This window comes from Streptomyces sp. NPDC041796 (genome assembly GCF_055590785.1).
Genome location: NZ_JBVJAH010000007.1, coordinates 347,823 through 403,855 on the forward strand (window position 1 = coordinate 347,823; position 56,033 = coordinate 403,855).

The 56,033-nt window shown below is 72.1% G+C and carries 54 protein-coding genes, 1 pseudogene and 2 riboswitches; of the genes and pseudogenes, 22 read left to right on the forward strand and 33 right to left on the reverse strand.

The annotated features are described in order from the left end of the window. Positions 1–480: 480 nt before the first annotated feature. Positions 481–1,992: a phytoene desaturase family protein gene (locus ACZ6C1_RS17105; RefSeq protein ID WP_469241762.1), complete on the forward strand. Its 1,512-nt coding sequence runs from the start codon at positions 481–483 to the stop codon at positions 1,990–1,992. Between the two features lie 104 nt (positions 1,993–2,096). On the opposite strand, the gene ACZ6C1_RS17110 is transcribed toward ACZ6C1_RS17105, so the two are convergent. From ACZ6C1_RS17110 to ACZ6C1_RS17135, 6 genes are all read right to left on the reverse strand, one after another. Then, a complete protein-coding gene (locus ACZ6C1_RS17110; protein WP_469241763.1) occupies positions 2,097–2,897 on the reverse strand; it encodes a hypothetical protein in 801 nt (266 codons plus the stop codon). A gap of 52 nt (positions 2,898–2,949) precedes the next feature. Further along, the gene (gene metF / locus ACZ6C1_RS17115; protein WP_469241764.1) at positions 2,950–3,867 is read right to left on the reverse strand and encodes a methylenetetrahydrofolate reductase [NAD(P)H]; all 918 of its coding nucleotides are present in this window, start codon (positions 3,865–3,867) and stop codon (positions 2,950–2,952) included. Positions 3,868–3,985: 118 nt separating this feature from the next. Then, positions 3,986–4,636 (reverse strand): thiamine phosphate synthase, encoded by a 651-nt coding sequence (thiE, locus tag ACZ6C1_RS17120; RefSeq protein WP_469241765.1) that lies wholly within the window; start codon positions 4,634–4,636, stop codon positions 3,986–3,988. 111 nt (positions 4,637–4,747) lie between these two features. Continuing rightward, positions 4,748–5,113: an Rv2175c family DNA-binding protein gene (locus tag ACZ6C1_RS17125; protein ID WP_392221494.1), complete on the reverse strand. Its 366-nt coding sequence runs from the start codon at positions 5,111–5,113 to the stop codon at positions 4,748–4,750. 61 nt (positions 5,114–5,174) lie between these two features. Beyond that, positions 5,175–6,380 carry an NAD(P)/FAD-dependent oxidoreductase gene (locus tag ACZ6C1_RS17130; RefSeq protein ID WP_469241928.1) on the reverse strand — a complete coding sequence of 402 codons (1,206 nt, stop codon included), beginning with the start codon at positions 6,378–6,380 and terminating at the stop codon, positions 5,175–5,177. 40 nt (positions 6,381–6,420) lie between these two features. After that, a complete protein-coding gene (locus tag ACZ6C1_RS17135; RefSeq protein WP_469241766.1) occupies positions 6,421–6,762 on the reverse strand; it encodes an avidin-fold protein in 342 nt (113 codons plus the stop codon). A 50-nt stretch (positions 6,763–6,812) separates the two neighbouring features. Continuing rightward, positions 6,813–6,925, forward strand: a riboswitch (TPP riboswitch). Between ACZ6C1_RS17135 and thiO the strand changes: the two genes are divergently transcribed. The 6 genes from thiO (at position 6,923) to ACZ6C1_RS17165 (ending at position 12,702) form a co-directional block, all read left to right on the forward strand. Further along, complete coding sequence (gene thiO, locus ACZ6C1_RS17140) at positions 6,923–8,134, forward strand: glycine oxidase ThiO (RefSeq protein ID WP_469241767.1); 1,212 nt, start codon at positions 6,923–6,925, stop codon at positions 8,132–8,134. Its footprint overlaps the riboswitch before it by 3 nt. Then, positions 8,131–8,331 carry a sulfur carrier protein ThiS gene (gene thiS / locus ACZ6C1_RS17145; RefSeq protein WP_469241768.1) on the forward strand — a complete coding sequence of 67 codons (201 nt, stop codon included), beginning with the start codon at positions 8,131–8,133 and terminating at the stop codon, positions 8,329–8,331. The genes thiO and thiS overlap by 4 nt, the downstream gene beginning before the upstream one ends. Before the next feature lie 4 nt (positions 8,332–8,335). After that, positions 8,336–9,130, forward strand: coding sequence for a thiazole synthase (locus tag ACZ6C1_RS17150; protein ID WP_469241769.1), 795 nt, complete (start codon positions 8,336–8,338; stop codon positions 9,128–9,130). Positions 9,131–9,233: 103 nt separating this feature from the next. Next, positions 9,234–11,183 (forward strand): Stk1 family PASTA domain-containing Ser/Thr kinase, encoded by a 1,950-nt coding sequence (pknB, locus tag ACZ6C1_RS17155; RefSeq protein ID WP_469241770.1) that lies wholly within the window; start codon positions 9,234–9,236, stop codon positions 11,181–11,183. Between the two features lie 6 nt (positions 11,184–11,189). After that, on the forward strand, positions 11,190–12,044 hold the full coding sequence (locus ACZ6C1_RS17160) for a deoxyribonuclease IV (RefSeq protein WP_469241771.1): 855 nt from the start codon (positions 11,190–11,192) through the stop codon (positions 12,042–12,044). Positions 12,045–12,117: 73 nt separating this feature from the next. After that, positions 12,118–12,702, forward strand: a complete 585-nt coding sequence (locus tag ACZ6C1_RS17165; RefSeq protein WP_469241772.1) for a DUF4396 domain-containing protein — start codon at positions 12,118–12,120, stop codon at positions 12,700–12,702. Positions 12,703–12,708: 6 nt separating this feature from the next. Here ACZ6C1_RS17165 and ACZ6C1_RS17170 read toward each other — a convergent pair whose 3' ends face one another. Beyond that, entirely contained in the window at positions 12,709–13,341 is a 633-nt protein-coding gene (locus ACZ6C1_RS17170; protein WP_469241773.1) for a sulfite oxidase-like oxidoreductase, read from the reverse strand. Positions 13,342–13,497: 156 nt separating this feature from the next. On the opposite strand from ACZ6C1_RS17170, the gene bfr reads away from it, so the two are divergent. Beyond that, positions 13,498–13,977 (forward strand): bacterioferritin, encoded by a 480-nt coding sequence (gene bfr, locus ACZ6C1_RS17175; RefSeq protein ID WP_469241774.1) that lies wholly within the window; start codon positions 13,498–13,500, stop codon positions 13,975–13,977. Positions 13,978–14,010: 33 nt separating this feature from the next. Here bfr and ACZ6C1_RS17180 read toward each other — a convergent pair whose 3' ends face one another. Together ACZ6C1_RS17180 and ACZ6C1_RS17185 are read right to left on the reverse strand one after the other, a co-directional pair. Next, entirely contained in the window at positions 14,011–14,277 is a 267-nt protein-coding gene (locus ACZ6C1_RS17180; protein WP_469241775.1) for a (2Fe-2S)-binding protein, read from the reverse strand. A gap of 186 nt (positions 14,278–14,463) precedes the next feature. Continuing rightward, the gene (locus tag ACZ6C1_RS17185; protein ID WP_469241930.1) at positions 14,464–15,810 is read right to left on the reverse strand and encodes a class II 3-deoxy-7-phosphoheptulonate synthase; all 1,347 of its coding nucleotides are present in this window, start codon (positions 15,808–15,810) and stop codon (positions 14,464–14,466) included. Positions 15,811–15,919: 109 nt separating this feature from the next. Here ACZ6C1_RS17185 and ACZ6C1_RS17190 point away from each other — a divergent pair, with 109 nt between their 5' ends. Both ACZ6C1_RS17190 and ACZ6C1_RS17195 read left to right on the forward strand, forming a co-directional pair. After that, positions 15,920–15,976, forward strand: coding sequence for a trp operon leader peptide (locus tag ACZ6C1_RS17190; RefSeq protein WP_071528813.1), 57 nt, complete (start codon positions 15,920–15,922; stop codon positions 15,974–15,976). Between the two features lie 107 nt (positions 15,977–16,083). Next, a complete protein-coding gene (locus ACZ6C1_RS17195) occupies positions 16,084–17,958 on the forward strand; it encodes an anthranilate synthase family protein (protein ID WP_469241776.1) in 1,875 nt (624 codons plus the stop codon). A gap of 149 nt (positions 17,959–18,107) precedes the next feature. On the opposite strand, the gene ACZ6C1_RS17200 is transcribed toward ACZ6C1_RS17195, so the two are convergent. The 4 genes from ACZ6C1_RS17200 to ACZ6C1_RS17215 form a co-directional block, all read right to left on the reverse strand. Continuing rightward, positions 18,108–19,136, reverse strand: a complete 1,029-nt coding sequence (locus ACZ6C1_RS17200) for a 6-phosphofructokinase (RefSeq protein ID WP_469241777.1) — start codon at positions 19,134–19,136, stop codon at positions 18,108–18,110. A 115-nt stretch (positions 19,137–19,251) separates the two neighbouring features. Further along, positions 19,252–19,923, reverse strand: coding sequence for a response regulator (locus tag ACZ6C1_RS17205; protein ID WP_469241778.1), 672 nt, complete (start codon positions 19,921–19,923; stop codon positions 19,252–19,254). Next, positions 19,920–21,137, reverse strand: coding sequence for a MacS family sensor histidine kinase (gene macS, locus ACZ6C1_RS17210; RefSeq protein WP_469241779.1), 1,218 nt, complete (start codon positions 21,135–21,137; stop codon positions 19,920–19,922). Before macS ends, ACZ6C1_RS17205 begins: the two co-directional genes overlap by 4 nt. 28 nt (positions 21,138–21,165) lie before the next feature. Continuing rightward, a complete protein-coding gene (locus ACZ6C1_RS17215; protein ID WP_469241932.1) occupies positions 21,166–21,912 on the reverse strand; it encodes a lysophospholipid acyltransferase family protein in 747 nt (248 codons plus the stop codon). A 207-nt stretch (positions 21,913–22,119) separates the two neighbouring features. Here ACZ6C1_RS17215 and ACZ6C1_RS17220 point away from each other — a divergent pair, with 207 nt between their 5' ends. Both ACZ6C1_RS17220 and ACZ6C1_RS17225 read left to right on the forward strand, forming a co-directional pair. Next, a complete protein-coding gene (locus tag ACZ6C1_RS17220) occupies positions 22,120–22,926 on the forward strand; it encodes an alpha/beta hydrolase (protein WP_469241780.1) in 807 nt (268 codons plus the stop codon). Next, on the forward strand, positions 22,919–23,482 hold the full coding sequence (locus ACZ6C1_RS17225; protein ID WP_469241781.1) for a hypothetical protein: 564 nt from the start codon (positions 22,919–22,921) through the stop codon (positions 23,480–23,482). Before ACZ6C1_RS17220 ends, ACZ6C1_RS17225 begins: the two co-directional genes overlap by 8 nt. An 18-nt stretch (positions 23,483–23,500) precedes the next feature. Here the strand turns inward: ACZ6C1_RS17225 and ACZ6C1_RS17230 are convergent, their stop codons facing one another. The 6 genes from ACZ6C1_RS17230 to ACZ6C1_RS17255 all read right to left on the reverse strand — a co-directional run bounded on the left by ACZ6C1_RS17230 (position 23,501) and on the right by ACZ6C1_RS17255 (position 28,276). Next, positions 23,501–24,259 carry an endonuclease/exonuclease/phosphatase family protein gene (locus ACZ6C1_RS17230; protein ID WP_469241782.1) on the reverse strand — a complete coding sequence of 253 codons (759 nt, stop codon included), beginning with the start codon at positions 24,257–24,259 and terminating at the stop codon, positions 23,501–23,503. 73 nt (positions 24,260–24,332) lie between these two features. After that, positions 24,333–25,274, reverse strand: a complete 942-nt coding sequence (locus ACZ6C1_RS17235) for an ROK family glucokinase (protein WP_469241783.1) — start codon at positions 25,272–25,274, stop codon at positions 24,333–24,335. A gap of 50 nt (positions 25,275–25,324) precedes the next feature. Continuing rightward, entirely contained in the window at positions 25,325–25,786 is a 462-nt protein-coding gene (locus ACZ6C1_RS17240) for a DUF5304 domain-containing protein (RefSeq protein WP_469241785.1), read from the reverse strand. A gap of 38 nt (positions 25,787–25,824) precedes the next feature. Continuing rightward, positions 25,825–26,955, reverse strand: a complete 1,131-nt coding sequence (locus tag ACZ6C1_RS17245) for an ArsA family ATPase (protein WP_469241786.1) — start codon at positions 26,953–26,955, stop codon at positions 25,825–25,827. A 39-nt stretch (positions 26,956–26,994) separates the two neighbouring features. Continuing rightward, entirely contained in the window at positions 26,995–27,444 is a 450-nt protein-coding gene (locus tag ACZ6C1_RS17250) for an SRPBCC family protein (protein WP_469241788.1), read from the reverse strand. Between the two features lie 64 nt (positions 27,445–27,508). Next, a complete protein-coding gene (locus ACZ6C1_RS17255; RefSeq protein ID WP_469241789.1) occupies positions 27,509–28,276 on the reverse strand; it encodes a metallophosphoesterase family protein in 768 nt (255 codons plus the stop codon). A 257-nt stretch (positions 28,277–28,533) separates the two neighbouring features. Between ACZ6C1_RS17255 and ACZ6C1_RS17260 the strand changes: the two genes are divergently transcribed. Beyond that, entirely contained in the window at positions 28,534–30,330 is a 1,797-nt protein-coding gene (locus tag ACZ6C1_RS17260) for an AMP-dependent synthetase/ligase (protein WP_469241791.1), read from the forward strand. Here the strand turns inward: ACZ6C1_RS17260 and ACZ6C1_RS17265 are convergent. Next, on the reverse strand, positions 30,318–31,907 hold the full coding sequence (locus ACZ6C1_RS17265; protein WP_469241793.1) for a GMC oxidoreductase: 1,590 nt from the start codon (positions 31,905–31,907) through the stop codon (positions 30,318–30,320). The two genes, ACZ6C1_RS17260 and ACZ6C1_RS17265, sit on opposite strands and share 13 nt — an antisense overlap. A 488-nt stretch (positions 31,908–32,395) precedes the next feature. After that, entirely contained in the window at positions 32,396–33,538 is a 1,143-nt protein-coding gene (locus tag ACZ6C1_RS17270) for a glycosyltransferase family 4 protein (protein ID WP_469241795.1), read from the reverse strand. Between the two features lie 78 nt (positions 33,539–33,616). On the opposite strand from ACZ6C1_RS17270, the gene ACZ6C1_RS17275 reads away from it, so the two are divergent. Then, complete coding sequence (locus ACZ6C1_RS17275; RefSeq protein ID WP_469241797.1) at positions 33,617–34,909, forward strand: glycosyltransferase 87 family protein; 1,293 nt, start codon at positions 33,617–33,619, stop codon at positions 34,907–34,909. Here the strand turns inward: ACZ6C1_RS17275 and ACZ6C1_RS17280 are convergent. From ACZ6C1_RS17280 to ACZ6C1_RS17300, 5 genes are all read right to left on the reverse strand, one after another. Further along, positions 34,866–35,990, reverse strand: coding sequence for a hypothetical protein (locus tag ACZ6C1_RS17280; protein WP_469241799.1), 1,125 nt, complete (start codon positions 35,988–35,990; stop codon positions 34,866–34,868). The genes ACZ6C1_RS17275 and ACZ6C1_RS17280 overlap by 44 nt on opposite strands. 28 nt (positions 35,991–36,018) lie before the next feature. Then, entirely contained in the window at positions 36,019–37,050 is a 1,032-nt protein-coding gene (locus ACZ6C1_RS17285) for a C40 family peptidase (RefSeq protein ID WP_469241801.1), read from the reverse strand. Between the two features lie 242 nt (positions 37,051–37,292). Continuing rightward, positions 37,293–38,318, reverse strand: coding sequence for a C40 family peptidase (locus tag ACZ6C1_RS17290; RefSeq protein ID WP_469241803.1), 1,026 nt, complete (start codon positions 38,316–38,318; stop codon positions 37,293–37,295). A gap of 311 nt (positions 38,319–38,629) precedes the next feature. Beyond that, a complete protein-coding gene (locus tag ACZ6C1_RS17295) occupies positions 38,630–39,994 on the reverse strand; it encodes an NYN domain-containing protein (protein ID WP_469241805.1) in 1,365 nt (454 codons plus the stop codon). A gap of 55 nt (positions 39,995–40,049) precedes the next feature. Next, entirely contained in the window at positions 40,050–40,292 is a 243-nt protein-coding gene (locus tag ACZ6C1_RS17300) for a hypothetical protein (RefSeq protein WP_351816848.1), read from the reverse strand. A 152-nt stretch (positions 40,293–40,444) separates the two neighbouring features. On the opposite strand from ACZ6C1_RS17300, the gene ACZ6C1_RS17305 reads away from it, so the two are divergent. From ACZ6C1_RS17305 to ACZ6C1_RS17335, 7 genes and pseudogenes are all read left to right on the forward strand, one after another. After that, a complete protein-coding gene (locus ACZ6C1_RS17305; RefSeq protein WP_469241807.1) occupies positions 40,445–41,143 on the forward strand; it encodes a rhomboid family intramembrane serine protease in 699 nt (232 codons plus the stop codon). Continuing rightward, positions 41,140–41,421, forward strand: coding sequence for an Lrp/AsnC family transcriptional regulator (locus tag ACZ6C1_RS17310; RefSeq protein ID WP_356737186.1), 282 nt, complete (start codon positions 41,140–41,142; stop codon positions 41,419–41,421). Before ACZ6C1_RS17305 ends, ACZ6C1_RS17310 begins: the two co-directional genes overlap by 4 nt. Before the next feature lie 238 nt (positions 41,422–41,659). Further along, positions 41,660–42,103: a hypothetical protein gene (locus ACZ6C1_RS17315; RefSeq protein ID WP_469241809.1), complete on the forward strand. Its 444-nt coding sequence runs from the start codon at positions 41,660–41,662 to the stop codon at positions 42,101–42,103. Then, complete coding sequence (locus ACZ6C1_RS17320; RefSeq protein ID WP_469241811.1) at positions 42,066–43,514, forward strand: sensor histidine kinase; 1,449 nt, start codon at positions 42,066–42,068, stop codon at positions 43,512–43,514. Before ACZ6C1_RS17315 ends, ACZ6C1_RS17320 begins: the two co-directional genes overlap by 38 nt. Continuing rightward, positions 43,511–44,170 (forward strand): response regulator transcription factor, encoded by a 660-nt coding sequence (locus tag ACZ6C1_RS17325; RefSeq protein ID WP_469241813.1) that lies wholly within the window; start codon positions 43,511–43,513, stop codon positions 44,168–44,170. The genes ACZ6C1_RS17320 and ACZ6C1_RS17325 overlap by 4 nt, the downstream gene beginning before the upstream one ends. Before the next feature lie 140 nt (positions 44,171–44,310). After that, positions 44,311–45,675 carry an SLC13 family permease gene (locus ACZ6C1_RS17330; protein WP_469241934.1) on the forward strand — a complete coding sequence of 455 codons (1,365 nt, stop codon included), beginning with the start codon at positions 44,311–44,313 and terminating at the stop codon, positions 45,673–45,675. Continuing rightward, positions 45,672–46,817: pseudogene (locus tag ACZ6C1_RS17335) on the forward strand (glycerate kinase family protein); the annotation flags it as partial. The gene ACZ6C1_RS17330 and the pseudogene ACZ6C1_RS17335, both read left to right, overlap by 4 nt. Here the strand turns inward: ACZ6C1_RS17335 and ACZ6C1_RS17340 are convergent. The 6 genes from ACZ6C1_RS17340 to ctaE all read right to left on the reverse strand — a co-directional run bounded on the left by ACZ6C1_RS17340 (position 46,813) and on the right by ctaE (position 54,025). Continuing rightward, positions 46,813–48,171, reverse strand: coding sequence for an aminotransferase class V-fold PLP-dependent enzyme (locus ACZ6C1_RS17340; RefSeq protein WP_469241815.1), 1,359 nt, complete (start codon positions 48,169–48,171; stop codon positions 46,813–46,815). The pseudogene ACZ6C1_RS17335 and the gene ACZ6C1_RS17340 sit on opposite strands and share 5 nt — an antisense overlap. Before the next feature lie 164 nt (positions 48,172–48,335). Further along, positions 48,336–48,453, reverse strand: a riboswitch (SAM riboswitch). 185 nt (positions 48,454–48,638) lie between these two features. Then, positions 48,639–49,703 (reverse strand): anthranilate phosphoribosyltransferase, encoded by a 1,065-nt coding sequence (trpD, locus tag ACZ6C1_RS17345; RefSeq protein WP_469241817.1) that lies wholly within the window; start codon positions 49,701–49,703, stop codon positions 48,639–48,641. Between the two features lie 137 nt (positions 49,704–49,840). Next, positions 49,841–51,472 (reverse strand): cytochrome bc1 complex cytochrome b subunit, encoded by a 1,632-nt coding sequence (gene qcrB, locus ACZ6C1_RS17350; RefSeq protein ID WP_469241819.1) that lies wholly within the window; start codon positions 51,470–51,472, stop codon positions 49,841–49,843. Further along, entirely contained in the window at positions 51,469–52,521 is a 1,053-nt protein-coding gene (qcrA, locus tag ACZ6C1_RS17355) for a cytochrome bc1 complex Rieske iron-sulfur subunit (protein WP_469241820.1), read from the reverse strand. The genes qcrB and qcrA overlap by 4 nt, the downstream gene beginning before the upstream one ends. Next, positions 52,518–53,327 (reverse strand): cytochrome bc1 complex diheme cytochrome c subunit, encoded by an 810-nt coding sequence (qcrC, locus tag ACZ6C1_RS17360; RefSeq protein ID WP_469241822.1) that lies wholly within the window; start codon positions 53,325–53,327, stop codon positions 52,518–52,520. The genes qcrA and qcrC overlap by 4 nt, the downstream gene beginning before the upstream one ends. Positions 53,328–53,404: 77 nt before the next feature. Next, a complete protein-coding gene (gene ctaE, locus ACZ6C1_RS17365; protein ID WP_126882966.1) occupies positions 53,405–54,025 on the reverse strand; it encodes an aa3-type cytochrome oxidase subunit III in 621 nt (206 codons plus the stop codon). A 198-nt stretch (positions 54,026–54,223) separates the two neighbouring features. Between ctaE and ACZ6C1_RS17370 the strand changes: the two genes are divergently transcribed. Then, a complete protein-coding gene (locus tag ACZ6C1_RS17370) occupies positions 54,224–54,625 on the forward strand; it encodes a hypothetical protein (protein WP_469241824.1) in 402 nt (133 codons plus the stop codon). 16 nt (positions 54,626–54,641) lie between these two features. Here the strand turns inward: ACZ6C1_RS17370 and ACZ6C1_RS17375 are convergent, their stop codons facing one another. Beyond that, on the reverse strand, positions 54,642–55,883 hold the full coding sequence (locus ACZ6C1_RS17375; protein ID WP_469241826.1) for a L,D-transpeptidase: 1,242 nt from the start codon (positions 55,881–55,883) through the stop codon (positions 54,642–54,644). Positions 55,884–56,033: the final 150 nt, after the last annotated feature.

Sequence of the window (56,033 nt, forward strand, 5' to 3'; positions counted from 1 at the left end):
TCCCCCCCCCCCCCCCCCCCCCCCCCCCCCCCCCCCCCCCCCCCCCCCTCCCCCCCTCCCCCCCCCCCCCCCCCCCCCCCCCCCCCCCCCCCACCCCAACCCCCCCCCCCCCCCCCCCCCCCCCCCCCCCCCCCCCCCGGACCGGCGTCCTTCCCCCGTGTCCCCCGTTCGATCCCCCGTGCGTCCCCCGTGCCGGAGAGCCCTGACCCCCGTGTGTTCCCCCGTCGGTCCCCGGGCTCTCCTTCGTGCCCCCGTTCCGTCAGGTGCGCGGTGCCGGTTCCGCCGCCCCGTGTCGGCGGTGTCGGCCCCGCGCCCCTTCCGTGGTCCCCACTCTTCCGTCCGGACGGGTCCGGGCCCATCCGCGTACCTACTCATCTCGCTCCCTAGGTACGGGTACTCAGGGGTCCGTGCCGGTGCCCACGCGGGCGTGGGCCCGCCCGTCCGGCCGGCCTGTCAGGGGGGCCGGATAGGGTCCCTGACATGGCACGGATTGTGGTGATCGGCGCGGGGATGGGCGCCATGGCGGCGGCGGCCCGGCTGGCGGTGGCGGGCCACCGGGTGACGGTGTACGAGCGCGGGGAGACGTACGGCGGCGCGGTCGGCCGGCTGGAGCGCGACGGTTTCGCCTTCGACACCGGACCGGGGCTGCTGCACCTGCCCGCCGTGTACCGGGACCTGTTCGTCAAGACGGGCAAGGAGCCGCTGGAGCGGTGCGTCGAGCTGACCCAGGTCGACCCGGCGAGCCGCCATGTGTTCGCCGACGGTACGGCGGTGTCGCTGCCGAACGCCTCCCGGGCGGGGATCGTCTCGGCCCTGGACGCGGCGCTCGGACCGGGCGCGGGGACGCGGTGGGGCGAGTTCCTGAACCGCGCGCGGGACGCGTGGGACCGCTCGCGCAGGCCGCTGCTGGAAGAGCCACTGCCGGGCGACGTCACGCCGTTCGCGCGCGACCCGTATCCGGCGCTGAAGACCGGCTTGTTGCGCCGTCCGGCGACCACGCTCGCCGAGGTGGGGCGGCGGGAACTGCGCGACCCGCGGCTCGCGGCCCTGCTGGAGAGTCACGCCCTGGCGTACGGCTTCGACCCGGCGACCGCCCCCGCGGCGGCCGCGGTGCTGCCGTACATGGAGCAGACCTTCGGGAGCTGGTACGTGGGCGGTGGCATCCGGGCGCTGGCGGACGCCGTGTACGAGCGCTGCCGGCAGCGCAGGGTGGAGTTCGTCTTCGGCACGACCGTGACCGGTGTCCTGGTGAAGGACGGGCGGGCCGTCGGCGTCCGGCTCGACGACGGGGAGGCGGCCGAGGCGGACCACGTGGTCGCGGGCGCCCCGCTGCCCGCGCTGTACCGGGACCAGGTCCTGGAGTGGGAGGGCCCGGACGAGTCGCCGCGCCACCAGCGGGCACGGACCGGCCGGGTCACGGTGTGCCTGGCGCTGCGCGGCGCGCCGGAGGCGGACGCCGTGCACCGGACGGTGGTGCACTCCGCCGACCGCGAGGACGAGCTGGACGCCCTCGCGCGGGGGCGGCTGTGCGACCGGCCGACGGTCGTCGTGCTGCGCCCCGGCGACGAGCGGTCGCTCCCCGACGGGGACCACGAGGCGGTGACGGTCACCGCCACGGTCCCGGCGGATGGGGCATGGCCGTCGGACAGTCCGTGGGGCGCCGACCAGGGGGCGGCCGTGGAGGCGTTCGCCGACCGTATGGTCGAGGCCGCGGCTGCCGCCGTGCCCGGTCTGCGGGAGCGGCTGCTGTGGCGTGTGGTGCGCACCCCGGCCGACACGTTCCGGGAAACGGGTGTGTTCCAGGTGCCCGGCCCGGCTCTGCCGGGTGCGCGCGGCTCGCTGCTGTCCGCGGCCAACCCGGCTCCCCTGGACGGGCTGTACTTCGCCGGCGGCTGGGCACACCCGGGCGGCGGGCTCGCGCACGCCGGGATGTCGGGGGCCCTGGTCGCCGGGCTGATCGTGGAGGGCGCGGGCTTCCGCGGCTCTCAGTGACGAGGTTCCGGGGCGCCTACGTGAGGCCCCGCGGCTCTCAGTGAACGGGTTCCGCGGTTCTCAGTGACAGCGTCCCGCGGTCCTTGGGCGGCAAGGAGCGCGGTTCAGTAGCGGTACGGGTCGCCCTGCCCCTGGCCCGGGTCGTAGCCGTACGGCGGCTGCTGCGGGGCCTGGTGTTCCGCGTCGCGCTGCTGCGGCACCCATACGCCGCCGGGCGGGGTTTCCATGCCGTACTGGGGGGCGTAGGGGTCGGCGTACTGCTGCTGGCCGCCGTAGCCGTTGTCGTACGGGGCGGTGCCGATGTACGGGTCGGAGTACGCGGCGTAGCTCTGCTCCCCGGTGGTGCCGTAGTCGTACGTGGCCGTGGCGTAGGCGCCCTGCTGGTCGTAGCCGCTGCCGGCGTAGGTGCCGAAGCCGCCGTCGTACGACGGCGCCGGGGCGGTCTGTGCGGTGGGGGCGGGCCCGGTGTAGACCCCGTACTGGCCGGTCTCGTCCGGCAGTGGCTCCGGCGCGTAGACCGCCGTCGTCTCGGCTGCCGTCGGCTCCTGCTCCCGCTGCTCGTACTCGAGGTTCGAGACCTCCAGGGTCGGACCTGCGGCGGCCGCGGCCCCCGCGCCGGGGCCGGCCTTGCGGCGGCGGCTGGCGCCGGGGCGGCCGCCGATCGCCCACCCCGTGGAGAAGCCGCGCCGGAAGGACAGCGTGACGTACGTCTGGCCGATCGCGAAGGCGATCGCGCCCGCCGCGATCACGGGGACGGACGGCAGCAGCACGCCGAGGACCACGCCCAGGAAGCCGGCGAAGGCGAGCAGTCGCCAGCGCAGCCGGGCCTTGTACTGCAGGAGCACCTCACCGAGCAGCCACAACGCGACGAAACCGAACGCGATGTAGAGGACCGTCCAGCCCATGCCCGCCCCTCTCGTACGGCCCCCCGCCTCGGGACGTGGCGGGTACGGCCGGTCAGGACTGCTCGTGCAGTCCGAGATTCTCGTAGATCTCGAGCGTCGCGGTGGAGTTGTTCAGCGTGATGAAGTGCAGTCCGGGGACACCCTCGGAAAGCAGCCGTGCGCAGAACTCCGTCGCGTACTCGATGCCAATGGAGCGTACAGCGGCCGGATCGTCCTTGACGGCGAGGATCCGCTCTTTCAGCTCGGGCGGGAAGTGGGCGTTGCTGAGCTGAGCGAACCGTTCGATCTGCTTGACGCTGGTGACCGGCATGATCTCCGGGATGATCGGCGTCTCGCAGCCCCTGGCCGAGACCCGGTCGCGCAGCCGCAGATAGTCCTCCGGAAGGAAGAACATCTGGGTGATCGCGTAGTCCGCGCCCGCCCGGCACTTGTCCACGAAGTGCCGGATGTCCGTGTCCCAGTCGGTGGAGCGCGGGTGCATCTCGGGGAAGGCTGCGACGCCGACGCAGAAGTCGCCGGACTCCTTGATCAGCCGGACCAGGTCGGCGGCGTACCGCACGCCCTCGGGGTGCGGTACCCACTCGCCCATCGGGTCGCCGGGCGGGTCGCCCCTGACGGCGAGGATGTTCCTGATGTCGGCGTCGGCGTACTGGCCGATCATGTTGCGCAGCTCGGCGATGGTGTGGTCGACGGCGGTGAGGTGCGCGACGGGGGTGAGCGTGGTGTCGGCGGCGATCTCCTGGGTGGCCTTGACCGTCCCGGCCCTCGTGGAGCCGCCTGCTCCGTACGTCACGGAGACGAAGCTGGGGGCCACCGCTTCGACCCGGCGCAGCGCGTTCCAGAGGTTCCGCTCGCCCTTCTCGGTTTTGGGCGCCCAGAACTCGAAGGAGTACGACGTCTTGCCGGTCGCGAGCAGATCGCGCACCGTTCGCGCGCGATCTGTCCTGGTGGAAGGTGTGCCAAGGGCCATACGGGCAGGTTAGCCACGGGTCGGGCGTCACCCAACCAGAGCAGGGTAATTTGTCGCTTTTGTCGGGTTGTTGTCCAGTCCTTGGACAGTCGTGGACAGCCGAGGACGGTCGGCGCGGCTATGCGGAGCGCTCGTGGACCCGCTTCGCGAGCACCGCCGTGGCCTCCGCCGGGTCGTCGGCCTCGGTGATGGCCCGGACGACCACGATCCGGCGGGCACCGGCGTCCAGCACCTCGTCCAGATTGCCCGCGTCGATGCCGCCGATGGCGAACCACGGCCGCTCCTGGTCCAGCGACGCCGCATACCGCACGAGGTCGAGCCCGGGCGCGTACCGCCCCGGCTTGGTGGGCGTCGGCCAGCACGGGCCCGTGCAGAAGTAGTCCACGCCCGGCTCCGCGACCGCCGCGTCCACCTCCGCCTCCGCGTGCGTGGAGCGGCCGATCAGCACCTCGTCCCCGAGGATGGCGCGGGCGGCCGGGACGGGCAGGTCGCCCTGGCCCAGGTGCAGCACGTCCGAGCCGATGGCGTGCGCCACGTCGGCCCGGTCGTTCACCGCGAGCAGCGTGCCGTGCCGGCGGCAGGCGTCGGCGAAGACCGCCAGGTGCTCCAGCTCCTCGCCGGCCTCCATGCCCTTGTCACGCAGCTGCACGATGTCCACGCCGGAGCCGAGCACCGCGTCGAGGAACTCGGGCAGATCGCCCTGCCTCTTCCGGGCGTCCGTGCAGAGGTAGAGCCGGGCGTCGGCCAGCTTGACGCGTGCGGTGGACATGAGGTTCCCCCCGTTGGTGCGGCGGTGTCCGGGCCGGAGGGCTCCCCCGGCCCGGACACCGCCTGGTGTCGGTGTTCCGCCCGGCGTGCCCCGCCGGGACTTACCAGGACGTCAGACGGCGAGCGCCTGGGCGCGGCGCTTCACCTCCGTGCCGCGATTCTCGCTGAGCGCCTGCGCGGGCGTGCCCGGCAGGGTCGGGTCGGGGGTGAAGAGCCACTCCAGCATCTCTTCGTCGGTGAAGCCGTCGTCCTTCAGGAGCGTCAGGGTCCCGGAGAGACCCTTCACGACCTTGCCGTCCTTGATGAAGGCGGCAGGCACCTGGAGCGCCCGGTTCTCACCCCGGCGCACGGCGATCAGCTGGCCCTCCTTGACCAGCTGCCGCACGCGCGTCACCTCGACATCGAGCATTTCCGCGATGTCGGGCAGGTGGAGCCAGGCGGGGACGAGAGCATCGATCTTTGCGTCAATCTCGGTCACGGGACTAGCGTGCCATCCCGCACTGACAGTCGGTAGCCGGGCTGGGCCGGACCGGCCCCCGCTACCCTCGGGCGGCCGACTTCAGCGGGACGGACGGGTCGGCCGCGAGCGCCGGATCGAGCGTCGTCCCCGCCTCGATGAGCTTGCGCCCCTGAGCCAGGTCACGCGGGCGGCCGACGGCCAGCAGCGCCACCAGGGCGCCCCCGCGCAGCCACACCACCGACCACGCGGCACCGGCCGGGTCGCCCCGCCACACCATGGTGTCGGCGGCCGCGTGATGGCCCGCGTACTGCACGAACCGCCCGAACTGCTCGGACCAGAAGTACGGCACCGGGTCGTACGGCCGCGGGGCCTCGCCGACGACGGCGGCGGCCACCGTGCGCGGGCCCTGGAGGGCGTTGTCCCAGTGGTGCACCATCAGCCGCTCGCCGTAGCGGGCGGAGGGGAAGGAGGCGCAGTCGCCCACGGCGTACACGTCGGGCGCGGACGTGCGCAGATGGTCGTCGGCGACGATCGCGCCCTCCGGGCCGAGCGCGACTCCGGAACCGGCCAGCCAGCCGGTCGCGGGCCGGGCGCCGATGCCGACGACCACGGCTCCGGCGGGCAGCAGGCGCCCGTCCTCCAGGGCCACCTCGCCCGGTTCGACGTGCCCCACGCGCGCGTGCGTCAGGAGTTTGGCTCCGCTCTCCTCGTACCACTCGCCCATCGGGGCGGCGACCTCGGCGGGCAGCGCCCCGGCGAACGGCCGGTCGGCGGCCTCGACGACGGTGACCGCGCAGCCGGCCTCCCGGGCGGCCGTCGTGAACTCGGCGCCGATCCATCCCGCGCCGACGACCACCACGTCGTGCTTCTCCGCGAGGACGGGGCGCAGCCGCTCGGCGTCGTCGAGGGTGCGCAACAGGTGGACGCCGGGGACGCCCTCCGTGCCGGGCAGCGCGAGGGGCCGGGCGCCGGTGGCGACGACCAGGACGTCGTACGGGACCGGCCCGGCCTCGGTGTCCACCTCGTGCGCGTCGGGGCGGAGGGCGGTGACCTCGACGCCCAGGCGCAGTTCGATGCCGAGCGCCTCGAAGTCCACGTCGAAGGCCGATCCCTCGGCCGTGCCCAGGAGCACCGCTTTCGACAACGGGGGCCTGTCGTACGGCTGGTGCGGCTCGGCCCCGATCAGCCGCACGGGGCCGGTGAAGCCCTGCTCGCGCAGCGCCACGGCCGTCTGCACGCCCGCCATCCCGGCGCCCACGATGACGACGCGCCGCTCTGCTTCCATCCGCTCGTTCACCCGCCCACCTTATGCAGCTGACAACGCGTCAGGAAGGGAGCTCCTCCACCACACTGGTACCGCTGCCCTCCTGGGACTCCCATTCCCAGGTCTCCTCCAGCCGAACGCGACCGTCGTCCAGTTCCACGACCGTGGACACACAGTGCCCGGACGCCGTCCGCCCGTCCCGCTTGAGCTGGACGTACCGGAAGTCGAGACGGTCCCCCTCACGGGTCCCTACGAGGTGTCCGCGCACCACGTCACCGCCCGCGTACTCGGCCCAGACGCGGCCGTCCTCCTCGTGGTAGGCGAACCGCGTCGGTGTACCGACCTGACCGGGAGCCTGGTCCGCCACGGGCGAGAGGACGAGTCCGTCGAGCGACCGCGCCACGGTGAAGCTCCCTTACTGCGGGTTGCCGGGTGGGGATAGTCTGGCCACCGTAGAGCACTCGCGGGAGCCCGGACGCACTGGGCTGAGAGGGAGGCTGGACGGCCTCCGACCGTACGAACCTGATCCGGGTCATGCCGGCGAAGGGAGGGGCTGGACGCCCATGCATCCACGTACGAGAGGTCCCCGTGCGACCTCGGACGTCCTTGTCGTCGGGGGCGGAATCATCGGCCTGGTCACCGCCTGGCGGGCGGCACAGCGCGGTCTGCGGACCGCCGTGGTCGACCCCGAGCCGGGCGGCGGGGCCGCGCAGGTCGCGGCGGGCATGCTCGCCGCGGTCACCGAGCTCCACTACGGCGAGGAGACGCTCCTCGGGCTCAACCTGGAGTCGGCGCGCCGCTATCCCGCTTTCGTCGCCGAACTCCAGGAGGCGGCCGGAGGCGTGGACGTCGGCCACCGCGCGTGCGGCACGCTCGCCGTCGCCCTGGACGCCGACGACCGCGCCCACCTGCGGGAGCTGCACGCGCTGCAGCAGCGCTCGGGCCTGGACTCGGAGTGGCTGACCGGCCGCGAATGCCGCCGTCTGGAGCCGATGCTGGCGCCCGGCGTGCGCGGCGGGCTGCGGGTGGACGGCGACCACCAGGTCGATCCTCGGCGGCTGGCGGCCGCCCTGGTGGCCGCGTGCGAGCGGTCCGGGGTGATCGTCCACCGCGCCTGGGCGGAGCGGCTGGTGGTGGCTGGGGACCGGGCTGCGGGGGTGCTCCTGGAGGACGGCACCGAGCTGTCCGCGGACCAGGTGGTGCTGGCGGCCGGCAGTCTGAGCGGGCGGCTCGCCGGCGTACCGGACGAGGTGCTGCCGCCGGTGCGGCCGGTCAAGGGGCAGGTGCTGCGGCTGTCGGTGCCCCCCGCGTACGCGCCTTTCCTGAGCCGTACGGTACGGGCGGTCGTGCGCGGCAGCCAGGTGTACCTGGTGCCGCGCGAGAACGGTGAGCTGGTCGTCGGGGCGACGAGCGAGGAGCTCGGCTGGGACACCACGGTCACGGCGGGCGGGGTGTACGAGCTGCTGCGCGACGCGCACGAGCTGGTGCCCGGCATCACCGAGCTGCCGCTGACCGAGACCCGTGCGGGGCTGCGGCCCGGCTCCCCCGACAACGCGCCCCTGCTGGGCCCCACCGCGCTGCCCGGCCTGCACCTGGCGACGGGCCACTACCGCAACGGGGTGCTGCTGACCCCCGTGACCGGTGACGTGATGGCGACCGTGCTGACCACCGGGGAGCTCCCCGAGGAGGCCCGCGCCTTCGCCGCCACCCGCTTCGGGACCGCAGCCCCGTCCCCGGCCCCCTCCCCGTCCCTCTCTCCGGCAGGAGTGTCATGAACGTCTCCGTCAACGGCGAGTCCCGACGGCTCGCCGGCCCCACCACCCTCGACGCCCTGGTCGCCACCCTCACCCCGGCCCCCTCCGGGGTCGCCGCCGCCGTCAACGAGACGGTCGTCCCGCGCAGCCAGTGGTCCGGGACCCTCCTCGGCGAGGGCGACCGGGTCGAGGTCCTCACCGCGGTCCAGGGGGGCTGAAACCATGGCCGACGACCGACTCACCATCGCCGGGACCACGTTCGACTCCCGGCTGATCATGGGTACGGGCGGGGCGCCCAGCCTCGACGTACTGGAACGCTCCCTGGCCGCCAGCGGCACCGAGCTCACGACCGTGGCGATGCGCCGCCTCGACCCCACGGTCCAGGGCTCCGTCCTGTCCGTCCTCGACAAGCTCGGCATCCGGGTCCTGCCCAACACGGCGGGCTGCTTCACCGCGGGGGAGGCCGTGCTGACCGCCCGCCTCGCCCGGGAGGCGCTCGGTACGGACTGGATCAAGCTGGAGGTGGTCGCCGACGAGCGGACGCTGCTGCCCGACCCGATCGAACTGCTCGACGCCGCCGAGACGCTGGTCGACGACGGCTTCACGGTCCTCCCGTACACCAACGACGACCCCGTGCTGGCCCGCAAGCTGGAGGACGTCGGCTGCGCGGCGGTCATGCCGCTGGGCTCGCCCATCGGCTCCGGCCTCGGCATCCGCAACCCGCACAACTTCCAGCTGATCGTGGAGCACGCGCGCGTGCCGGTGATCCTGGACGCGGGCGCGGGTACGGCGTCCGACGCGGCGCTGGCGATGGAGCTGGGGTGCGCGGCCGTGATGCTGGCGTCGGCGGTGACCCGGGCCCAGGAGCCGGTCCTGATGGCCGAGGCGATGCGGCACGCGGTGGAGGCGGGACGCCTCGCCCACCGGGCGGGACGGATCCCGCGCCGGCACTTCGCGGAGGCCTCGTCCCCGGTGGAGGGCCGGGCGGTGCTGGACCCGGAGCGGCCGGCGTTCTGATCGGCCCGGAGGGCGCCGCCGGGTGTCACAGGTCGGCTGCAGTACGGGCCGGAGCAGGGGCGGGGCGGTGGGCGTGTCGGTCCGGGCTCGTAGACTCGGGCGAGTGGATACGACCCTGCACGACCCCCTCGTCGGCCAGCTGCTCGACGGCCGCTACCGGGTCGACACACGCATCGCCGTCGGTGGCATGGCCACGGTCTACCGGGCCGTCGACACCCGGCTCGACCGGGTGCTCGCCCTGAAGGTGATGCACCCCGCCCTCGCGACCGACGCCACGTTCGTGGAGCGGTTCATCCGCGAGGCCAAGTCCGTGGCGCGCCTGTCGCACCCCAATGTGGTCGGCGTGTTCGACCAGGGTGCCGACGGGGCGTACGTCTACCTGGCGATGGAGTACGTCGCCGGGTGCACCCTCCGCGACGTGCTGCGCGAGCGCGGCGCGCTCCAGCCCCGGGCCGCGCTCGACATCCTGGAGCCGGTGCTCGCCGCGCTGGGCGCCGCGCACCGAGCGGGGTTCGTCCACCGTGACATGAAGCCCGAGAACGTCCTGATAGGGGACGACGGCAGGGTCAAGGTCGCCGACTTCGGGCTCGTCCGGGCCGTCGGCGCGGCCACCAACACCACCGGCTCGGTCCTCGGCACCGTCTCCTACCTGGCGCCCGAGCAGATCGAGCACGGCACCGCCGACACCCGCGCGGACGTGTACGCCTGCGGTGTCGTCCTGTACGAGATGCTGACCGGCGCCAAGCCGCACGCGGGCGACACGCCCGCCCAGGTGCTCTACCAGCATCTGAACGCGGACGTCCCGCCCCCCTCCGCCGCCGTCCCCGGCCTCGCGGTCGAGCTGGACGACCTGGTGGCGAGCGCCACCGCACGCAACCCCGAGGTACGCCCGCACGACGCGGTGGCCCTCCTCGCCCAGGCCCGTGAGGCCCGCGCCGCGCTCGCCGACGACCAGCTCGACCTGGTCCCGCCACAGGCCGGCCCCCGTGCCGACGACGCCGACCGCCCGGGTGGCGGCTCCGAGGACCCCACCAGCGTGATCGCACGGGCCCTGCCCGGCGAGGGCGACGGCGTCCAGCGCACCAGCCGGCTCACCATGCCCCCGCAGCCCGGCCCCCGGACCGAGCCGGAGCCCCGCCGCCCCGCCGCCGGCGCCCTCCTCCACACGCGCCGCGGTCTGATCGCCGCCGTCGTCGCCGTGCTGCTCGTCCTCGGCGTCGGCGGGGGTGTCTGGTACATCAACTCCGGACAGTTCACCCGGGTCCCCACCGTGCTCGGACAGCCCCAGGCCGAGGCGGAGAAGCGGCTCGCCGACGCCGGGCTCGACGTCAAGGGCGTGAAGCGGGACTACAGCAACGCCTACAAGCGGGGCACCGTGATGGCCGCCGACCCCGCGCCCGGCGAGCGCATCCGCGGCAACGGCTCCGTGACCCTCACCGTCTCGCGCGGTCCGGAGATCGTGAAGGTCCCCAACCTCAAGGGCCTGCCGCTCGGCGACGCCAAGCGTGAACTGACCGGGGCGGGCCTCGCGCCCGGCAAGGTCACCAAGGCCTTCAGCCAGGAGTTCGAGCAGGGGACCGTGATCAGCACCGACCCGGAGGCGGGCACCGAGCGCAACCCCGATTCCGCGATCGCCCTCGTCGTCAGCAAGGGTGCCCCCGTCGACGTACCGGACGTCACCGGCGACACCGTCGAGGACGCCACCCGTACGCTGGAGGACGCCGGTCTCACCGTGAAGGTCGCCTCCACCCGGGTCCACTCCCCCGAGGAGGCGGGCAGCGTGGCCGCCCAGTCCCTCCCCCAGGGGAACAAGGCCGCCAAGGGCGACACGATCACGCTGACCGTCTCCAAGGGCCCCCGCATGGCCGTCGTCCCCGATGTCACCGGCAAGGACGTCGACGACGCCCAGCGGGAGCTGGAAGGCGCCGGCTTCACGGTGAAGGTCGAGAAGACCTTCCCCTTCCTCGGTGACACCGTGGACAGCCAGTCCGTGAGCGGCGGCGAGCAGGCCCCCGAGGGCAGCACCATCACCATCAAGACCAAGGGACTCTGAGAGCACATGCGCAACGCAGTCGGCGGCCATGTTCCCGTGGCCGGCGGCCTCGCCAAGACCGGTCTCACCTACGCGCGCGAGATCGGCGCCGAAGCCGTCCAGGTCTTCGTCGCCAATCCGCGCGGCTGGGCCACGCCCGCCGGAAACCCGGTCCAGGACGAGCTGTTCCGCGACGAGTGCGCCGCCGAGGGCATCCCCGCGTACGTCCACGCTCCCTACCTGATCAACTTCGGCTCCCACACCGAGGCGACCGTCGAGTTCTCCGTGGCGTCCCTGCGCCACTCGCTGCGCCGCGCCCGGGACATCGGCGCGCTGGGCGTGGTCGTCCACACGGGTTCGGCGACCGGGGGCCGCCCCCGGCAGGAAGCCCTCGCCCAGGTGCGCACGCACATGCTGCCGCTGCTGGACGAACTCGACCACCACGACGACCCGTTCCTGCTGCTGGAGTCGACGGCCGGACAGGGCGCCTCGCTCTGCTCCCGGACCTGGGACTTCGGCCCGTACTTCGAGGCTCTCGACGCCCACCCCAAGCTGGGCATCTGCCTGGACACCTGCCACATCTTCGCGGCCGGGCACGACCTGACCGGGGAGCACGGTGTACGGCAGACCCTGGACCTGCTGGTCGACACGGTCGGCGAGGGCCGGCTCAAGCTGATCCACGCCAATGACTCCAAGGACGTCGTGGGCGCCCACAAGGACCGGCACGCGAACATCGGCGCGGGTCACATCGGCGAGGACCCGTTCCGCGAGCTGATGCGGCACCCGGCGACCGCCGGCGTCCCGCTGGTGATCGAAACGCCCGGCGGCAAGGAGGGACACGCGGCCGACATCGAGCGGCTGAAGAAACTCCGGAACAGTTGAGGAATACCCCAGGGGGGTATACGGTTCCTGTTATCGGCAGGAACCGCCACCGCCCATGACCTTGGGGGCTCTCATGCAGCACGACAGTCACACCGAGTACGGCGAGCACCACCCGCACACCCAGGACCACCAGCACACCCAGCCCAGCCGGCCTGTCGAGCACCGGGAGCGCCGGGAGCACCAGGACCATCACCAGCACCACGCCCACCAGCACGGCGGCGGCGAGGTCAGCTGGTCCATGGCCGCCCGGGCCACCCTCCACTGCCTCACCGGCTGCGCCATCGGCGAGGTCCTCGGCATGGTCATCGGCACGGCCCTGGGCTGGGGCACCGTGGCCACCATGGCGCTCGCCATCGCCCTGGCCTTCTTCTTCGGCTACGCGCTCACCCTGCGCGGCGTACTCAAGGCCGGTGTCGACTTCAGGACCGCCTTCCGGGTGGCACTGGCCGCCGACACGCTGTCCATCGCCATCATGGAGCTGATCGACAACGGGGTGCTCGCACTCTGGCCCGGCGCCATGGATGCGCACCTCACCGACGGGTTCTTCTGGGGCGTCCTCGCCTTCGCGCTCTTCGCCGCCTTCGTCGTCACCACGCCCGTCAACAAGTGGATGATCGGGCGCGGCAAGGGACACGCGGTGGTGCACCAATACCACTGAGGGGTATCAGAGCTCCGGGCCGTCCCCCGGCTCCTCCTGGTACGAGTAGCGCTGCTCCGTCCACGGATCGCCGATGTTGTGATAGCCGCGCTCCTCCCAGAAGCCGCGGCGATCGGCGGTCATGTACTCCACGCCCCGGACCCACTTGGGCCCCTTCCAGGCGTACAGGTGCGGCACGATGAGCCGCAACGGGAACCCGTGCTCGGCGGTGAGCAGCTCACCGTCCTTGTGCGTGGCGAAAATCGTTCGCTCCGAGGAGAAGTCGGAGAGCCGCATGTTCGCGCTGAATCCGTACTCCGCCCACACCATCACATGGGTGACATTGGCGGCCGGCGGCGCGATTTCCAGGATCGTACGGGCGGGTACCCCACCCCATTCGGCCCCGAGCATGCTGTATTTCGTCACGCAGTGCAGATCGGCCACGACCGTCGAGAACGGCAGCGCCGAGAACTCCTCGTGGTTCCAGCAGTGCTTGTCGCCACCCGCCGTGGCACCGAAGACCCTGAACTCCCAGCGGTCCGGCTTGAACTTGGGGACCGGCCCGTAGTGGGTGACCGGCCAGCCGCGCTGAAGCCGCTGTCCCGGTGGAAGCTCGGATTCCCCCGCTGCCCGGTGTTCCCCGCTCCCTGGCTGACCCATGACTCAATGGTGACAGACCGGGAAGGGTGGTAATGACCAGGTGCGAGGCCCATTGGGGCAACTCCTACTAAGCATGCACTTACTGGACGCTCTCCTCCAGCGGTGCGAGGATGCGCGCCATCTGCCCCTTTCACACGCGCGGAAGGAGCCTCTGCGATGCAGGGCGACCCCGAGGTCATCGAGTTCCTCAACGAGCAGCTGACCGCCGAGCTGACGGCGATCAACCAGTACTTCCTGCATGCGAAGATGCAGGAGAACTTCGGGTGGACGAAGCTCGCCAAATACACCCGTGCGGAGTCCTTCGACGAGATGAAGCACGCCGAGGTCCTGACCGACCGGATCCTCTTCCTCGAAGGCCTGCCGAATTACCAGCGGCTTTTCCACGTCCGTGTCGGCCAGACCCTCACGGAGATGTTCCAGGCGGACCGGCAGGTCGAGGTCGAGGCGATCGACCGCCTCAAGCGCGGCATCGAGGTCATGCGCAACAAGGGCGACATCACGTCCGCGAACATCTTCGAGTCGATCCTCGCCGACGAGGAGCACCACATCGACTATCTCGACACCCAGCTGGAGCTGGTCAACAAGCTCGGCGAGTCGCTCTACATCGCCCAGCTGATCGAGCAGCCGGACAGCTGACCCGCTCCCCCCACACCGCTCCCGCGGGCCGCGTCACGCGGCTTCGGGCAGCTCCGCCACTCCCACGGGCTCCAGGGCCTCGGTGGCCGTGAGGGCCGGCTGGCCCTGGTCCACCAGCTCGCGCCGGGGGCAGTTCCCGCGGCCGAGGATCGCCTGGATGCGGCGTACACAGGATCCGCAGTCCGTGCCGGCCTTGCATGCCGACGCGATCTGGCGGGGCGTGCAGGCACCGGCGTCCGCGTGTTCCTTGACCTGCTTCTCGGTGACACCGAAGCACGAGCAGACGTACACGCGGTTCACCTCCCTGCGGGGCTCGACGGGATCGACAATTGAAGACCCCGCCCTTGATCGGTGAGGCTAACCTAACCTTACCCGTCGCACAGGGCGCGCAAAAGCCCGGCAAATACCGATGGGGCGCGGATCACATGGATCCGCGCCCCATCGGCACGTCAAGGCTGTGTTCAGCCAAGATCAACGGTCACCGGGTCACTGGTCGCGGTACATCTCCGCCACCAGGAACGCCAGGTCGAGCGACTGGCTGCGGTTGAGCCGCGGGTCGCACGCCGTCTCGTAGCGCTGGTGCAGGTCGTCGACGAAGATCTCGTCGCCACCGCCCACGCACTCGGTGACGTCGTCACCGGTCAGCTCCACGTGGATGCCGCCCGGGTGCGTACCGAGCTCCTTGTGGACCTCGAAGAAGCCCTTGACCTCGTCGAGCACGTCGTCGAAGCGACGCGTCTTGTGGCCGGAGGCCGCCTCGAAGGTGTTGCCGTGCATCGGGTCGGTCACCCAGGCCACGGTGGCACCGGACGCGGTGACCTTCTCGACCAGCTCGGGGAGCTTGTCGCGGACCTTGTCGGCGCCCATGCGGACGATGAAGGTCAGCCGGCCCGGCTCCCGCTCGGGGTCGAGGCGGTCGACGTAGGTCAGCGCCTCGTCGACCGTGGTCGTCGGGCCGAGCTTGATGCCGATCGGGTTGCGGATCCTCGACGCGAACTCGATGTGCGCCCCGTCCAGCTGGCGGGTGCGCTCACCGATCCAGACCATGTGGCCCGAGGTGTCGTAAAGCTGCCCGGTCCGGGAGTCGACACGGGTGAGCGCCGACTCGTAGTCCAGCAGCAGCGCCTCGTGCGAGGCGAAGAACTCGACCGTGCGGAACTCGGCCGGGTCGGTGCCGCAGGCCTTCATGAAGTTCAGCGCGTTGTCGATCTCCCGCGCAAGCTGCTCGTAGCGCTGGCCCGACGGCGACGACTTCACGAAGTCCTGGTTCCAGGCGTGCACCTGGCGCAGGTCGGCGTAGCCGCCGGTGGTGAAGGCGCGCACCAGGTTCAGCGTCGAGGCGGACGCCTGGTACATGCGCTTGAGCCGCTCGGGGTCCGGGATCCGCGCCTCTTCGGTGAAGGCGAAGCCGTTGACGGAGTCGCCGCGGTACGTCGGCAGCGTCACGCCGTCGCGGGTCTCGGTCGGCTTGGAGCGCGGCTTGGAGTACTGCCCCGCGATCCGTCCCACCTTCACGACGGGGACGGACGCGGCGTACGTCAGCACGGCGCCCATCTGGAGCAGGGTCTTGAGCTTGTTACGGATGTGGTCGGCCGACACGGCGTCGAAGGCCTCGGCGCAGTCGCCGCCCTGGAGCAGGAACGCCTCGCCCCTGGCGACGGCTCCCATCCGGGCGCGCAGCTGGTCGCACTCGCCCGCGAAGACGAGCGGCGGATACGACTCGAGGTCCGCGATCACATCGCGCAGAGCCTCGGCATCGGGGTACTCGGGCTGCTGCGCCGCGGGAAGGTCTCGCCAGGTGTTGCCACCGGTCGCGGTGGGCTTAGCGTTCACGGTCACGTGCACAACCTTACGGGGTGTTCCCATTCGTCCATCTGGGCGCTCACCTGATGAGACAAGAAATCTTGAGACGGTCGGCGGTTCCTGGGGTAGGGTGCGGCTCATGTTCGCGCACTCGACCCAGAACTGGTGGTGGACCGCTCATCCGGCGGCCCACTGACTGCGCGTACCCGTAAGACACGCGAAAGGCCGCCCGAGGGGCGGCCTTCTTCCGTTTCCGGGGCCGTTCCTCTCCACCCGAATCCATTCGACTGGAAGGAACACCCCGTGGACCTCTCCCGGCTGCTCGACGACTCCTCCTGCCCGCCCTTCGCCCTGCTGCGCCGCCGCACCCCCGGCCGCGACCACGACACCGTCGAGGTGCTGATCGGCGCCGTCCACGAGGCGGAGCGCCTGGCCGACATCCCCGTCGGGGACCGGCCCTCCCTCGCCCTGGTGCCGTTCCGGCAGATGCGGGAGCGGGGCTTCGACGTGCGGGACGGCGGCACGCCGCTGTCCGTGCTGGTCGCCGACGAGACGTACGAGATGCCGCTGGCCACGGCGCTGGAGCAGCTCCCCTCGCACGACGTGACGGTCGAGGACGGCGCCTTCGACGTGTCCGACGAGGAGTACGCGCGGTCCGTGCGCCGCGTCATCGAGGACGAGATCGGGCGCGGCGAGGGGGCGAACTTCGTCATCCGGCGCACCTATACGGGGCGGATCCCCGGGTTCGGGCGGCGGGACGCGCTGGCGCTGTTCCGGCGGTTGCTGGCCGGGGAGCGGGGGGCGTACTGGACGTACGTCGTGCACACCGGGGAGCGCACGCTGGTCGGCGCCAGCCCCGAGGTGCACGTGCGGATGTCGGGCGGGACGGTCGTGATGAATCCGATCAGCGGCACGTACCGCTACCCCTCCGGCGCGCCCACGCCCGAGGACCTGCTGGGGTTCCTCGCCGACCGCAAGGAGACCGACGAGCTCTCCATGGTCGTCGACGAGGAGCTGAAGATGATGTGCACGGTCGGGGACATGGGCGGGGTGGTGATCGGGCCGAGGCTCAAGGAGATGGCGCACCTCGCGCACACCGAGTACGAGCTGCGGGGCCGTTCCTCGCTGGACGTACGGGAGGTGCTGCGCGAGACGATGTTCGCGGCGACGGTCACCGGCTCGCCGGTACAGAACGCCTGCCGGGTCATCGAGCGGCACGAGACGGGCGGCCGCGGCTACTACGCGGGAGCGCTGGCGCTCCTCGGAACGGACGCGGGCGGGTCGCAGACCCTGGACTCGCCGATCCTGATCCGTACCGCCGACATCTCGGCCTCCGGTGAGCTGCGCGTCCCGGTCGGTGCCACGCTGGTGCGGCACTCGGACCCGGCGGGCGAGGTCGCGGAGACGCATGCCAAGGCGGCGGGTGTCCTGACGGCGCTGGGGGTACGTCCCGGCAGGCCGCGCGACGAGTCCGTACGGCCCCGGCTGGCCGACGATCCGCGGGTGCGGGCCGCGCTGGACGCCCGCCGGGCCGACCTGGCGCCGTTCTGGCTGAAGATGCAGGAGCCGGTGGCCGAGCTGTCCGGTCACGCCCTGGTGGTGGACGCCGAGGACACGTTCACCGCGATGCTGGCGCATCTGCTCCGCTCCTCGGGCCTGCGGGTCACCGTCCGCCGGTTCGACGAGCCGGGGCTGCGGGAGGCGGCGCTCGCGCACGAGGGCCCGGTGGTGCTGGGCCCCGGCCCGGGTGATCCCGGTGACCCGGCCGACCCGAAGATGCTCTCCCTGCGGGCGCTGACCGCCGAACTCGTACGCGGCCATCGTCACGGGCTGCTGGGCGTGTGCCTCGGTCACGAGCTGATCGCCGCCGAACTGGGCCTGCCGATCGTGCGCAAGGCGGTGCCCTTCCAGGGGGCGCAGGTGCGGATCGATCTGTTCGGTACGGAGGAGACGGTCGGTTTCTACAACAGCTTCGCGGCCCGCTGCGGCGAGGAGGCGGCCGGCGAGCTGGCGGCCCACGGCGTCGAGGTGAGCCGTGACCCGGTGACCGGCGAGGTGCACGCGCTGCGCGGGCCCGGGTTCGCGGGGGTGCAGTTCCACCCGGAGTCGGTGCTGACGCTGCGCGGCGCGTCGGTCGTGCGGGAGCTGGTGCGGGCGCTGGACGTCAGCCGTCGGTGACCGCGTCGGGCCGTGGGGGGGGGGGGGGGGGGGGCCCACCCCCCCCCCCCCCCCGCCCCCCCCCCCCCCAAAAAACAAAACCCCCCCCCCCCCCCCCCTCCCCCCCCCCCCCCCCCCCCCCCCCCCCCCCCCCCCCCCCGGGGCCGCGCTCAGCCGAAGAAGACGCCGACCTCCTCGTACAGCTTCGGGTCCACCGTCTTCAGCCGCGCGGTGGCCTCGCCGATCGGTACGCGGGTGATGTCCGTGCCGCGCAGGGCGACCATGGTGCCGAAGTCGCCGTCCCGGACCGCGTCGATCGCGTGCAGCCCGAACCGGGTGGCCAGCCAGCGGTCGAAGGCGCTCGGGGTGCCGCCGCGCTGGACATGGCCGAGGACGGTGGTGCGGGCCTCCTTGCCGGTCCGCTTCTCGATCTCCTTGGCGAGCCACTCGCCGACGCCCGAGAGCCGGACGTGGCCGAAGGAGTCCAGCGTCTGATCCTTGAGCACCATGTCGCCGTCCTTGGGCACGGCGCCTTCGGCGACGACGACGATCGGCGCGTACGACGCCCGGAAGCGCGAGGTCACCCAGGAGCAGACCTGCTCCACGTCGAAGCGCTGCTCGGGGATGAGGATGGCGTTGGCGCCGCCCGCGAGGCCGGAGTGCAGGGCTATCCAGCCGGCGTGACGGCCCATCACCTCGACGACGAGGACACGCATGTGGGACTCGGCGGTGGTGTGGAGGCGGTCGATGGCCTCCGTCGCTATGCCGACCGCCGTGTCGAAGCCGAAGGTGTAGTCGGTGGCGGACAGGTCGTTGTCGATGGTCTTGGGGACGCCGACACAGGGGATGCCGTACTCGCCGCACAGGCGCGCGGCGACGCCGAGGGTGTCCTCGCCGCCGATCGTGATCAGCGCTTCCACGTCGTGCGCGGCGAGGGTCTCCTTGACGCGGCGGACACCGTCCTCGGCCGTGAGGGGGTTGGTGCGGGAGGAACCGAGGATGGTCCCGCCGCGCGGAAGGATGCCCCGCACGGCGGGGATGTCGAGGCGCGCGGTGTCGCCCTCCAGGGGGCCGCGCCAGCCGTCCCGGAAGCCGGTGAAGGCGTAGCCGTACTCCTGGACGCCCTTGCGGACGATGGCGCGGATGACCGCGTTGAGACCGGGGCAGTCGCCGCCGCCGGTCAGTACTCCGACCCGCATGGATACTTCCCTTCGCCGTCATGGAGACGATGGAGACGTACGCCGGTCACGCTAGTGGTGACGTACGTCACTCCGGGACGGTACGAAAGGTGAAATCCGGGCGGGCGTAGGAGAGTTACGCGTCGTCCAGGCCGCGCTCTATCGCGTACCGCACCAGTTCGACCCGGTTGTGGAGCTGGAGCTTGCCCAGGGTGTTCTGGACGTGGTTCTGGACGGTGCGGTGCGAGATGACCAGGCGCTCGGCGATCTGCTTGTAGCTCAGGCCCTTGGCGACCAGCCGCAGCACCTCGGTCTCGCGCTCGGTGAGCTGCGGGGCCTTGGGCTCGTCCGCGCCGGTGGCGGGCAGGGGCTCGGAGGCGAGGCGGCGGTACTCGCCGAGGACCAGGCCGGCCAGTCCCGGGGTGAAGACCGGGTCGCCGGCGGCCGTCCGGCGTACGGCGTCGAGCAGCTCGTCGGTGCTGGCCGACTTCAGCAGATACCCGGTCGCCCCGGACTTCACCGCCTCCAGTACGTCGGCGTGCTCACCGCTCGCGGACAGCACCAGCACCCGCAGGGCCGGGTTTGCGCCGACGAGCTCCTTGCAGACCTGGACACCGGGCTTGGCCGGCAGGTTCAGGTCCAGCACCAGCACGTCGGGGGTGGTCGCCTGCGCCCGGCGCACGGCCTGCTCGCCGTCACCGGCCGTGGCCACCACGTCGAACCCGGCCTCCGCCAGGTCCCGGGCGACCGCGTCCCGCCACATGGGGTGGTCGTCGACCACCATCACCTTGATCGGCTGCTCGCTCATTTCCCTGCCTTCCCCCGTGGGTCCCGTGGAACCCGTGGAACCTTCAACTCGACTTCTGTGCCCTGCCCCGGCACCGAGATCAGCTCGGCGGCGCCTCCCAGGTCCCGGAGCCGGCCCCGGATGGACTGCGCGACGCCGAGCCGTCCCTCGCCCTCCGCCTGCGCGAGCCGCCCCTCCGGGATGCCCGGCCCGTCGTCCCGCACCGTCACGATCACCTCGTCCGGCCAGTCCTCGACCAGGATCCACGCCCTCGCGCCCTCGCCCGCGTGTCTGCGGACATTGTCCAGGGCGGCACCGACAGCGGCCGCCAGCTCCTTCGCCGCGGCGGGCGCCAGCAGCACCGGAGCCCCCGGTTCGGAGAAGGTGACCCGGGCGCCGGCGTGCGGGGCGAGCAGGGTGCGCAGGTCGGCGGGGCCGTCGTCGTCCGGCTCGTCCACCTCGCGGACGAAGGCACCCAGCGACTCGTCCTCCGAGACGTGGGACGTCCGGGTCAGGCCGCCCGCGACCAGGGTGCGCAGCGCGACCTCCTGCTCCCCCGCCATCCGGCCCAGCTCGGCGGCCTCCCCGCCCAGTGCCGTGCCCCGGCGCTGGACCATGGCCAGCACCTGGAGGACGGAGTCGTGGATGTCGCGGGCCAGCCGCTCCCGTTCGCGGGTGGCCGCCTCGATCTCCAGGGCCCGCGCCAGGGTCCGCTCGGAGGCGCGGGCGACCTCGACGACGTAACCGATCGCTATGGAGGCGACCCACACCAGCAGCACATTGTGCAGGGTGTCCCTGCTGGGGTCGCCGCGCTCGACGACGTTGGCGACGGCGACCAGGGAGGACGCGAAGGCGGCCCACCGCCAGCCGCCCTTGATGGCGTAGGCGAGGACCGAACCGGCCGTCCAGATGCTCGGCAGCGTCGGTCCGTCGAACGACTGGGCGTGCACGTCGGCGACCGGGGTGAGCAGGATGCCGGTGAGGGCGACGGCCAGGTCCGCGACCAGGAACCGCTTGGTGCAGGCGGCGGCCCCGGCCACCTTCGGGAGGGTGGCCAGGGTCCAGACGGACATCACGGCGAGGAACGCGACAGCCACCCAGGGCCGTTCGAACTTGTCCCGGGTGAAGACGAACAGGAGCACCGCGTAGCCCATGGTGAGGACGCGGTACGCGGTCAGCGCCCGCCACAGCGGCTGCTCCACGGACATGCGGACGACACGCTCGCGCCTGGCCAACTCCCCCACCCCTGGACGAACGACGCGGTTACGCGCCGGACTGATCCCGTTCGGCCTTCGCCGCTTCCCTGGCCGCTTCCTTCGCCGCCTCCTTGGCGGCCTTCTCCGCGTCGGCGATCTGCCGCTTGGCCGCCGTCGCGTAGATGTCGACGTACTCCTGGCCGGAGAGCTTCATGATCTCGTACATGACCTCGTCGGTGACCGACCGCAGGATGAAGCGGTCACCGTCCATGCCCTGGTAGCGGCTGAAGTCCAGCGGCTTGCCGATGCGGATCCCCGGGCGCATCAGCTTCGGGATGACCTTGCCGGGCGGCTGGATCTTCTCGGTGTCGATCATGGCGACGGGGATCACCGGCGCGCCGGTGGCCAGCGCCACGCGCGCGAGACCGCCCGGCTTGCCGCGGTAGAGCCGGCCGTCGGGCGAACGGGTGCCCTCCGGGTAGATGCCGAACAGCTCACCGCGCTCGATGACCTCGATACCGCTCTTGATCGCGGCCTCCCCCGCACCGCGCGCGCCCGAGCGGTCCACCGGGAGCTGGCCTACGCCCTTGAAGAACGCGGCGGTGAGCCTGCCCTTCACCCCGGGCGAGGTGAAGTACTCCGCCTTCGCGATGAAGGTCACCTTGCGGTCCAGGACCGCCGGCAGGAAGAAGGAGTCCGAGAAGGAGAGGTGGTTGCTCGCGAGGATCGCCGGCCCCTCGGCGGGAATGTTCTCGAGGCCCTCCACCCAGGGCCTGAAGGCAAGCTTCAGCGACCCTCCGATGGAGAACTTCATTGCGCCGTAGATCAACTCGAATGCCTCCTGTGTTCCGTCGATCAGACCTTAACCCGAGTGGCACCCCCGCTCCCGCCCCCGGCCGCGCCCGCTCCCACTCCGGCGGCCATGCGGGGGTGGCGACGGATCTGGTCGGTGTCAGCCCGGTCGCGTACGGTGAAGTACACCTTCCCGAGACCCATCGAACCCCCCGAACAGGAGACCCCGGTGCCGGTCCTCCCTGGAGCCGAGCCGTACCGCCACGAGGGCGGAGAGGTCGGCGTGCTGCTCTGTCACGGCTTCACCGGTTCGCCGCAGTCGCTGCGGCCTTGGGCCGAACATCTGGCCGAGCGCGGCCTCACCGTGTCGCTGCCGCTGCTGCCCGGGCACGGCACGCGCTGGCAGGACATGCAGGTCACCAGCTGGCAGGACTGGTACGCCGAGGTGGACCGCGAGCTGCGTTCCCTGCGGGAGCGGTGCCGTGACGTCTTCGTCTTCGGGCTCTCCATGGGCGGCGCGCTGTCCCTGCGGCTGGCCGCCAAGCACGGCGACGCCGTGAAGGGCCTCGTTCTCGTGAACCCGGCGAACAAGATCCACGGCCTCGCCGCCCACGCGCTGCCCGTGGTGCGCCACCTCGTCCCGTCCCAGCCGGGCATCGTCAGCGACATCGCCAAGGAGGGCGTGACGGAGCTCGGCTACGACCGGGTACCGCTGCACGCCGCGCACTCGGTACGGCAGTTCTTCCGGATCGTGGACCGCGAGCTGCCGCAGGTCACGCAGCCGGTGGTGCTGCTGCACAGCCCGCAGGACCATGTCGTGCCGCCCGCCGACTCGGCGCGGATCCTCAGCCGGATCTCCTCCACGGACGTCAAGGAGATCCTGCTGGAACAGAGCTACCACGTGGCGACGTTGGACCACGACGCGGAGCGGATCTTCGAGGAGAGTTACGCGTTCGTCGGCCGGCTCGCTCCGAGCGTCGGCACGATGGGGTCCCCCATGCCGGAGGCCCGCGGAGGGAGCACGACCGGTGGCTGAACAGCACGACTCGGACAAGAGGGACGAGCAGCCGTTCGACGAGGAGGCGGCCTGGGCTGCGATCGTCGCCGGATACGGCGAGGAGCCGGCGGACCCGCCGGGCGCCAAGCCGTTCAAGTCGATCGAGGACCTGGCCCTGCCCGACGACGACGTCAACGACGTACCGGAGGGCAGCTCCGTGGACCCCGTGAAGCCGGACAAGCCGCTGGGCAGCTCCGTGGTGTTCGCCCCGGGCGTCGGCGGCGGGGGCCCGCGCGACTACGAGACGCCCGAGGCGAAGGACGACGACCTCGACGACACCGACGAGGGCCACTTCGTGCCGCCGGAGCCGCCGCCGCTGCCGGAGGCCGACGCGACCGCCAAGTTCGCCTGGATCGGGGTCGTCGGGGGCCCGGTGCTGATGCTGCTCGCGGTGATACTCCAGTGGGACATGACCTGGTGGCTCACCACCTTGTGCATCGGCGGCTTCCTGGGCGGCTTCGCCACCCTGGTGGCCCGGATGCGGACCGGCGACGAGGAGGACGACGACGACCCCGGCCGCGGGGCGGTCGTCTGACCGACCCCCGAGGACGGCTCAGCCTGCCGGCACCCTGAGCGCGGCCAGCACCGGCAGGTGGTCCGTGGCCGCCCGCAGATCGGTGTCGTCGAGACCCGGCAGGTCCCGCGGACGGGGGACGCCACAGCCCAGTACCTCGATCCCCTTGGTGGCGAAGATCGCGTCGATGCGCTGATGCGGGTCACCGGGGATTGAGCTGTACTCACCGCCCCAGGGGCTCGCGGTCCAGCAGTCCTGCAGCTCGGCCGCCAGCCGCTGGAACGCGCGTCCGTCCGGCCGCTCGTTGATGTCGCCGGCCGCGATCGCGTGCGGGACGTCGAGGGCGGCCAGCCGGTCCAGGAGCATCCCGGCCTGGTCGTACCGCTCCCGGGCCTGGAGGCTCAGGTGACAGCTCAGCAGGCCCAGCCGGGCGCCCCCGATGCGTACGACCGCGGTCGCGAAGCCCCGCCGGTGCAGCCCCGGGGTCAGCGGCAGCAGCACGTCCTCCGTGCGCTCGACGGTCGCCCGCAGCGAGCACAGCAGCAGCGGGCCGGACGCGGTCGCGCCGCCGCTCAGCACCAGCAGCTCGCTCTTCGCGGCCAGCCGGGCGGCGTGCTTGCGCCAGCGGAAGAAGCGCGGCGCCTCCTGGACGAACACCAGGTCCGGCGCGCAGGCCCGGATCACCCGCGCGAGGGCGTCCTCGTCGTCCCGCATCGAGCGGATGTTGTAGCTGAGCACCCGGACCACGGCGGAACCGTCCGGCTCGGTGCGCGAGTTGGGCAGTTCGGTGATCGGCATACGAGCACGATATGACGGTGCCCGCCGCATCCGGGCGAGGACGCGACGGGCACCGTCGTACGAGCGGGGTGACTCAGCCCTGGCGGGCCAGGTCGGCCGCGCCCACCAGACCGGCCTTGCCGCCAAGCTGGGCCGCGAGCACCTGGGCGTGGGGGCGGTACTGGCCGCCCACCAGCCACCGGCGGAAGGACTTGCGGATCGGCCCGAGGACCAGCTCGCCCTCGTCCGAGACGCCGCCGCCGACGATGAACGCGGAGGGGTCGAACAGCGACGCGAGGTCGGCCAGGCCCGCGCCGGCCCAGCGGGCCAGCTCGCGGAAGGAGTCGACGGCGACCGGGCAGCCCTGGCGGGCGGCGTCGCTGATGTGCTTGCCCTGGATGCCCTCGGGGGTCCCGTCGCCCAGACCCAGCAGGATCGTGGCGTTCTCCGGAGTGGCGTTGGCGCGCTGCTTGGCGTACCGCACGAGGGCGCGCCCCGACGCGTACTGCTCCCAGCAGCCCTGGCTGCCGCAGCCGCACAGCAGGCCGTCCGGGACGACCCGGATGTGGCCGAACTCGGCGGCCACGCCGAAGCGGCCGCGGCGCAGCTTGTTGCCGATGATGATGCCGCCGCCGAGGCCGGTACCGAGGGTGATGCAGATGACGTCCTCGTGCCCCTTGCCCGCACCGAACTTGTACTCGCCCCAGGCCGCGGCGTTGGCGTCGTTCTCCACGACCACCGGCAGGCCGACCCGCTGTTCGACCTTGTCCTTCAGCGGCTCGTGCCGCCAGTGGATGTTCGGCGCGAAGAGGACCGTGGCGCGCTTGTCGTCGACGTACCCGGCGGCACCGATGCCGACCGCCTCGATGTCGTGGCCCTTGCCGGCCTCGGAGACGGCCGCGCAGATCGCGTCGACGATGCCTTCGGCGGTCGGCGGGGTGGGCACCTTGTGGGTGTCGAGGATCGTGCCCTCTTCGTCGACCACTCCGGCCGCGATCTTCGTGCCGCCGATGTCGACGCCGATGGTGAGTCCCATGTGTCCCTCAGTTTTCGGTCGAGCCCCGCTACGGCCAACCGTACCCGGTGTCAGTCGAGGTCGATGTGCTCGGTCGTGCCAGGGCCGCCGTCGTCCCGCTTCCCGTCCGGCCCGCCGCCCGGCCCGGGAGCGTCCGGACCGGGGGCGTCCGGCCCACGGGTCCAGCGGCGCTCCTGGCCCTCGACGGCGGAGCGGTAGGCGGCCAGCAGTTCGTTGCCGGCGGCGGCGAGGTGGTCGAAGACCTGCGGGTTGCGCTCGATGACCGGCTCGACGGCGGCCTTCGCCTGGCCGACGAGCTGCTGCACGGCGTTCTGGGCGCCCATGCCCAGCAGCGGGGTGCGCAGCGAGGCGACCTTGTCGGCGACCGCGTCGACGAGCTTGCGCAGTTCCTCGGCGGCGGTGCCGGGCGGCGGGCCCTCGGTGCCGCGGCGGCGGGACCGCTCGGCGGCCAGGTCCTCGGCGCAGGCCTTCGCCCAGGCGTCGGCGTCGGGATGCTGGGTGGCATCGCTCATGGCGTACTCCTGCGGCAGCGTGGGTGATACCCCCGACGTTACCGCGTGCGGGGCCACAAATCCGGGTCGGGTGTGAAGCGGACGCTCAGCAGCCCGTCGGCCAGGCCCGCCCCGGAGACGGTGCAGCGGCGCAGCGCGGAGGGCAGGGGGACGACGCGGCGGAACGGTCCGGTCGTGAGGACGAGTTCGTCGCCCCGGCGGACGAGCCCGAGGTCCGGCTTGGTGGCGCCGGGCAGGGGGATGCGCCAGACCAGGACGCCGTCGCTCTCCCGCCGGTCCTCCACGGTCCACTCCGGCGCGGGGGCCGGCGGGGCGGCGGGCGGCTCCAGGAGCGCCAGGTCACCGGCGGTAAGGGGGTCGCGCCCGAGGTGCGGCAGCTCGCGCACCTCGCCCAGCGACTTGAGGTGCGCCTGCTGCTGGGCGGCGAGGCCCGAGAGCCAGGGGTCGGGGGACTCGGTGGGCAGCATCCGGTTGGCGACGACCGGCTCCACGGCGAGGCGGTGCAGGGCCAGCCCCGCCTGGGCGGTGCGCAGCGTCCCGGTGGCGGCCGGGCCCGGTTCGGCGACGAGCCGGACGGTGGTCGCCGGGTCCTCGATCATGGCCTGGACGGCGGCGAGTTCGGCGTCCCGGCGGGCGGCGGTCTCGTACAGCCACTCGGCGGGCATCGGTACCCCGGCGAGCTGGGCGAGCATCGGGCGCAGCGCGCGGGCGGCCTGCCGCTCGGGGGGCAGGAGGCGGCGCAGGTAGCGGCGAAGCTGCTCGGGCAGGGCGAGTACGGCGACGGCGTCGAGGACGGGCGGCAGGTCGACGACGACGAGGTCCCAGTCGCCGGAGGCGGCGTCCTTGAGGGCGCTCAGCAGCGCGAACCGGTCGCTGCCGGGGAGCTCGGTGAGCTCCTCGTCGGCGAGCGGGGTGGCGCCGAGCAGCCCGAGGGCGGTGGCGGCGCGCTCCTGGAAGGCGAGGATCTCGGCGCGGAAGTGGGCGCCGGAGTCGATACGGCGCACGACCGGTCGGTCGCCGCCGTCGCCGTCGGACCAGCCGTCGGGCAGCGCCCGGTCACCGGTGACGAACAGGACCCGCTGCCCCCGCCGGGCCCCGCCCCAGGCGGTCGCGGCGGCGACGGTCGTACGCCCGGAGCCGCCGGGGCCGGTGACGAGGATGGTTCGCATGGAGCCCCACGCTACCGGGAGGGGGCGCGGACCCCGGGGTCAGGCCTTGGAGGTGGACTCGACGCGCTTCTTCAGGCCGGCCAGGGCGCGGTCGATGATGACCTTCTCGGCCTTGCGCTTGATCATGCCCAGCATGGGGATCTTGACGTCGACCGTCAGCTGGTAGGTGACCTCGGTACGGGCGCCGCCGTCCCGCGGCTGGAGGCGGTAGGAGCCGTCCAGCGCGCGGAGCATCTGGGACTTGACCAGCGTCCAGCTGACCTCGTTGTCGCCGGTCCAGGTGTACGCCAGGGTGTGGTCGTCCTTGATCGCGCCGGCGTCGAGCAGCAGGCGGACCTTCTCGGCGCGGCCGGCGGCGTCCTTCTCCAGGACCTCCGCCTCCTTCACCTCACCCGTCCACTCCGGGTAGCGCGCGAAGTCGGCGATCACTCCCATGACGTCGGCCGGTGCCGCCTCGATCTCAATGCTCGAGCTGGTGTGTTCCGCCATCGCCGTGGCTCCTCCAGTGCGGTACCGGGTTTGTGTGGGGTGAAGGCTATCGCGTGGGCGGGTCTCACCATTCCAGGGCCCATGGCCTTCCGGTCGCCGCGAAATGTCCGACGTTCACGCACTCGGTCGCGCCCACCCTCATCCGCCGGACCAGCGGCTGGTGGACGTGGCCGAAGAGGGCGTACCTGGGCCGGGTGCGGCGGATCGCGTCGAGCAGGGCCCGGCTGCCGCGTTCGAAGCGGCGCGCGACGGTGTCGTACGTCAGCTCCGGCACCTCCGGCGGGATGTGGGAGCACAGCACGTCCACCTCGCCCAGGGCCTCGACCTTCGCCGCGTACTCCTCGTCGGAGATCTCGTAGGGCGTGCGCATCGGGGTGCGCAGCCCGCCGCCGACGAAACCGAAGACCCGGCCGCCCAGCTCGACGCGCTGTCCGTCGAGGACGGTGGTGCCGGGGCCGGCGTACTCGTGCCAGAGGGCGGGGATGTCGACGTTCCCGTACGTGGCGTACGTCGGCGTCGGGAAGGCGGCGAACAGCGCGGCGTACTGGCGGCGCACGGCCGCCTCGATGGCGGTTTCGCGGTCGATGTCCAGCTCGGCCCAGAGGCGGCGGCCGAGCTCCCGCGCCTCCTCGAACCGGCGGGCGGTGCGGAGTTCGACGATCAGGTCCGCGTTCTCGACGCCGAAGAGCTCCGGGAAGATGCCGCGCGAACGGTCGTGGTAGTCGAGGAAGAGCACCAGGTCACCCAGGCATATCAGGGCGTCGGCGCCCTCTCCCGCCGTGGCCAGGCCCTCGGCGTTACCGTGCACGTCACTGACCACATGAACTCGCATGAAGACCCAGCTTAGGGGGTCGGACCTGCGGTTACTTCCGAGTCCCCGCGAATGTGGACTACTGTGCGTCAAGTACAGCCAATGACGTGTGACGCAGCAAACATCTGGCCAGCTCCCCTATCGGGAACCGAGTACTGGTGGGTAACGTCCGGGCAGTCCGGTCGTGCTCACCCCCACCGAGCACCTGCCCGATCTTGGACCGCATCCGGTGCATCACACAGAGCCGTGGCGCCGGCGCCCGATGAGGAGCAGCAGTTTTGCGCGAGTTCAGCCTTCCGGCCCTGTACGAGGTCCCCACGGACGGCAACCTGACGGATCTCATCCGCCGCAATGCCGCTCAGCACCCAGATGTCGCCGTGATGGGCCGCAAGGTGGCCGGCGCGTGGACGGATGTCACCGCGACCCAGTTCCTCGCCGAGGTCCGGGCCGCCGCCAAGGGCCTGATCGCCCAGGGCGTACGCCCCGGCGACCGGGTCGCCCTGATCTCCCGCACCCGCTACGAGTGGGTTCAGCTGGACTTCGCGATCTGGAGCGCCGGCGCGGTGACGGTGCCGGTCTACGAGACCAGCTCCGCCGAGCAGGTGCAGTGGATCCTGGGCGACTCGGGCGCGGTCGCGGTGATCGTGGAGGCCGAGGCGCACGCGGCCGCGGTCGAGTCCGTACGCGGGAACCTGCCGGAACTGCGGCACGTCTGGCGCCTGGACCAGGGCGGCGTCGAGGAGCTGACCGCTCTCGGGGCCGACGTCCCGGACGAGGCCGTCGACGAGGCGACCTCCGCCGCCAAGGCCGACGACATCGCGACGATCGTCTACACCTCGGGCACCACCGGCCGCCCCAAGGGCTGTGTGCTGACGCACCGGAACTTCTTCGCCGAGTGCGGCAATGTCGTGGAGCGCCTCAAGCCGCTGTTCCGCACGGGCGAGTGCTCGGCCCTGCTCTTCCTGCCGGCCGCGCACGTCTTCGGGCGGCTGATCGAGGTGGGCTCCGTCCTGGCGCCGATCCGCCTCGGCTGCGTGCCGGACATCAAGGAGCTCACCGACGAGCTCGCCGCCTTCAAGCCGACGCTGATCCTGGGCGTCCCGCGCGTCTTCGAGAAGGTGTACAACTCGGCCCGCGCCAAGGCGCAGGCGGAGGGCAAGGGCAAGATCTTCGACAAGGCCGCGCAGACGGCCATCGACTACAGCCGCGCCACGTCCAGCCCCGAGGGCCCGTCGCTGGGCCTGAAGCTGAAGCACTTCGTCTTCGACAAGCTGGTCTACAGCAAGCTCCGCGCGGTCCTGGGCGGGCGCTGTCAGGCGGCCGTCTCGGGCGGCGCGCCGCTGGGCGAGCGGCTCGGTCACTTCTACCGGGGCATCGGCCTCACGGTCCTGGAGGGCTACGGCCTGACGGAGACGTGCGCGGCGACCGCGTTCAACCCGTACGACCGCCCCAAGATCGGCACGGTCGGGCAGCCGCTGCCGGGCTCGGTCGTCCGCATCGCCGACGACGGCGAGGTGCTCGTCCACGGCGAGCACGTCTTCTCGGGCTACTGGAAGAACGAGTCGGCGACCGCCGAGGCGCTGGCCGACGGCTGGTTCCACACCGGTGACATCGGCACGCTGGACGAGGACGGCTACCTGGCCATCACGGGCCGGAAGAAGGAGATCCTGGTCACCGCGGGCGGCAAGAACGTCGCCCCCGCGGTGATCGAGGACCGCATCCGCGGCCACGCGCTGGTCGCGGAGTGCATGGTGGTGGGCGACGGCCGCCCGTTCGTGGGCGCGCTGGTCACCATCGACGAGGAGTTCCTCGGCCGCTGGGCCGCCGAGCGCGGCAAGCCGGCCGGTTCGACGGCGGCGTCGCTGCGCGAGGACCCGGACCTGCTGGCGGAGGTGCAGCGGGCCGTGGACGACGGCAACGCGGCGGTCTCCAAGGCGGAATCGGTGCGGAAATTCCGCATTCTCACCTCCCAGTTCACGGAGGAGGCCGGTCACATCACGCCGTCGCTGAAGCTCAAGCGCAATGTGGTGGCGAAGGACTTCGCGGACGAGATCGAAGCGATCTACCGCGCGTAATCCTCGGCGAGAACCCGGCTCATGGTCCTTTCGGCCAGGGCCGTGATGGTCACGAACGGATTGACGCCGATGGAGCCCGGGATGAGGGCTCCATCGGTCACGTACACCCCCGGCGCCCCCCGCACTCGCCCGTAATCATCAGTGGCCCTGCCCAGCACGCACCCGCCCAGCGGGTGGTAGGTGAAGTCGTCGGCGAAGGTCTTGTTGCCGCCGAAGAGGTCGTACCGGTAGATGGTGCCGTTCCTGGCGTTGATCCGGTCGAAGAGCCTCTTCGCCGAAGCCACCGACACCGCGCTCTGTGCCCGGCTCCAGTCCAGCCCGACCGCGTCCGTCACCCGGTCGTAGGTGAACGTACCCCGCTCCGGGTTCCTGGTGATGGCCAGATACAGGCTCACCCAGTGCTCCAGGCCGGTGGGCAGGGGGGCGATCTCGGCGAACACCCCGTGGGCGGGGTCGTCGATGCCCAGCACCGGCATGGTCGACTGGTTGGCCCCGACGGTGTCCCAGACGTGGTTGGCCCGGCCCGTCATGACGTTGCCGTTGGGACCCCACCCCCTGCCGATGTCGGCGTTCAGCCCGGGCAGGGCGCCGGTCTCCCGGGCGCGCAGCAGCAGCTCGGTGGTCCCGAGACTCCCCGCGGCCAGGAAGAGCCGCTCGCAGCCGAACTCCCGGGTCTCGACCACCTTCCCGCCGGCGTCGATCCGGTCGGCCGTCACCACGTAGGTGCCGTCCGCCTCTCTTCGTACGGTTCTGGCGCGGTGGAGCGTCTCGATGGTGACGTTCCCGGTGCCCAGAGCGGCGGCGAGGTAGGTGCGGTCGAGGCTGCGCTTGCCGTGGTTGTTGCCGTAGATGACCTCGCCGCCCAGCGCGGACCTGGGGGCGGTGCCCGCCGCCTCGCGCCGCATGTGGCCGAAGTCGTACACGCTCGGGACGAACGTCGTTCCCAGCCCCGCGTTCGCCGCGTGCTTCCGCGAGACGCGGCTGAAGCGGTACCACTCGGTCGACTCGAACCAGGCGGGGTCGATGGTGTTGACGCCGAGCATGGCGTTGGCGCGCGGGAAGTACGTGCCGTACATCTCGTCGGCGTCCACGCGGGGCAGCACCTCGGAGAAGTACGCGCGTTGCGGGGTGACGGCCATGCCGCCGTTGACGAGGGACCCGCCTCCCACGCCCCTCCCGACGTACACCGACATGTCGGCGAACCGCACCCGGTCGAGGACTCCGGGGTAGGGGCTGATGTCCTTGTTGACGACGTCCAGCCAGAGGAACGTGGCGAGCGGCGCCTCGGTGCGGGTGCGGAACCACATGGACCGGTGGTCGGGCGCGCCGGTCGAGCAGAAGACCCGCCCGTCCGGTCCGGGGCTCTTCCACAGGGCGCCCATCTCGAGGACGGTGGTCCGCACCCCCGCCTCGCCGAGCCGGAGCGCCGCGACGGCGCCGCCGTAGCCGGAGCCGATGACGAGGGCGGTGCCGTGTCCCGCGGCGTTCGCCCGGCCGATGCGGGTGAGTCCGAGGGCGGCGGCGGTCTGGAGGGCGCCGAGACCGAGGAGGTGACGGCGCGTCAGTTTTGGTGTCATGGTCGCAGCATCGACGGAACCTTGGGCTCCGCCCATAGGGCGCGGGGCCCGGATTCCGGGTGCCGCGCCCCGAGCCCCTGACGACTCGCCCTCCACCGGTGGATGAACCGGCCCACACCCGGACGACGGCCGGGGCGGGGCCGTGCAGGGTCGCCCCCGCAGAGGTTGGCGTCCGGCGGTGGGCTTCCGTCCGCGAGACGTAAGGCCGCCGGCCTCGAGGAGGTGAGCCCGGAGGGGCACCGCCCCCCACCCCCCGGGGGTCGCCGCCGCCCACCGGCCCGCACCCGGCGCACCGGGAACAGGCACCGCCCCCGGGCGCACCGTGAAAGGGCCCCACCCCGGGCGCACCGGGAAAGGGGCACCGCCCCGTCCCGTTGTGCCCACCCGTCCTCCCCTAGGACTTCGTCCTGGGGGATCCCCAGCGGGATGATGGCCCGCAACAGGGAGCAGCCCCGGGACGATGGCCCACAACGAAGGCCCGCGTGCCGTCAGAGCAGGAGCTTCAGCCGCTCCGCCAGCAGGTCCCAGCGCCACTTCTCCTCGACCCAGGCCCGGCCCCGCTCGCCCATCCGCCTGCGCAGCTCAGGGTCCTCCAGCAGGCTGGCGATCCGGTCGGCGGACTCGGCCGGGGACTCGCCGCGGACCACCCAGCCCGTCTCCCCGTCCAGGACGGCGTCCGGCGCGCCGCCGGAGTCGCCGGCGACGACCGGGAGGCCGGTCGCGGAGGCTTCCAGGTAGACGATGCCGAGGCCCTCGACGTCCAGCCCGCCCCGCCGCGTGCGGCACGGCATGGCGAAGACGTCACCGGCCCCGTAGTGCGCCGGGAGCTCCTCCCACGGCACCGCGCCCGTGAACCGCACCGATCCGGCCACGCCGGTCTGCGCGGCGAGGCGGCGCAGGTCCTTCTCGTACGGGCCGCCCCCGACGATGAGCAGCACCGCGTCCGGGACGCGGGCGAGCACCCGGGGCATGGCCCTGATCAACGTGTCCTGGCCCTTGCGCGGCACCAGCCGCGACACGCACACGACGACCGGCCGGTCCGCCAGGCCCAGTCGTTCCCGTACCGCGTCGCCGCCCGACCCGGGGTGGAACGTCTTCTCGTCGACGCCCGGCGGAAGCTGGACCATCCGTCCGGCCGCCGCGGGCGTGAGGGCGGCGGCGATGCGGGAGCGGGTGTACTCGCCGAGGTACGTGATCGTGTCCGTGCCCTCGCCGATCCGCCGCAGCAACTGCCGCGAGGCCGGCAACTGTGCCCACCCCGCCTCGTGTCCGTGCGTCGTGGCGACGATCCGCCGGGCGCCGGCCCGGCGCAGCGCCGGGGCCATGAGCCCGAGCGGGGCCGCGGCACCGAACCACACCGACTCGCAGCCGTGCTCGCGCAGCAGCCCGGCCGCCCGGGCGGTCACGCGTGGCGTGGGCAACAGCATCGTCGTCCGGTCCCGGACAACCTGAAACGGTTGTTCGGCGTCGAACAAGGCGGTCGCCTCGGCGCCCTCCCGGCCTCGCTTCCACGTGGAGGCGTAGACGACAATCCGTTCCGGATCGAGTCTGAGCGCCATGTTGTGCAGAAACGCCTGAATCCCGCCGGGTCTGGGCGGAAAGTCGTTGGTTACGATCAAGGTCTTGTGCATCGCATGCCGACAGTACCGAACGGCGCCGCTCCACCGCTCAGCACAGTCCCGCCCGGCACCGAGACCGAAGAGGTAGGCATGAAGGGCCCAAGCGGCATCCGGCTCCCGCTCAAAGTCGTCGGCATATGGCTCCTGACCAGGACTCTTCTGCTGCTCTGCGTCTTCAAGGTGTTCGTCCTGCCGGGGCCCGACGTCACCAGTGACGTCTCGGTGATCTACCAGGGCTGGTACGACGTGCTGCGCACCGGCACGTACCCCCTCGACGACGTGACCTGGCAGTACCCGCCGGCCGCCGCGCTCGCCATCCTCTCCCCCGGTCTGCTGCCCTTCCTGGAGTACACGTCCGCTTTCTTCCTCCTGGTCCTCGTCTGCGACACGCTGGTCCTCGGCCTGCTGCTGTACGCGGGCCTGCGCCCGGGGAAGTGTCTGTCGGGCGCCTGGGTGTGGGTCGCGGGCGTGCCGCTGCTGGGCCCGACCGCGTACGCGCGCTACGACCTGATGGTCACCGCCGTCGCGGTCGCCGCGCTGCTCGCCGGGGTGCGGCACCCGCGCGTCCTTGGCATGCTCGTCGGCTTCGGCGCCCTGCTGAAGGTCTGGCCGGCGCTGCTGCTGGCAGGCACCCGGCGCGGCCGTGTGACATGGCGCTCCTGGACGGCCGCGGCGGTCACGGGGGGAGCGGTGCTGCTGGTCTGCGTGGCGGCGATGCCGGGGGCGCTGGCGTTCCTCACCTTCCAGCGGGACCGGGGCACCGAGGTGGAGTCGCTGGGCTCGCTGGTCTTCCATGTGGCGCGGAACTTCGGCTGGGAGGGCCAGGTCCTGCTGAATTACGGCTCCGTCGAGTTCCTCGGCCCGTACGTGCCGGTCGTCTCCACCGCCGCGCTCGCGCTGACGGTGGCGGCGTTCGGCTGGCTGCTGGTGTGGCGGGTGCGGGCGCGGGCGTTCGGTACGACGACGCTGCCCGACGCGGCGTTCGCGGCCGTGCTGCTGTTCACCACCACGAGCCGGGTGATCAGCCCCCAGTACATGATCTGGCTGGTCGGGCTGGCGGCGGTGTGCCTGGTGTTCCGGGCCAGCCGGATGGCCCGGGCGGCGAAGCTGGTGCTGGTGGCGACGGGCGTGACGATGCTGGAGTTCCCGATCTGGTTCACGCACGTGGTGCACAGCGACCTGTGGGGCATCGTGCTGCTGGGCGTCCGCAACGGGCTGCTCGTCGCCGCCACCCTCACCGCGTGCCGTGAGCTGTGGCGCCAGACGGTCACCGAGCCGCGCCTGCGCCAGGAAGAGGCGACCGTGCCGGCACAGACCGCCGAACCGCACCGGCAGGCGGTCAGCCCAGCCGCTCCCGCAGGTAACCCCGCCACTGTGCGGTGAACGCCTCCCGGTTCGTCGCCAGGACGTCACCCAGGGCCCGGTCCACTCCGCGCGCCCCCGCCGCCCGGTAGAAGGCCCGCAGCTTCGCCTCGCCCCACCGGGCGGCGATCAGCTCGCAGGCGAGCCAGCCGCCCTCGTAGGCGCGGGCCAGCGCGTCCGCGTCGGCCGCGAAGGAGAAGTCACCGTCCGCCGGCAGGGCGACCGGGGTGCCGCCCGTGCGGACGGCGTCCCGCAGCCCGGGCGCGGCCTGGGCGGGGGCGCGGGAGGTGCCGCGGTAGGCGACCCAGTCGGCGAAGCCCTCGGAGAGCCACAGCGGCGTGTCGGCGGAGGTGTGCGCCCGGGTGGCCACGTGGGTCGTCTCGTGGGCCAGCACGAAGCGCTGCCCGAACTTGCCGAGCACCGCGTACGCCTCCGGGTTGACGATCACCCGGTCCGCCGGGGCGTCCGGGCCGCCGCCCACCCGGCCGGTGGTGACCGCCGCGATCCCCCGGTACCCCGCCGCCGGTTCGCCCAGCAGCGCGCCCATCTCCTTCAGCGAGCCCGGCACCAGCACCACCACGCGCCGCGCCCACAGCCCCTCGGGCCAGGCGTCCGACACGGCGGGCACCGCGCGGTCGGCGGCCTTCGCGAGGGACCGCAGCCGGGCCGCGTCCTGATCCACGCCCAGGACCAGGCTGTTCCTCCCCCGTACGACGTCGACGTCGCCCTGCTCCCACAGGTGCTGGGCGGCGCCCTTCGCGGGCCGGTCGGACGTCACGTGCCAGTCCCCCTCCCGCCGGGTCAGCACCAGGGTCCGCTCGCCGGTCACGGCGCCGCTGTCGTACCCGGCGATGCGGTAGCGCAGTTCGGCCCGCGCGGTGGCCCGGTCGTCGCCGTCCCGCCGTACCTCGGTCACCCGGTACGACCAGGCTCCGAGCGGCACGTCGGCCAGCTCCCCGGCCCGTACCGCCGCCGCCCGGCGGTCGGCCGCCGACTGGAACGCGGCCGTGTCGGGCGCGGACTCCGGTGCCGGGGCCGTGCACCCGCCGATGAGCAGGAGCAGGCCGAGCACCGCCCCCGCCGTACGCCTCCGGACCCGCATCCTCCCGATCCTACGGCCGCTGCCGGCGTCAGACCCGCGTGACCGCCGAGACGGGCATCATGCCGACCGGGTCGTACCGCACGGGCGCCCCGGGGTAGGGGGCGTGCACCACCTGGCCGTTGCCCATGTACATCCCGACATGGCTGGCGTCGTCCCGGTACGTCACCAGGTCTCCGGGGCGCGCCTCCGACAGCGGGACGTGCCGCCCGGCGTTGCGCTGGGCCTGGGAGGTGCGGGGGAGGCCGACGCCCGCCTGCGCGTACGACCACTGCATGAGGCCCGAGCAGTCGAAGCCGGAGGGGCCGTTGGCGCCCCACACGTACGGCTTGCCGACGGCGGAGCGGGCCGCGGCCACCGCGGCGGCCGCCCGGCCCGACACGGCCTCGCCGCCGAGCGGGGGCGGTTCGTCGCGGCCGGAACGGGAAGCCCGGTCGAAGTCGTCGCGCTCGCCGGACGGGAGGGAGTTGAGCAGGGCCCGGGCCGCGGCGAGCTTGCGCTCGACGGTGCGCTTGTGGAGGGCCACGGCGGCCCGGCTGCGCTCCAGTTCGGTGAGCATCCGTCCGGCCTCGGCGCGCTGCTGGGCCAGGTCGCGCTGGGCACGCCGGAGTTCGGCCAGGGCGCTCGCCTGCCGCTCGCTGATCCGGTCGAGGGCGGCGGCCTTGTCGAGATAGCTGTCGGGGTCCTCGGAGAGCAGCAGCGCGAGTGCCGGGTCCATGCCGCCCGACCGGTACTGGGCGCCCGCCACGACGCCCAGGGCGCCCCGCATCCGGTTGATCCGCTCCTGGCCGCGCGCCACGCCGTCCTGCACCCGGGACACCTGCTCGCGGAGCGCGTCGGCGCGCTCGTCCGCCTCGTTGTAGCCCTCCGTGGCCTTCTCCGCCTCCTCGTAGAGCCGGTCGACCTTGGCGCGCATGGTCTCCACCGGGCTTCCGGGGTCGGCGCTCGCCGGGGCGGCGCCGAACGCGGCGGCGGTGGCCGCCGCGGCGGAGAGGACAGTGACCTTCGCGCTCCGGGAGAGTCCCGAGGACGAGGAGGACGAGGAACGGCGATGGGACGCCACGTACCGCGCTCCCTTCCGCTGACGTGAGGCCGTACGGCTGACACCGTGGCGGCTGTGCGGGCTGTTGCGCGCCAGACAGTAGCCGGGTGGCTACGCACCGGCCAGCGACCGTACGGGCGTCGAACAACGGCGCCCCGCCCGAGACCACAAGGTCACCGGCGGGGCGGAGCGTCAGCTTGGAGAGCGGTGAACCACCCGATCGGGCGCGTGGTTCGGGCGCGTCAGACCGTTCGGGCGGTGCGTCAGATGCGTACGCCGAACTGGAAGTCGCCGAGCCATTCCATCGACTCGTAGCGGACGACGGTGCCGGGCTTCGGGGCGTGCAGCACCTGGCCGTTGCCCGCGTACAGGCCCACGTGCGCGAGGTTGTTGAAGAAGACCAGGTCGCCGGGCTTGAGCTGGCTGCGGCCGATCTTCACGCCGTCGTTGTGCTGGGTGAAGGTGGTGCGGGTGATGCTCACACCGGCCTGGCGGTAGGCCCACTGGGTCAGACCGGAGCAGTCGTAGGCGTTGGGACCCTCCGCGCCGGAGATGTACGGCTTGCCGACCTGGGTGTCGGCGGCGGCGAGGGCGGCGGCGCCGCGCTGGGAGGCGGGGACCTCGTTGCCGAGTTCGACGCGCTCACCGGCCTCGCGGCTGGCGCGCTGCTCCTCCTCCTGCATCTTGGCCCGCTCTTCGGCGGTGAGGGTGTTGAGCAGCTTCTGCGCCTCGGCCAGTTTGGCCTGGTAGGACTTCTTCTTCTCGGCGAGCGTCTTGCGTACGTCCTCGAGCCCGGCGAGCTTCGTGGTGGCCTCGGCCCGCTGCTGCGCCAGGGTCCGCTGCTTGGCCTGGATGGTCTCCAGGGCCTCGGCCTGCTTGGCGCTTATGGCGTCGACCGCGGACGCCTTGTCGAGGTAGCTGTCCGGGTCGGAGGAGAGCAGGAGCTGGAGGGAGGGGTCCATGCCGCCGGAGCGGTACTGGGCGGTGGCCACCGAACCGAGGCTGTTGCGCAGCTCGTTGAGCTCCTGCTGGCCGCGCGCGACCTTGTCCTGGAGGGCGTCGACCTCCTTCTGGAGCTTGCCGCGCTGCTCGTCGGCGAGGTTGTACTGCTCGGTGGCGGCCTCGGCCTCGTGGTGGAGCTTGTCGACCTTGGCCTTGACCTCGCTCTTGCTCGGCTTGGGGTCTGCCTGAGCGGCCTGGGAGGTCAGGGCGACGGCAGCGGCGGCGGTCGCGGTGAGCACGGTCACACGGGCGCGGCTGGGCTGCTTGGGACGACGGTGGGACGCCACGGAGGCGAGCTCCTTCTTCCTCTTTCAGCCGCCTGCCGGGCTGTGGGGTCGGGCCCCGGCCTCCGTGCTCGTCCGGCTCCCCCGCGAAAACAGGCCGAACCGCACGGAATTAGGCGGTTCCTCCGCTGTCACTCCCGATGAGTGATCACCTGCGCGGAGGTTCGAGGCCAGACCCTAGTGACCATCTTGTGATCAGTTCAAATCCTCATGCGAAAAATCTCGCCCAGGGGCCACTTTCTTTACCCACGGCGCACGGTGAGTCATGGGCACTTGACGGTACGTTTCCCGAAATCGGGCATTGCGCCCAGGAGTTACGAGGCGCGCGAAAGCCTCTTCAGCAACAAGGCGGACGCCACGGGCCGCGCGCCCGACTTCGCCACGCCGTCGGCGACTTCCCGGTCGGTGGAGACCACGACGACCGGCCGGCCCGGCGGCTCCGCCCGTACCAGCTGACGGATCAGCTCGTCCGCCGTCACCCCCGGCTTGGAGAACAGCACCCGCACCCCGCGCGGCGGGGCGAGCAGCACCGGAGCGGCCAGTTCGGCGCCGTCGAAGACGCAGGTGACCTCGGCGCCCGTGCGGGCGGCCAGGGCCGACAGGCCACCGAGCAGCCGCAGCCGCTGCTTCTCCAGCGGCATGGTCGGGTAGCCGGTCTTCGTGACGTTGTAGCCGTCCACGACCAGATGCGCCTGCGGCAGCGCCAGCAACTGGTCCAGCAGCGCCGGGTCGGTCTCGGACAGGGCGCGGGCCGCGATGTCCTTGGGCGACATCCGGCCCGGCTCCACCGCGTCGACGGTGTCCGCCGGATGGACGGAGACCGGCGGCAGGGCCAGCTCCCGGCGCAGCCCCTGTGCGGACTCCAGAACGGTGTCCAGCAGCAACCGCAGCCGCATGTCCTCGACGGAGCGGCCCTCACGGGTGGCCCGGCGGCTCGCCTCCAGGGCGGCCTCCGCCTCGCCGAGGCGGGCCTTGAGGCGGCGGGTCTCGCTCTCCGCGGCGGAGACCTGGGCGGCCGCCTCGGCGCGCACCCCGTCGATGTCGGCCTGGCTGCGACGCAGGGCGGCCTCGCCGCGCTTCACATCGCTCTGGGCGCTGCGCAGCTTGCGCTGAAGCGATTCCGCTTCCTTGCGTGCCGCGTCCAGCTCCGCGCGCAGCCGCTCGGTCTCCGCCTTCGTCTGCGCACGGGCCTCGGCCAGCTCGGCACGGAGCCGCTCCAGCTCCCGCCGGCCGGCCTCGTCGGCGCGTTCGGCGTCGGCCCGCTGGGCCTCCTCGCCGGCCGCGGCGACCAGCTTCACCCAGCCGGCGGGGCGCAGCACGTACGCCACCGCGGCGACGTCCACGGGGTCGGCGGCAGCCGGGGGCGCGCCGGACTCGACCGCGCGGGCCAGCTCCGGCTGGCCCTCCTTGAGGCGCTCGCCGATCCGCTGCCGGAACAGCGGGTCGCCCTCCAGGGCGGCCGCCATCGCGTTGCCGGCGAACTTGGCCCGCCGGGACGGGGTGAACCGGGCGTACTGGCGCAATTGGGCGGGCAGTTCCGCGACCGTCAGACCACCGAAGGCGTCCGACACGAGTGCGACGACCCGGCGTCGCACCCCCTCGGGCAGCGGGCGGTCGAGCGCCTCCGCGGCGTCACCGGCCGCACCGGCCGGCTCAGCGCCGCTGTCGGGCTGCTCCACGATTCGTCACCCCACTACCCGTCCGTCCAGGCCCCGCCGGACCGCTCCCGGTCCCTCAGGAGGCGGAGCCCGGCCTGTCCACCAGCTCGATCTGGTCCACCGCATTGCACCAGCGGCAGCGGACCGACTCGATGGTCTCACTGACCACCTCGCGCTCCTCCACCGTGGGCTCGCCCGCGAGGTCCAGATGGACGTACTCCACGACCTTGGACGACCGTGTGACGTCGAAACGCGTCAAATTGCCGCAGAGCGTGCAGCGCCAGCGGGTCGTCGCGGTCGGCAGGGGAACCGTCGTCATCGTTCCGTCCTCTTCCATGGTGCCGGGTGCGGGAGCCGCGGTGCGCCGTCGAACTGCGGGTGTACGTCCCGTAACCCTACGGCCTCACGGGTACCCCTGTGGCGCGGCGAGGCACCCTGTCCCGCTCCCTCCGTTTACGTCATGATCTGTCCATGATCGCCTGGCGAGGACCGACCGTGACGTACGCCGTGATCGGCGCCTGCTTCCTGGTCTTCCTGGTCAGTCCGGTGTCCGGGCTGAACCCGTCGTACGGCACGGGCGACGCGCTCCTCGCCGCCCAGAGCTCGTACTTCCGCCGCTGGGGCATCGTCCCCGCCGAGCTGCTGAGCGGCTCCGCGGACGCGCTGCTCACCCCGCTGACCGCGCTGTTCGTCAGCGGCAGTTGGCTGCACCTGCTCGGCAACATGCTCTTCCTCTACGTGTTCGGGGCGATGACCGAGGAGCGGATGGGGCACCTGGAGTTCGCCCTGTTCTACGCAGGCTCCGGCTGCCTCGCCCTCCTCGCGTACGCGGCGGCCCACGCGGACTCGGACCAGACCCTGGTGGGGGCGTCGGGGGCGATCTCGGGGGTGCTGGGCGCCTTCCTCCACCTCTTCCCCAGGGCGCGGGTCACCAGCCTCTTCCCGTTCCTCTTCTTCCTGCCGCTGCGGTTCCCCGCCTGGATCGTGCTGATCTTCTGGTTCGTCCTGCAGTGGCTGGCCGCCCGCGGTGCCGACAGCGGGCCGGGCGTGGCGTACCTGGCCCACGTGGTGGGCTTCTGCCTGGGCTTCCTCTACGCATGGGTGCGGTTCGGCCGGGGGGCTAGAGTGAAGGCCCACCCAGCGGCCACCGAGGGAGAAGGACAACCGTGATCACCGCGATCGTGCTCATCAAGACCAGCGTGGACCGCATCCCCGAGATCGCCGAGTCGATCGCCGCGCTGGACAGCGTCAGCGAGGTCTTCTCCGTCACCGGTACGTACGACCTGATCGCGATGGTCCGCGTGGCCAGGCACGACGACCTGGCGGACGTCATCCCCGGCCGGATCAGCAAGATCCCCGGCGTCGAGGCGACGGACACCCACGTGGCGTTCCGGACGTACTCGCAGCACGACCTTGAGGCCGCGTTCGCGATCGGCCTCGACGCGTAACGTCTCCGGGCGGGGGCACGTGCCGTGGCGGCCCACGCCCGGCCGGGCATCACCCGGACGGGTGACGGCCCGGTGCGGCGCTCGCCGGAGCGCCCGGTCGCGGAAGCGTGCCGTGGGGACGGGGCTGCCGGGGCGGGGCCGCTGGGGCAGGGCCGCTTACCGGAACGCGTGCGGTTCATGAAGAAGCCTTCATCCGGCGCTCATTCAGGCGTGACCGGCCCGCGCCCAGGATGGGCCCATGGCCTTCTCCCATCGCATGGTGACGCTCGCCGCGGTCGTCGCCATCCCGCTCGGCATCGCCGCGACCAGCTACACGCTGACCGATACGCCCGAGGCGCCCAAGGTGCCGCCCGAGGTGAAGCTGGGCACGGCCACGCCCCGGCCCGCCGGGAGCGTGGGACCGGGCAGGACGCCGGAGCCGGTGACGACGCCACAGCCGAGCGGGACGCCCGCCGGGATTCCCGTACCGAGTGCGACGCAGACCGGCACGCGGACCGGCACGCCGGGCGGCACCCCGCCGGAACGAACCACACCGGGTGGCACCCCGCCGGCACGGACCGCACCGGGCGGCGCCCCTCCGACGCGGACCACGCCCACCGACACCGTCGTGCCGGGACCGCCGGCCACCGCGGGGGACGACGACGATGACGACCTCGGTGACGACTTCGGTGACGACACCTGACCGCCGCGTGTCCGCCCGTGTGCGGATCCTGCTGTGGCTGCTGCTGGTGATGGCGGTGGCACTGGTCGCCGTCGCGATGACGACCCGGTCGATCCTGCTGCGCGACGTCGACCACCGGATCAGCCAGCTCCTGACGCAGGAGACCCGGGAGTTCGCCAACTTCGTCGACCAGGGCGTGGACCCCGACACCGGCACCGGGTTCACCGAGCCGCGCCGGCTGCTGGAGGTGTTCCTCCAGCGGCAGTACTCCGACCCGGACGAGGAGTTGCTGGGCCTGACCCGAGGTGCGGACGGCGTCCCGGCGGTGCTGCGGCAGCCGCGCGACACCACCGGCGCCGCCCTGCACCGCGACCGTGACGCGCTCGCCCGGATCTTCGCCTCCCCCGCCCGCTCCGGCACCCTGGACCGCCCGCAGGGCGAGGTGCGGTGGGCCAAGGTGCCGATCGACCCGGCGGGGCACGCGGCGCCGGGGGCGTTCGTCGTCGCGTTCCACGCCGGCCACGAGCAGGCCATCGCCGCCGAGGCGTTCCGCACCCAGCTCGCCATCTCGGGCGTCGCGCTGCTGATGACCACCGGCATCGGCTGGGCCGTCGCGGGCCGGATCCTCGCCCCCGTACGCCTGGTCCGCCGGGCCGCCGCGCAGCTCACCGAGCAGGACCTGACCCGCCGCATCCCGGTCCAGGGCCGTGACGACATCGCGCTGCTCGCCGAGACGTTCAACGCCATGCTGGACCGGCTGGAGCGGGCGTTCGCGGCGCAGCGCCAGTTCGTGGACGACGCCGGTCACGAGTTGCGCACGCCCATCACGATCGTCCGCGGCCACCTGGAGCTGATGGGTGACGACCCGGCCGAACAGGCCGAGACGATCCGGCTGGTCACCGACGAGCTGGACCGGATGAGCCGGATCGTCGAGGACCTGCTCCTCCTCGCCAGGGCCGAGCGCCCCGACTTCGTCACGCCCGAGCCGGTCCAGCTGGGCGAGCTGACCGCCGACGTGTTCGTGAAGGCACGGGCACTGGGCGAGCGCGAGTGGGTCCTGGACGGGGTCGCCGACCGCGAGGCCGAGCTGGACCCGCAGCGCATCACCCAGGCGATGGTCCAGCTGGCGCAGAACGCCGTCCAGCACACGGTCCCCGGCCAGCGGATAGGGATCGGCTCGCGTGAGATCGACGGCCGGATCGAGCTGTACGTCGCCGACACGGGGCCCGGGGTGCGGGCGGAGGACGCCACCGTGATCTTCGAACGGTTCCGGCGCGGCACGGCCCGCCGCGGCACCCGCGCGGGCGGCGGCGCCGGGCTCGGGCTGTCCATCGTGAAGGCCATCGCCGAGGGCCACCGCGGCCGGGTGGAACTGCGCCGCACCGAGGGCGGCGGCGCCACCTTCGTACTCGTACTGGAGGAGGACGAGTGAACCGGATTCTGATCGCCGAGGACGAGGAGCGGATCGCCTCCTTCGTCGAGAAGGGACTGCGCGCCAACGCCTTCACCACCACCGTCGCGGCCGACGGCGACACGGCGCTGGACTACGCGGTCACCGGCGGCTTCGACCTGATGGTGCTGGACATCGGCCTGCCGGGACGGGACGGCTTCACCGTGCTGCGTGAGCTGCGCGAGGCGCGGGTGACGCTCCCGGTCATCGTGCTGACGGCCCGTGACTCGGTGCGCGACACGGTGGCCGGCCTGGAGGGCGGCGCTGACGACTGGATGACCAAGCCGTTCCGCTTCGAGGAACTGCTGGCGCGGGTACGGCTCCGGCTGCGCACCGCCGCCCGGGCGCCCGAGGTGACGGTGCTGCGCAGCGGCGACCTCAGCCTGGACCTGCGCACCCGCCGGGCCCGCGCCGAGGACCGGACCGTCGACCTGACGGCCCGTGAGTTCGTGCTGCTGGAGTTGTTCCTGCGCCACCCGGGACAGGTGCTGTCCCGGGAGCAGATCCTGTCCCACGTATGGGGGTACGACTTCGATCCCGGCTCGAACATCGTGGACGTGTACGTGCGGGCGCTGCGGAAGAAGCTGGGCGCGCGGCGACTGGAGACGGTGCGCGGTATGGGCTACCGGATGCCGTAAAGCGCCCCGTTCCATGAAATTCCCTTAACAAAGCGCTCATTGAGGACTCACGGCGCGTACCGAGACTGATCACCGTGGCCCTCTCCCCCAGCAGGTCGGCATGGTTCGGCGGCGCGCTCGGTCTGTGCGCGCTGCTGGCCATGCCGTCCCTGTTCACCGGTCTCGGCACCGACGCGCGCCTCACCCTGGCCGTCTTCGTGCTCGCCACCGTCGCCTGGATCGCGACGCCCGTGGACGACACCTATGTCGCGCTGGGCGCGGGCCTCGCGCTCACGTCGACCGGTGTGATCAGCAGTCGGACCCTCTTCGCCACCCTCGGCGACGAGACCATCTGGCTGCTGATCTGCGCCTTCGTCCTGGCGGCCGCGGTCACCCGGACGGGGCTGGCGGGGCGAGCGGCGGCCTTCCTGGTCAGCGGCGCCCGTACGGTGCGCCAGCTCGTCCACCTGACCACCGCCGCGCTCGTCGTCACCTCGTTCGCGGTCCCGGCCACCTCGGGCCGGGCCGCGCTCGCGCTGCCCGTGTTCCTCGCGCTGGCCAAGGTCCTGGCGGAGCGTGAGCGGCTCGTGGTGATGCTGGCGCTGCTGTTCCCGACGGTGGTGCTGCTGTCCGCCGTCGCCACTCTGATCGGCGCCGGGGCGCACCTGATCACGGTCAATGTGCTGTGGGAGCAGACCGGCCAACGGCTCGGGTTCGTGCAGTGGCTGCTGCTGGGTCTGCCGCTCGCCGTCGTGTCGTCCCATCTGGCCGCCGAGGCCGTCCTGTTCACCACCACCTCGCGGGCCGACCGGCGCGGCCCGGTGCGCATCACCCCGGCCGACATCGAAACGCACTCCCCCACCCCCGTCACCGGGCCGCTGTCCACCGCCGAGTCGCGCTGCGCGCTGCTGCTGGCCACGGTGGTGGCGCTGTGGTGCAGCGAGCCGCTGCACCGGGTGTCCCCGGCCGTGGTCGCGCTGATCGGCGCGGTGGTCGCCGCGTCACCGGCCCTGGGGACCGTGCGGCTGAAGGACGGCCTGAGGACCGTGCCGTGGCCGCTGCTGCTGTTCATGGCGGCCACCATGGCGATGGGCGTGGCGCTCGCCGACTCGGGTGCGGCGCGGTGGCTGGTGGAAGGACTGCCGGTGCACGCGCCGCCCTGGCTGTTCCTCACCGTCGTCGTGGTGGTCAGCACGGCGGCGCACCTGATCCTCCAGTCCCGCTCGGCGCGCTCGTCGGTGCTCGTCCCGCTGGTCGTCGTGGCGGCGGCCGCGGCGGGCGTCAACCCGGTGGCCGCCGCGCTCGCCTCGACCGCCGCGGCCGGGTTCTGCCACACCCTGCCCGCGTCGGCGAAGCCGGTCGCGCTGTTCTCCGACGTCCCCGACGGGGTGCCCACCTACACCCCGCGCGACCTGCTGCGGCTGTCGGCGGTGCTCGCCCCGCTCACGGCGGCCCTGGTCCTGCTGTTCGCCCTGACCGTCTGGCCGCTCCTCGGCGTGCCCGTCCTCCTGGAGGCCCACCCATGAGTCACTCGTACCGTGTCGCCGTCGCACCCGGCGGCTTCAAGGAGTCCCTGACCGCGCGGCAGGCCGCGGTGGCCATCGCCGAAGGGGTGCTGCGGGTCCTGCCGGACGCCGAGGTGGACCTCATCCCGCTGGTCGACGGCGGGGAGGGTACGGCGGAGGCGCTGGCCGCGGCGACAGGCGGGCGCCTCGTGCCGTGCACCGCGACCGGCCCGCTGGGCGAGCCGGTCGACAGCCACTTCGCGCTCCTCGGGGACGGGTCGGCGGTCGTGGAGATGGCCGCCGTCGCCGGGCTGGCCCTGGTGCCGCCGGGCCGCCGCGACCCGGGGGCCACGACGACGTACGGGGTGGGCGAGCTGATCCGCGCCGCTCTCGACGCGGGTGCCCGGCGCGTCCTGGTCGGCTGCGGCGACTCGGGCACCTCGGACGGCGGCGCGGGCGCGCTGCAGGCGCTGGGCGTCCGGCTGCTCGACGAGGACGGTCACGAACTGCCGTACGGCGGCGCCGCGCTGGCCCGGCTCGCGGCCGTCGACTCGCGCGGGCTCGACCCGCGGCTGGCGGACGCCGAGCTGCTGGTGGCGTGCAACCCGTACAACGTGCTGTGCGGCGAACGGGGCGTGGCCCGGGTGTTCGGCCCCCAGAAGGGCGCGACGCCGACGCAGTGCGAGGAGCTGTCGGCGGTACTGGAGCGCTGGGCGGCCGCGCTCACGGGGGCGTTCGCCCCGGCCCTGGACCTGCGGTGCGCGCCCGGCACCGGGGCGTCGGGCGGGCTGGGAGCGGGGCTCGCGGCGGTGGGCGCCCGGCTGCTCCCGCGCTTCGAGGTGCTCCTCGACGGGCTGGACCTCGGCCCCCGGCTGGCCCACGCCGACCTGGTGATCACCGGCGAGGGCGCCCTGGACGCCCAGACCGTGCGCGGCAAGGTCCCGGGCGAGGTGGCGCGGCGCGCCCGGGAGGCGGGCGTCCCGGTCCTCGCCCTGGCCGGCACGCTGGGCGAGGGCGCCGGGGAGGCGGGCCTCGACGCCTACGAGTCGATCGCGCCCGGCCCCCTGCCGCTGTCACAGGCCCTGGACCGGGCCGCCGAACTCCTCGCGGACGCCGCCGAGCGGGCCCTGCGCACGGTGCTGGTGGGCACCCGCGTGGTCAGCCGCGGTCGGGCACACAACGCCCGTCCTCCGTACGGTAGTTCCACCGCGCCCCGTCCCGGACGAGTTCCTTCACGGCCCGAACGAACCGGTCGACGTGCTCGTCCGGCGTCCCCGCCCCGAAGCTGACGCGGATCGCGTTGAGGGAGGTGGGCCCGCCGTCGGGTGCGCCGCACTCGCCGACGTCCCGGGGGTCGCTGCCCAGCAGGGTGCGCACCAGCGGGTGGGCGCAGAACAGCCCGTCGCGGACGCCGATGCCGTACTCGGCCGACAGCGCCGCCGCGAAGTGCGAGCTGTTCCAGCCCTGGACCACGAAGGAGATGACACCGACCCGGGGTGCCTCGTCGCCGAACAGCGACAGCACCTTCACCTCGGGCACCTCGGCGAGCCCCTCGCGGACCTTGCCGATCAGGTGCCGCTCACGGGCGACCAGGGTGTCGAACCCTGCCTCGGTGAGCGCCTTGCAGGCGGAGGCGATGGCGTACACGCCGATGACGTTGGGCGAGCCGGCCTCGTGGCGGGCCGCGGTGGTGTGCCACTCGACGTCCACCCCGCCGTCGGCGCGCCGGGCGACCTTGCGGGACGCCCCGCCGCCGGCCAGGTACGGATCGGCGTCGCGCAGCCAGTCGGCACGTCCGGCGAGGACACCGGAGCCGAACGGGGCGTACAGCTTGTGCCCCGAGAACGCCACCCAGTCGACGTCCAGTTCGCGCACCGACACCGGGTGGTGGGGCGCCAGCTGCGCGGCGTCCAGGACGATGCGGGCACCGTGGGCGTGCGCGGCCGCGGCCAGCTCCCGCACGGGCCACAGCTCACCGGTCACGTTCGACGCGCCGGTGACGCACACCAGGGCCGGGCCGTGGGGCTCCCGGTCGGCGAGCGCCCGCTCCAGCGTCCCGACCGCCTCCCCCGGCGTACGGGGCGCGTCGAGGTACGTCACCCGCGCGTCCCTCCACGGCAGCAGCGAGGCGTGGTGCTCGGTCTCGAAGACGAAGACCTGGCAGCCGGCGGGCAGGGCGGCGGACAGCAGGTTGAGCGAGTCGGTGGTCGACCGGGTGAACACGACCTGGTCGTCCTCGCGGCAGTCCAGGAACTCCGCGACCGCGGCCCGGCTGTTCTCGAACAGGTCGGTCGACAGCTGCGACAGGTACCCGGCTCCCCGGTGCACGCTGCCGTAGTACGGCGCGTACGCGGCCACGTCGTCCCACACTCGCTGGAGGGCCGGCGCGCTGGCGGCGTAGTCGAGCGCGGCGTACGTGACCTCTCCCCCGGTGACGAGCGGCACGGTGACGTCCCGTCCCAGAACGGGCAGCGGGGCACAAACGGACTGGTCGGCGGCGACGGTGGTGACAGACATGGCGAACTCCCGTACGGGGCAGGCGAATTCAACCGCGTCGACGCACAGGGGTGCGGCGCGGCGGAAGGGAAAAGGGGGTGCCGAAGAAGGGGCGGATACGCCCTATCGCATTCGCTTGCTCACGAGACTGCTCCCTTGAGGACCAGGACCCCAGGGTGTGCAGGGGTCCGCGCTTGCCACAGACTTCGCCGCCTGCGGCCTGGTCTTCACCCGGGGCACCCCGCCACGGACGGAGGGTTGCCGGACAGCGGGCCGGGGCCGTAGTCGCTGTCACTCATGACCTGCCGAGAAGTTAAGCCACGTGATCGCCCGCGCGCAACCCGTGTCCGGATCCCGGGACACCGGCGGATCCCCGGAAGGGCACCACGCGGCACCCGCCGGGCGGCACGTCCGTGCACGGGGCCCACGCCGGGGAGGGCCCGGTGCCGCGCGGCGCCGCCCGCGGGCGATCACGTGCCGAAGGCGCGCTACGCGTTGCTCGCCGCCACCCAGCGGTCCAGCGCCGCGCGCGCCGCGCCCGAGTCGATCGCTTCGGCCGCACGGGTGATGCCCGCCGCGAGCCGCTCGGCCAGCGGCGCGTCCGACGGCTCCAGGGCGACGAGGGCCGCCGCGGCGTTGAGCAGCACCGCGTCCCGGACGGGGCCCGTCTCGCCGCCCAGCAGCCGGCGCGCCACGTCCGCGTTGTACGAGGCGTCCGCGCCGCGCAGCGCCTCGACGGGCACGAGGTCGATGCCCACGTCGCGCGGGTCGAACGTCTCCTCGCGCACCGCGCCGTCGCGGACCACCCACACCTTCGACGTCGCCGTGGTCGTCAGCTCGTCCAGGCCGTCGTCACCACGGAACACCAGGGCGGAGGAGCCACGCTCGGCGAGCACACCGGCCATGATCGGGGCCATCCGGGCGTCGGCGACACCGGTCGCCTGGGCCTTCACGCGCGCCGGGTTGGTGAGCGGGCCGAGGAAGTTGAACGTGGTGCGGATGCCCAGTTCCTTGCGGGCCGCCGCCACGTGGCGCAGCGCCGGGTGGAACTTCACGGCGAAGCAGAAGGTGATCCCGGCCTCCTCGGCGACCTCGGCGACCCTCCTGGGCGTCAGGTCCAGGTTGACGCCGAGCTTCTCCAGCACGTCGGAGGAGCCGGAGGCGGAGGACGCGGCACGGTTGCCGTGCTTGACGACCTTGGCACCGGTACCGGCGACGACGATCGCGGACATGGTGGAGATGTTGACGGTCTTGGCGCCGTCGCCGCCCGTGCCGACGAGGTCGACGGACGGTCCGGGCACGTCGATGAGGTTGGCGTGCGCGTACATGGCGCGGACGAGGCCGGTGATCTCCTCGACCGTCTCGCCCTTGGCGCGCAGCGCGACCGCGAAGCCGGCGATCTGGGCGTCGGTGGCCTCGCCCCGCATGATGCGGTCCATCGCCCACGCCGTGGCGTCGGCGCTCTGGTCCCGCCCCTCCAGTAGAGCGTTCAGGACGTCGGGCCACGAGCGGCCCGCCGCGATGTCGCCTCCAGCGGGGTTCACAGCGCTCATGGTCGCTCCTGGTGTCGTACGTACGGGGAGTACGGGGCGTACAGGGATGACCACCACCCTATCCATCCCGGGGCACGGCAAAGAGCCCCGTCCAGCGAATGGACGGGGCTCCTGCCGTGGCGAATCAGTTCAGGTGATCAGTGGTGGCCGTGGCCGCTGGTGATCTCCTTGTACTCGTCGGCGGTGGGCTTGGGAATCTGGTTGCCCTCACCGAAGTAGCCCTTGCTGAGCTTCGCGCGGAGCTTCTGCCCGCGCGACGGCTTGCGCTCGACACCGTTCTCGTCGACCGTCGGGCCGATCTCGGCCGGCTTGTACTGCTCGTGCGCGGTGAGCGCGTGCAGCTGGGCCTGGCTGAGGGGCTCGTGGATCTCGACGAACTCACCGTGCGGCAGGCGCTTGATGATGCCGGACTCACGTCCGTGCAGCACCTTGTCCTTGTCACGGCGCTGGAGACCGAGGCAGATCCGCTTGGTGACGATGAACGCGATGACCGGGCCGAGGAAGAAGAAGATCCGTACGAACCAGGTGATCGAGTTGATCGACATGTGGAAGTGGGTGGCGAAGATGTCGTTGCCACCACCGATCAGCATGACCATGTAGCCGGTGACCCAGGCGACACCCAGAGCGGTCCGGGTGGGCGCGTTGCGCGGCCGGTCCAGCAGGTGGTGCTCCCTCTTGTCGCCGGTGATCCACGACTCGATGAACGGGTAGACCGCGATCGCCGCGAGCATCACACCGAAGAGCACCAGCGGGATGAACACGCCCAGGACCAGCGTGTGGCCCCACAGGTTGATCTCCCAGCCCGGCATGACACGGATCAGACCCTCGGCGAAGCCCATGTACCAGTCGGGCTGGGCGCCGGTGGACACCTGGTCCGGACGGTAGGGGCCCATGGCCCAGATCGGGTTGATCGTGAACATGGCGGCGATCATCGCGATGACACCGAAGACCAGGAAGAAGAAGCCTCCGGCCTTGGCCATGTACACCGGCAGCAGCGGCATGCCGACGACGTTCTTGTTCGTCCGGCCGGGGCCGGGGAACTGGGTGTGCTTGTGGTAGAAGACCAGGATCAGGTGCGCCACCACGAGGCCGAGCATGATGCCCGGCAGCAGCAGGATGTGGATCGAGTAGAACCGGGCCACCATGTCGTGGCCGGGGAACTCGCCGCCGAACAGGAACATCGAGATGTACGTGCCGACGATCGGCATGGACAGGATCGCGCCCTGCGTGAAGCGGACACCGGTGCCGGAGAGCAGGTCGTCCGGGAGCGAGTAACCGGTGAAGCCGGTGAACATGCCCAGGACGAACAGCAGGAAGCCGAACAGCCAGTTGATCTCACGCGGCTTGCGGAACGCGCCGGTGAAGAAGACGCGCATCATGTGCACGAACATGCCCGCGAGGAAGATCACCGCGGCCCAGTGGTGGATCTGCCGGATGAGCAGACCACCGCGGACGTCGAAGCTGATGTCCAGGGTCGAGGCGTACGCCTCGGTCATGCGGATGCCCTGCATCGGCACGTACGAGCCGTGGTACTCGATCTCGTTCATGCTCGGGTGGAAGAACAGCGTCAGATACACACCCGTGAGGATGATGATCAGGAAGCTGTAGAGGCAGATCTCACCCAGCATGAAGGACCAGTGGTCCGGGAAGATCTTGCGCATGTTGGCCTTGGCGAGGCCGTAGATGCCCAGCCGGCCGTCGGCCCAGTCGGCGACCCGCTCGCCGGCGGGCGCCTTGCGCTTGGCGTCGCTTGCGGTCGTGGTGCTCATCCGCGCTCCCAGAATGCAGGGCCGACGGGCTCGGAGAAGTCGCCGAGCGCTTCGAGGAAGCCCTCGTCGTTCACGCCGATCCGCAGCTGCGGCAGCGCGTGACCGGCCGGGCCGAAGATGACGCGGGCGCCGTCGGAGAGGTCGAAGGTGGACTGGTGGCACGGGCAGAGGACGTGGTGGGTCTGCTGCTCGTACAGCGAGATCGGGCAGCCCACGTGGGTGCAGATCTTCGAGAAGGCGACGATGCCCTCGTGCGACCACTCCAGCTCGCGCTTGTCCTTGATGTCCTCCGGCTGGATGCGGACGATCATCAAGGCATCCTTGGCGATCTTGTTGTTGAACTCGTGGTCGCTCTCCTCCAGGCCCTCGGGCTTGGCGAACGTGAGCGAGCCCACCGCGACGTCCTCGGGACGCAGCGGCTCGTTGGTGTTCATGTTGATGAGCTGCTTGCCCTTGCTCCATCCGGTGTGGAAGAGCTTCTTCTCGGGCAGCGGGCCCAGCTCGCGCAGCAGCACCAGACCGGAGAGCGGCACCATGGCCAGCGCGCCGAACATGGTGTTGCGGATCAGCGGGCGGCGGCCGATCGCGGACTCCCGCGCACCGTCGGCGAAGTCCGCCATGACCTTGGCCTTGACCTCGGGCGTCGCCTCGATGGCGTGCCGGTCGTCGGCCATCTCCTCGTCGGACATCAGGGTGCGGGCCCAGTGGACCGCGCCCGCGCCGATGCAGAAGAGCGCGATGCCCAGGGTCAGACCCAGCGACAGGTTGGTCGCGCTGACGTGCCCCAGCGGCCAGACATAGATGATCTTGTCGACCGGGAAGATCACGAAGGAGGCGATGAAGCCGATCGTGGCCAGCATCGACAGGGTGAACAGCAGGGCGACCGTGCGCTCGGAGCGCTTGGCGGCCCGCTCGTCGATGTCCTGGATGCGCGGCTTGTGGGGCGGCAGCCCCGGGTCGGCGAACGGGTTCTCCGCCACCGCCGTGCCGTGCTTGGCGTCCTGCTCGTTCGGCAGGCTCTCTGCTTCTGGAATCTCTTGGCTACTCATGACTTCTTGGCCTTAGCGGTGTGGGCCGCAACCCAGACGGCGACAGCGATCAGGGAACCCAGACCGAAGATCCATCCGAACAGGCCCTCACTGACCGGGCCCAGTCCGCCGAGCGCGAAGCCACCGGGGGTCGGCGTCTCCTCACCGTTGACGGAGTTGATGTACGCGATGATGTCCTTCTTCTCCTTCTCCGGCATCGTGGTGTCGGGGAAGGACGGCATGTTCTGCGGGCCGGTCTGCATGGCCTCGTAGAGGTGCTTGTCACTCACACCGTCGAGGCTGGGGGCGTACTTGCCGTGCGTCAGGGCACCGCCCTCGCCGGTGAAGTTGTGGCACTGGGCGCAGTTGGTGCGGAACAGCTCGCCACCCTTGGCGATGTCCGCGCCTTCCGGGCTGTACTGCTTCTCGGTCGGCGTGATCGGACCGGCACCGAGGGACGCGACGTACGCGGCCAGCTGGTCGATCTCGGCCTGCGAGTAGATGTTCTTCTTCTTCGGCACCTGCGCGCCGGGCTGCTGCGCCGGCATACGGCCGGTGCCGACCTGGAAGTCCACGGCTGCGGAGCCGACGCCTACGAGGCTCGGGCCGTCAGTGGTTCCCTGACCGCCGGTTCCGTGGCAGCTGGCGCAGCCGACGGTGTAGAGCTTCTTGCCCTCCTCGATGGCGAGGGACTGGGCGGTTTCGTCTGCCTGCGCCTTGCCCGCGGGCGCGAACGCGGCGTACAGCCCCCCAGTGGCCGCCAGCGCGAGGAGTAGGACGACGACCGCCGCCAGCGGATGGCGTCGTCGTGCGGAGAGCTTTTTCACGGATTACCCCGGTGTCAGGATCTTCTGCGTCGATGCTTGCTGGATGTGCCGGGCGCACCTCGGAGGTGCGGGCCCGACTACTTGATCATGTAGATCGTGGCGAAGAGGCCGATCCAGACGACATCGACGAAGTGCCAGTAGTAGGACACGACGATGGCGGCGGTTGCCTGCTCGTGAGTGAATCTCTTGGCCGCGTACGTACGGCCGAGGACCAGCAGGAAGGCGATCAGGCCGCCCGTCACGTGCAGGCCGTGGAAACCGGTCGTCAGGTAGAACACGGAGCCGTAGGGGTCCGACGAGAGCGAGAGGCCCTCGTGCTTGACCAGCTCGGTGTACTCGAAGACCTGGCCTCCGATGAAGATCGCACCCATCACGAACGTGATGATGAACCACGCCCGGAGCTTCTTCACATCGCCCCGCTCGGCGGCGAACACGCCGAGCTGGCAGGTGAGGGAGGAGAGCACCAGGATCGTGGTGTTGGTCGCCGAGAACGGGAAGTTCAGCAGGTCGGCTTTCTCTGACCAGAACTCGGCACCCGTCACCGATCGCAGGGTGAAGTACATCGCGAAGAGGGCCGCGAAGAACATCAGCTCGGAACTCAGCCAGATGATGGTTCCGACGCTGGTGAGGTTCGGCCGATTGACCGACGGGTGCGCGTGCCCGGTTTCTACTGTCGTTGCTGTCGCCACGACCGACATTATGTCGGTCGCTTATCCCGCCCTCACTCCGGGGGGTGCCGTTCGGTGTGTTGATGCGCTCCGCCAGGCCCGAACGGCCCATCGCGGGGCCTGTCGAAGGGGTGTCCGAACCGGTGTCGAGGGGCGGTCGACAGGAGTAGCATCCGGCGCATCGGTACCTGCCTTCCTGCCCATGCCGCCGACGTACTCGGAGGAACAATGCAGTCGAGCGCCACCGTCCTGGTCTACAGCGACGACGCCAACACCCGCGCGCAGGTGCGGCTGGCGGCCGGGCGCAGGCCCGCGGCCGACGTTCCGCCGGTCGAGTACGTCGAGTGCGCGACGCTCCCGGCCGTGCTGGAGCGGCTGGACGAGGGCGGCGTCGACGTGTGCGTCCTGGACGGTGAGGCGGTCCCGGCGGGCGGCATGGGGGTGTGCCGCCAGATCAAGGACGAGGTCTTCCGCTGCCCGCCCGTGCTGCTGCTCATCGGCCGCCCTCAGGACGCCTGGCTGGCCACCTGGAGCCGCGCGGACGCCGCGGTGACCCTCCCGGTCGATCCGGTCGAGCTCGCGGACTCCCTGGCGGCCCTGCTGCGCAGCCGGCTGGCCGTGGAGGCGTGACGCCCGGGGCCGGGGCCTAGAGTCCCGGCCGGAGGCGGACCTGTTCGGTGCGGGGGGCGTCGGCGCGGGCGGCGCTGCCCGCCTGCCACTTGTCCCAGGACAGGTTCCAGTCGCCGAAGCCGTTGCCGAAGTGGTCCATCTCCTTGCCCGCGCTGTTGATGACGTGGACCAGGTCGCCGGGGCGGACGTTCTGGAAGAACCAGGCGGCGTTGCTGGTGGACATGCCGGTGCAGCCGTGGCTGACGTTGGCGGACCCCTGTGAACCGACGGACCAGGGTGCGGCGTGGACGTACTCGCCGCTCCAGGTCACCCGGGTGGCGTAGTAGACCGGCAGGTCGTACGACTCGCTGCTGCCGGCGGCGATGCCGACGGTGGTGCTGCGCATCCGGACGAAGTACTCCTTGCCGAGCACCACTTTGATGCCGTTACGGGTGGAGAAGCCCGGCTTGCCGGTGGTCACCGGAATGGTGTTGATCACCTTTCCGTTGCGCTTGACCGTCATCCGGTGGCTGCCGGCGTCGGTGATGGCCTCGACGCGGTCGCCGATGCTCAGGTTCAGGGACTTGGCGGAGCCGCCGTAGAGGTCGCCCGCGACCTTGACGCCCGCGAGGTTGCCCGTGACGGTGACGGACGCGCCGACGGGCCAGTACTCCTTCGGGCGGTAGTGCAGCTTCTTGTCGTCGACCCAGTACCACGCGCCCGTGACCGCGGGCGTGGAGCGCACCTTGAGGGAGCGCTCGACGGCGGCCCGGCCCTCCTTGGTGGTGACCGGGGCGCTGAGCTCCGCCGTGATGGGCTGCCCGACGCCGTACTTGCCCGCCTCGGGGCCGAATTCGACGTTCAGGAGCTTCTTGGCCGGTGCGGTCTCGAATGTCAGCGTACGGGCGCCGGGGGCGCCCTTGCGGTCCTCCGTGGAGACCCTGACGGTGTAGCGCGTGCCGGCCACCAGAGGGGCCGTGGAGCGCCAGCGGCCGCCGTCGGCGGAGAGCTCGCCGGCGAGGTAGTGGCCGGCCGTGTCGACGGCGGTGACGTCGGTGATGCGGCCGTCCTTGCCCTTGGCGGTGACTTCGAGGGGCTTGTCGAGGGCCGCCTTGGCGGTGCCGGACGGGGTGTTGAACGCCACCTGACGTGCGGCGTCGTACGGCTTGGCCGAGAGGGGATGGCCGTCCGGACCACCGCACGCGGTCGCGCTCGCGCCGGTGACGGCGACCAGCAGGGTGCAGCTTATGGCGGTGCGCATGCGGGGCGTGTTGCTCATAAGCACACCGTAGGAAGGTGTGACCACAGCGGCACGCGGAATGACTCCAAACGAGGGGCCCGGGGGGGGGGGGGGGGGGGGGGGGGGGGGGGGGGTTGGTGGGGGGGGGGGGGGGGGTTTTGTTTTTTTTTTTTGTGGTGTTTCGGGCAA

Coding starts and splice junctions, on each gene's coding strand:
- ACZ6C1_RS17240 (WP_469241785.1), bottom strand. CDS start 25,786: ATGAGCGATGCCACCCAGCATCCCGACGCCGACGCCTGGGCGAAGGCC.
- ACZ6C1_RS17215 (WP_469241932.1), bottom strand. CDS start 21,912: ATGAAGTTCTCCATCGGAGGGTCGCTGAAGCTTGCCTTCAGGCCCTGG.
- ACZ6C1_RS17305 (WP_469241807.1), top strand. CDS start 40,445: ATGATCGCCTGGCGAGGACCGACCGTGACGTACGCCGTGATCGGCGCC.
- bfr (WP_469241774.1), top strand. CDS start 13,498: ATGCAGGGCGACCCCGAGGTCATCGAGTTCCTCAACGAGCAGCTGACC.
- qcrB (WP_469241819.1), bottom strand. CDS start 51,472: ATGAGCACCACGACCGCAAGCGACGCCAAGCGCAAGGCGCCCGCCGGC.
- ACZ6C1_RS17170 (WP_469241773.1), bottom strand. CDS start 13,341: ATGGGTCAGCCAGGGAGCGGGGAACACCGGGCAGCGGGGGAATCCGAG.
- ACZ6C1_RS17320 (WP_469241811.1), top strand. CDS start 42,066: ATGACGACCTCGGTGACGACTTCGGTGACGACACCTGACCGCCGCGTG.
- ACZ6C1_RS17160 (WP_469241771.1), top strand. CDS start 11,190: ATGCGCAACGCAGTCGGCGGCCATGTTCCCGTGGCCGGCGGCCTCGCC.
- ACZ6C1_RS17235 (WP_469241783.1), bottom strand. CDS start 25,274: ATGGGACTCACCATCGGCGTCGACATCGGCGGCACGAAGATCGCGGCC.
- ACZ6C1_RS17230 (WP_469241782.1), bottom strand. CDS start 24,259: ATGCCGATCACCGAACTGCCCAACTCGCGCACCGAGCCGGACGGTTCC.
- ACZ6C1_RS17340 (WP_469241815.1), bottom strand. CDS start 48,171: ATGTCTGTCACCACCGTCGCCGCCGACCAGTCCGTTTGTGCCCCGCTG.
- ACZ6C1_RS17130 (WP_469241928.1), bottom strand. CDS start 6,380: ATGGAAGCAGAGCGGCGCGTCGTCATCGTGGGCGCCGGGATGGCGGGC.
- ACZ6C1_RS17110 (WP_469241763.1), bottom strand. CDS start 2,897: ATGGGCTGGACGGTCCTCTACATCGCGTTCGGTTTCGTCGCGTTGTGG.
- ACZ6C1_RS17165 (WP_469241772.1), top strand. CDS start 12,118: ATGCAGCACGACAGTCACACCGAGTACGGCGAGCACCACCCGCACACC.
- ACZ6C1_RS17205 (WP_469241778.1), bottom strand. CDS start 19,923: ATGAGCGAGCAGCCGATCAAGGTGATGGTGGTCGACGACCACCCCATG.
- ACZ6C1_RS17280 (WP_469241799.1), bottom strand. CDS start 35,990: ATGCGGGTCCGGAGGCGTACGGCGGGGGCGGTGCTCGGCCTGCTCCTG.
- thiO (WP_469241767.1), top strand. CDS start 6,923: ATGCATCCACGTACGAGAGGTCCCCGTGCGACCTCGGACGTCCTTGTC.
- ACZ6C1_RS17150 (WP_469241769.1), top strand. CDS start 8,336: ATGGCCGACGACCGACTCACCATCGCCGGGACCACGTTCGACTCCCGG.
- ACZ6C1_RS17275 (WP_469241797.1), top strand. CDS start 33,617: ATGAAGGGCCCAAGCGGCATCCGGCTCCCGCTCAAAGTCGTCGGCATA.
- ACZ6C1_RS17200 (WP_469241777.1), bottom strand. CDS start 19,136: ATGCGGGTCGGAGTACTGACCGGCGGCGGCGACTGCCCCGGTCTCAAC.
- ACZ6C1_RS17375 (WP_469241826.1), bottom strand. CDS start 55,883: ATGAGCAACACGCCCCGCATGCGCACCGCCATAAGCTGCACCCTGCTG.
- ACZ6C1_RS17370 (WP_469241824.1), top strand. CDS start 54,224: ATGCAGTCGAGCGCCACCGTCCTGGTCTACAGCGACGACGCCAACACC.
- ACZ6C1_RS17300 (WP_351816848.1), bottom strand. CDS start 40,292: ATGACGACGGTTCCCCTGCCGACCGCGACGACCCGCTGGCGCTGCACG.
- trpD (WP_469241817.1), bottom strand. CDS start 49,703: ATGAGCGCTGTGAACCCCGCTGGAGGCGACATCGCGGCGGGCCGCTCG.
- qcrA (WP_469241820.1), bottom strand. CDS start 52,521: ATGAGTAGCCAAGAGATTCCAGAAGCAGAGAGCCTGCCGAACGAGCAG.
- ACZ6C1_RS17265 (WP_469241793.1), bottom strand. CDS start 31,907: ATGACACCAAAACTGACGCGCCGTCACCTCCTCGGTCTCGGCGCCCTC.
- ACZ6C1_RS17250 (WP_469241788.1), bottom strand. CDS start 27,444: ATGGCGGAACACACCAGCTCGAGCATTGAGATCGAGGCGGCACCGGCC.
- ACZ6C1_RS17270 (WP_469241795.1), bottom strand. CDS start 33,538: ATGCACAAGACCTTGATCGTAACCAACGACTTTCCGCCCAGACCCGGC.
- ACZ6C1_RS17105 (WP_469241762.1), top strand. CDS start 481: ATGGCACGGATTGTGGTGATCGGCGCGGGGATGGGCGCCATGGCGGCG.
- ctaE (WP_126882966.1), bottom strand. CDS start 54,025: ATGTCGGTCGTGGCGACAGCAACGACAGTAGAAACCGGGCACGCGCAC.
- ACZ6C1_RS17330 (WP_469241934.1), top strand. CDS start 44,311: ATGCCGTCCCTGTTCACCGGTCTCGGCACCGACGCGCGCCTCACCCTG.
- thiS (WP_469241768.1), top strand. CDS start 8,131: ATGAACGTCTCCGTCAACGGCGAGTCCCGACGGCTCGCCGGCCCCACC.
- ACZ6C1_RS17315 (WP_469241809.1), top strand. CDS start 41,660: ATGGCCTTCTCCCATCGCATGGTGACGCTCGCCGCGGTCGTCGCCATC.
- metF (WP_469241764.1), bottom strand. CDS start 3,867: ATGGCCCTTGGCACACCTTCCACCAGGACAGATCGCGCGCGAACGGTG.
- thiE (WP_469241765.1), bottom strand. CDS start 4,636: ATGTCCACCGCACGCGTCAAGCTGGCCGACGCCCGGCTCTACCTCTGC.
- ACZ6C1_RS17255 (WP_469241789.1), bottom strand. CDS start 28,276: ATGCGAGTTCATGTGGTCAGTGACGTGCACGGTAACGCCGAGGGCCTG.
- ACZ6C1_RS17245 (WP_469241786.1), bottom strand. CDS start 26,955: ATGCGAACCATCCTCGTCACCGGCCCCGGCGGCTCCGGGCGTACGACC.